This is a genomic window from Streptomyces sp. HSW2009, assembly GCF_040240285.1.
In the GTDB taxonomy this organism is placed as follows: Bacteria; Actinomycetota; Actinomycetes; order Streptomycetales; family Streptomycetaceae; genus Streptomyces.
Genome location: NZ_JBEHZD010000007.1, coordinates 1 through 47,417 on the forward strand (window position 1 = coordinate 1; position 47,417 = coordinate 47,417).

The following is a 47,417-nucleotide window of genomic DNA, read 5'->3' on the forward strand; positions in this document are numbered from 1 at the left end:
ATCAGGCCACCGCGGAAGGCGCCAGTAGACTTCGGCGCGATGCCTCGTACGGTTGACCCGTACGGTTTCCGGGCGCGGCCCGCCCGGGGGGGGGGCCGGGGGGCCGCCCCCCGGGCCCCCGCCGGGGGCGCGCCGCCCTCCGTGCGGCGCGGCTGCACCACCGGCAGCGTGGCGCCCGCCGAACCCGCCCGCTCCGCTCCCGGCGCGCCGGAAGGGTTCGGACGGGGGGCCGAGGCATCCGGCGCCAGCGGAACCGCAGTGGGCGGCAGCCCGGCCAGCGGCGCGCCGAGCGGCGCCCGCGCGGCCGACAGCGGCACCTCCCTGACCGGCGCCCCGGACCCGGCGGCAGCACCCGGGGCGTGCCTGGGCCCGCCGTGCGGATCGGATGCGGTGGTCGACGGTGTGGCAGGTCCTGGCGCGGCGGCCGGTGGCGCGGTCGGACCGGACGCGGTGGCGGATGGCGTCGCCGGGGCTGGCCGGGCGGGGACGGGGCGTACGGGATACACCCGCCGGGTCGTCCGCAGCGGCACCCGTGCCACGATGAGCGGACGGCCCAACGGGCGGGTTCGTACGGCGAGTTGTCTGCCGGAACCCGGTTGCCGTGCCGGTTGCTGTGCCGGTTGCTGTGCCCTCGAATCCGCGGCGCTGCGCGGCGCGTCGCCCGGGCCCGTACGGTCGGCGCCCCGGTCCGCAGCCGCGCCGCGGCGCCCGGCGGTGGCCGATGCCGCGGGACCGCGCTGCGCGGCCCCGGGGCTACTGGCTCCGCCAGCCTGCCGTCCGGCGCCAGCGGCGGGCGCGGAAGGTGGCCCGGAACCGGCGGAACCGGCGGAACCGCCGAGCCCGGCGGCGGACGTGGCTGACATGGCGGAAGTGGTGTCGGAGGCGGCGGCAGGGGCGGCGCCGATCCGTGGCGATGCGGCACCCGGCACCACGGCGATGCGGCGTACCAGGGGGAGGGGCGGAGGCGCGGGAGAGGTGACACCCCCGGCGAGTGGGGACGCCGCGCCACCGTCCGACGCTCGCTGGACGACACCCGGCCCCGACCGGTCGGGCGTGGCCCGGGCAGGCCCGGACCGGACGTGCGCGGCCTGGTCGAGCCCGGGCCGAGGTGCGGTCGGCAGGGGGCGCTCGGAGACGAGGCCGCGTTCCGCGGGCCCCGTAGTCGATTGCTGCGAACTCCCTTTTAGATCAAGTGAGTTCGACTCGGTGGAGTCGGTGGAGTCGGTGGAGCCGGTGGTGCCCGTCGGTGTGGCTCGGGCCGTCGATCCCCGAGGAGTGCCCGGCGGCGTGACGGGGGATGCTCCGGCCGACCCGTCGCCCGACAGCGGCTGCGCCGCGGCAGCACCGGTGCCGCTCGCCGCGCGCGCCACGAGGGGGCCGACCGGACGCGAACCAGCCTCACGCGGGCCGGTCACCTGTGAACCAGCCTCCTGCGAACCAACCTGCCCCGGCCTGACACCCCGCGCACCGGTGGGCCAGGCCGCCCGCGCTCCGCCAGGGCCGCCCACCGCCCCGGAGCTAGATCCCGCCCCCGTGCCGGCCGCCGCCCCGGAACCAGGGACCGCGCCCGCCGAAGCTGCTCCCGGCACCCCGGCGCCCGACACACCCGACTGCTCCACCCCGCCGGCAGGCTCCGTACGACGCTGCACTGCCTTGCTCGTGCCGGGTGTTCCGGCGCCGGCGGGATGTGCGCGGCGCGGTACGGCACCACCGGCGGTTGCCCCGGCCCCGGACCCGGCACCAACCCTCGCCGAACCCGAACCCGAACCCGAACCCGAACCCGAACCCGAACCCGAACCCGTACCTGCACCCGCCGAGCCTCGCCCGCGTCCAGCGTCCCGCCCGCGGCCCCGCCCAGCCCCGGTGCCAGAACCGAGGCCGGCGGAACCGGTGCCACCAGCGCCAGCGCGACCAGCCCCGAGGCCAGCAGGCCCGGAATCCTCGGCCGCCCCGCCGGGCGGCAGCACCGCACGCAGCAGCAAGGGCCCACCCGCACCGTGCGTGGGTGGCGCCGCGGCCGGGCGGGCGATGCCGCGCGCCACACCCGCCGGTGCCAGCGGCGTCACCGTGTGTGCGAGGCCCGTGTCGAAGAGCGGGTTGCGCCACGCCGCCAGCCGGCCGCGGAAGGCCAGCCCGTCACTGACGGCCAGCGGGGCGCGGGCCAGGGTGAGGCGCGGGGGTGCGGTGTGCCGCCAGCCGCCGTCCCAGTCGCCCGGCACGGTCGCCGCGGCCACCGGCGGCGTCCCACCCACCGCCGACGCCGCCCGCTCCGCAGCGGTCGCCTCGGCTGGCTGCGCCGCCGGACCCTGCGGCCCGGCAGCCGTCCGCCCGCGCCACCTGTCCCACCAAGCCATCCGCTCAACCACCTTCGTTCGCACGCGTGTTGATGTGGGCGATCTCGGCCACCCACTGCTGGCGTTCGCCGTGGGGCAGGTCGAGGATCTCCTCGCGCGGCCAGTGGAAGTGGTAGGCGATGTACGCGATCTCCTCCCGCAGCCGGGGGAGGGCGTACGTCACGATTCCCCCAGGCGCCCACCCGAGAGGTCGACCTCGAAGCCACCCTCGCAGTGCGGGCAGGTGACCGCGGCCCGGGTGTGCCCCTCACTGTTGACGCGCCGGTAGAAGTCCTGGAGGAAGGCGATGTCGGTGGCGTACATGCGCTCCACGACACCGGCGTGCACATCGGTGATCGCACCGATCCGGGTGATCACCTGGCTGAGCAGCACCACGCTCAGGTACGCCGGGTTCTCCTTGACCCGCAGGTCGATCTGGGGGCGCAGTTCGTCGCGGGCGGTGGCCAGCCGCATCGACCCGTGCCGGTGTAGCGTCCCCGCCTCGTCCAGATAGCCGCGCGGCAACTCGAACTCGAACTCGGTGCGCAACCCGGAGCCTTGGCCCGCCGCCGCGGCCGGCGCGGCCTGGGGCTGCGGGGCTGCCTCACCCGTCTGCGTCGCGGGCGCCGTGGCCTGGAGGATCTCCTCCAGGTTGCCCGCCGTGACCGTACGGCGCCTCATTCGACGACGATCTCCTCGAACACGATGGTCACGGTCTCCGTGGCGGCCGATGACTCGCCCGCCTTCAGCGACGGGCCCTCCCACTTGGACGCCCAACCCTGCATGAGCTGGATGCGCCGCACGGTCTCACCCGTGGAGTCCTTGATCTCGATGGTCAGGTTCTGCCGCGCGGTGTCGACGGCGCCGTTGTTGAGCGTCTCCTTGATCCAGGTGGTGAACTCGCTGCTCTTGTCGAGCCCCCGGGTGATGGTGATCTCGCCGGCCTGTCGGGCGCCGGGCTGTTTACGGATGATCTGCTTGCCGTCGGCGCTGACCTGCCGGACCTCCACCACTTCCTCCTCGACGGACAGCCCGCTGATCTCCTGGATCGACTCCACCAGGTACCCGCCGAGCTGCACGCCGAAGATATGGGTGGAAAGCGCATCGCCCTCTGCCATGACCGTGTGTCACCCTTCCTGATTCACTCGTCGACGAGGCTGGTGCTGTCGGAGAACTGGGCCAGCCGGAACACCACGAACTCCGCCGGCTTGACCGGGGAGACACCGATCTCGCAGACCACCCGCCCCTGGTCGATGGCCTCCTGCGGGTTGTTGTCGCGGTCGCACTTGACGTAGAAGGCCTCCGTGGCGGTGCGCCCGAACAGCGCGCCCCGGCGCCACTCCTCGGTGAGAAACGCGGTGATGTTACGGCGGATGCTCGACCACAACCGGTCGTCGTTCGGCTCGAAGACGACCCACTGGGTTCCCAACAGGATGGATTCTTCAAGGTAGTTGAAGAGTCGGCGCACGTTCAGATAGCGCCAGGCCGGGTCGGAGGAGAGGGTGCGGGCGCCCCACACCCGGATGCCCCGCCCGGGGAAGGCACGCACACAGTTCACGCCGATCGGGTTGAGCAGGTCCTGCTCGCCCTTGCTGAGCCGCAACTCAAGGTCCACCGCCCCGCGCAACACCTCGTTGGCCGGGGCCTTGTGCACCCCGCGCTCCACGTCGCTGCGCGCCCACAGGCCGGCGACGTGGCCGCTGGGCGGGATGGTCGCGTTGTGCCCGGCCGCCGGGTCGAAGACCCGCACCCACGGGTAGTAGAGGGTCGCGTAACGGGAGTCGTAACCCGCCTCGTCGTTGCGCCAGGCACGCACCTGCTGCGCGGAGAGGCCGGGCGGCGCGTCCAGGATCGCCACCCGGTCGCCCATCTGCTCACAGTGCGAGATGACGGCGAGCTGCACCGTGCGCACGCCCTCCGCGTCGATGTCGCCCCGCTGGAAGGCGCTCATCAGGTCCGGCACGGCGACCATGGTGATCTCGTCGATGGACTCCAACCCGGCGAACCCGGTACGGGCCTCGGCGTCCCCCACGTACTCGGCCGCGTCAAGGCGCGCCACCCCGCCCCCGGTCCCCGGCGCCGCGGTCGGAGCCGGCGCGTCCGGGACCGCAACCCGCTGCGCCACCGGTCGCCCCTGGGCCGCCCCGCGCGCCTCGGTGACCTCGATCAGCTTCGAGGCACGGGCCTGGCTCACCAGATAGCCCTTCACACTCTTGCGAGTGGACGCCTCGTATGTCTCGACCACCTGGTCGCCCTGGCGGACCAGCACCTTGAACCGGTCTTCGGGCGGGTTGTCCCCCTCCGGCGCGGCGATCTCGACGGACACCCCGCTCACCCCGGGCCTGGCCGCCACCAGGAAGCCGCCGACCTCCACCGCGGTGGGCGCCGACACCTGCCCGGCCTCGGACCCGGCCCCGTCCGGCGCTGGCGTCGACGCGCCCGCCGCCGCCCCGCCGATGCGCACGACGTACGCCGCGCCGCCGCCGTTGGCGAAGTAGCCGTACGCGGCGTGCGGCAGATAGGCGCCGCGGGTGAAGCCACCGAACTGTTGGGTGTACTGCTCCCAACTGGTGACCAGGGTCGGCGCGTGGAAGGGGCCCTTCTCGGCGAAGCCGACGAACGCGGCGACGGCCGTGCCGACCCCCTCGATCGGGCGGGCGCCGGACTGCACCTCCTCCACGTACACGCCTGGGGTGAGGTACGTCGGCATGCTCGCTCCTCCGTGCTCGGCGGTCTTCGGTCGCGGACCCAGCCTTGACGCCGACGCCCCCGGTGCCTAGGAGACTGAGGGCCTGCCCGGGGGCAGAGCCCCTGCCCCGCCAGGTCGCCGACCGCCGTGCGCCACGTGCAACGGTGGGGGCGCACGGGGCGTCAGATGCCGGCCGTGTGGGGTCAGCCGGCGTGCCTGACCTGGGCCAGGTACGGGCCGAACTCGCCCTCCAGGACCAGCCGCCCCAGCTTGCGGTACTCCCGGGCAACGGCCGTCACCACCTGGTACATGGACAGCTCGGTGCCGGACTCGGCCGCCAGATAGGCGGCGGTCACCGCACAGGCCCGGATGGAACCGCCGGACAACTCGAAGCGGTCCGCACAGAATCCCAGGTCAAGATCCGTACCGCGCGGCAACCGACCCCCAAGACACCGCTCCCACAGGGCAAGGCGCTGGGCCGTGGTGGGCACCGGGAACTCCGCCACCACGTCCAGCCGCCGGGTGAACGCCTCGTCCACATTGGCGCGCAGATTGGTCGTCAGCACCGCGATGCCGTCGAAGGACTCCATGCGCTGGAGCAGATATGCCGACTCGATGTTCGCGTGCCGGTCGTTGGCGCCCCGTACCTCAGAACGCTTGCCGAAGATCGCGTCGGCCTCGTCGAAGAGCAACACCGCATTGACCGCCGACGCCTCGGTGAAGATCCGCTCCAGGTTCTTCTCGGTCTCCCCGATGTACTTGTCGACCACCGTGGACAGGTCCACCACGTACAGGTCCATGCCCAGATCGGCGGCCACCACCTCGGCCGACATCGTCTTGCCGGTGCCCGAAGGGCCGGCGAACAGCGCGATCACCCCGTGCCCCCGGCCGCCCCCGGGCCGCATGCCCCACTGCCCCAGCACCTGATCGCGGTGGCGGGCGCGCACCGCGAGTTCGCGCAACGCCTGATGGGTCCGGTCGGGCAGGACCAGATCGGCCCAGCCCACCGCGGGCACCACCCGGCGCGCGAGCCGGGCCAGCCCCACCCCGTTCTGGGCGCGCACGGCGCCCCGCAGATCATCGGCGGCCACCGGACGCCCGGCGAGCGCCGCCGTGCGCACCGCCGCGCCCGCGGCCCGCCGCAACTGCCCCGAGTCCAGCCGGTGCGCGGCCACCGAACGGGCCAACGCGCCCGCCTCGTCCCCCGGCGTGCCACCGGCCCGCTCCAACGCCCGCCGCCAGCGCGCCGCCTGCTGCGCGGGCGAGGCGGCCGGCACGGTCACCGTCACCGGGGTGTCCGCCGCCCACACCGGGTCCCAGTCGTGCACGCCATAGGTGAACAGGGGAAGGCCGCGGGCCGCCGTACACAGCGCACGCAGCAACTCGGCCCGCTCAGCCGGCCGGTCCGGCAGCGCCTCCAGCGGCCCGATGACGATCCCGGACCCGGTCAGCCGCGCCTCACGGGCCGCGACCGCGGCCACCGCGGGCCACTCGCCGGGCCGCTGCACCAGCGCCGCCGCATCCAGCACCAGAACGCCGCGCCCCATCTCCCGCAGCGCCGCGCCCGCCAGGCCCTCGGGGGCACCACCACGGGCCCGTACGTGCACGTGACCGGACCCGGTGCCGGCCGCCGAGGCCGCCTCGCGCACCCGCACGCCGTCCACCGCGGGGTCGGGAACGTCATCGCCGAGCACCGGCAGCAGATCGCCGGCCGGCGCGTCATGGCCGAGCAGGTGCGCCGTCACCCGGTCGGGCACGCTCACCACCCGCGAGCGCGGCGGCCGTTCCGGCTCCCCGACCTCCACCACCCCGCCGGCGAGCAGCGGCGCGCCCGCGGCGAGCCGGAAGCGCACGGCGGACGCACCGCCGTGCCCGCACAGTTCGAGCGCGAGCCCGACGGTGGGCCGACGGCGCGTCAGATCGTCGTTGAGATAGCCGTAGAGCCGCTCGAACCTGGCGTCCAGATCCGGTGCCACGGCGATCAGCAGCAGGTCCACGTCGATCGGTGCCAGGCCGAACGCCCCGGCCAGCCGCTCGATGACCGAACCGGGCGGAGGTTGCGCAGCGGGCGGCGCCGACAGGCCGAACCGGTCGGCGGGCTCCGCCAGAACACGGGCCGCCGCCTCCGGAGAGAGGTACTGGCCCAGGTAGGGATCGTCCGGGTACGGGTCGCCGGCGCGCCGGGCGGCCACCGCGACGCGTACCCGCTCCTCCACCAGCCGCAGCCGCCGCCACAGATACGGCACGGCCTCCTCGTCGGTGCTGGCCACGGGCTGCACGGTGTCCGTCACGGCTGGCGGCCCCCGTGGCGTCGGCGTCGGCGCGCGGGCGCGGGCCGCCGCTCCCGCGGCGCGCCGAACCCCTCAGCGCCCGGGTCGTCGAGCCCCGTGTAGCGCAGCCGGCGATCACCCTCCAGAGCCTCCACACCCTCATCGGACTCCGTCTCCCGCGCCGGCCGCACCACGAGCCCCTCGGTGACCGGCGGGGCCGCCGCCCGGCTGGCACCGGCCAGCGGCGCCCGCACCTGAACCTCAAGCGAGGGCCGGAACTCCCCGCCCAGCGCGGACCACACGTCGGCGGCGGCGGGCGTGTCGGGGCCGGTGCCGACCAGACCGAGGTCCACGGGGCGGCCCAGCGCGGCCAGCGAACCGGTCAACAGGCGCTGCGGCAGCGCCTCCGCAGCCGTCAACGTGGTCAACACCTGTGCCAGCAAACGGTGTTCGTCCTGTGAACGACTCGCCCAAGCCGTGACCAGATACGTCAGCAGGAACCAGCGGGCGGGCGCGCGCCGCGCGACGACCAGCCCGTCCGCGTCATACTCCTCGCCGCCGCTGCCGCCGCCCCGCCGCGTGGCGTCCTCGCGGATGTCGTACAGGAACACGCACACGGGCGGCGCGCTGCGGCGCGCGGCCCAGTCGCGGGTCGGGGCGTCGAAGACCACCTCGACGCCGGAATCCGCGAGCCCGGACTCGTCGAGCAACCGCTGGAGCGCGTCGTCGACCTCGTGGATCATCGGCGGATCACCTCGTCGGGGGGCTGGATGCTGCCGCTGACCACGAGGAAGTCGGTCGTCACCGGGGAGAACCCGGGGCCGCTCGCGGTGATCGTCCGCGGCCCCGTCTGGTCCTTGTGCAGGATGAGGAGTTGACCGATGAAGGTGCCGTCCGCCTTGGGGACGGTGGGCGCCGCTGCCGCCGTGATGCCGGGACGCCACCGGAAGCGCACCGGGACGCCGGGCGGGAAGTCCTTGCCGCGTACGGAGGTGACGAAGCCGGGCTCGCCGATGGGCGGCACGGCGACGATCCGCGGTTGCAGGACGCGCAGCGGACGGCGGGCGCGGTTGTCGCCGAGGTCGGCGTCCGTACCGGTGGTCGTCAGCGCGGCGGTCACCTCGGTGGTGAGCGCCTTCTTGGGGCTCAGCACGACGTGCAGCACGGTGCGCGCACCGGGCGTCAGATCCGGAAGGGCGCAGTCGAAGTCCCGGTCACAGCCGGCGGGCGGCCCGTTGTTCGGCACCCCCGCGGGCAGTCCGAGGCGCAGCCGCAGCCCGGTGGCGAGCGCCTGACGACCGTTGCGGACGGTGTACGTGACCACGACGCGCCCGCCGACGTAACCCGGGTTCGGCGCGACCGCGATGCTCACGCCGGGCCCGGCCACGGGCGCCGGTGGCGGCGCCGGCACGGGGGGCGGCGCGGGCAGCGGCGGCGGTGGCGGCGCCGGCCTGGGCGGTGGCGGCGTACTGGGTGGCGGAGTGCTCGGCGGCGTTGTGCTGGGTGGGGTCTGGGTGGGTGGCGCCGTCGTCGGGACGGGTGGCGTGGGCGTCGGGGGTGTGGGCGGGGTGGGACTGGGTGGGACGGGTACCTCACGGACCGGTACGACGGTCCGGTCGGCGTTGTCGCTCGGCCGCGGGTCGAGCACGGCGCCCGTCACCGACCACTCGATCAGGTGCCGGCCGGGCGTGACCCCGGTCAAGGTGACGGTCACCGGCACCGTGCCACCCGCCGGCACCACACCCACCTCGCAGGTCAGGGCCGCTGCCTGACAGGTGCGGCCCGGCGCGGACAGGCCCGTGACGCGCACCCCGGCGGGCGGTGCGAGCGTCAACCGGGTGCCGGGCGAAGCGGCGGGCCCGTGGTTGACCACCTCCACCCCGACCGTGCCCGTACGGCCGACGGTGATCTCGTCGGCGGTGTCGGGCGCCCGCACCGCGAGGTCCACCGACTGCTGCACGCTCGGCTCCTTCTGCCGCCCCGGCAGATCGTCGGTGAGCGAGGTCACCGCACCCGTGGCCACGTTCAGCACGCGCAGCTTCTCCGGGCTGGTGCGGGGCAGCGCGGCGCGCGAGGTGAACACCAGGTTCCCGCCGTCGGCCGTCCACGCCGCGTCCCGGGGCTGGAAGGGGCCGGTGGCGTCCGTGTCGGGCAGCTCCCGGCCACAGGCACCGGGCACGTCGCGCGCGGCCGTGGGCAACAGCACCCGGCAGCCGTCACCCGCCACGGAGGTGAGCAGCAGGCCGCCCCGTTCCTTCGTGTCGTTGCTCTTCCGGTTGAAGACCACCGTCCGCCCGTCGGGCGAGAACGCCGGGCTGTCGTCGATCACCCGGCAACCCTCGGGACAGCCGGTCGCGCTGAGGTCGCGCTGCTCACCCGGGCGGTCGCGGGGTACCGTCCACACGTGCTTGACGCCCCTGTACCCGGCCTGGTTGCGGGTGAAGGCCAGCACGGTGCCATCCGGCGACCAGGTGGGCTGCGCGTCGCCGAGGCCCTGCCCGGCCGGCGGGGTGATCCGGTTGACGATCGCGCCGGTCGCCGCGTCCGCGATCAGGACCCGCCCGGGGGTCATGCCGCCCGCCCCGTCCGGCGAGGTACGGGTGAAGGCCAGGTACTTCCCGTCGGGCGAGAACGTCGGATCGGTGTCCCGGTCGAGCGGCCCGCGTTCGGCCAGCGGCAGCACGGCGGCCCCGGTGCCGTCGGCCTCGGCGGTCCAGATCTGCTGCAACCGCTGCCCGTACGCGCCCTCGAACGCGGTGAAGGCGATCCGGCGGCCGTCGGGCGCATAGGTCTGCCGCTCGGTCCACGGGTCGTACGCCGCGTCGGGTTCAAACAGCCGGTCCCGTTTGGTGTCGGTGTCCGCCGCCGGGTCCTCTTCGAGGAGCAATCGGCCCAGGTCGCGCGGGTCGGAGCCGTCAAGGCGGACGTCCTGGAGCGTGACCTGATGCGGCCCGCCCCTGCCGTCCGGCTCCTCCTTCGCCGCCGGCTCGTCGGGCGTGGTGCGGTCCACCACCGTGCTCCCGCCCGCCACCGGCCCGAGCCAGGTCGCCGACCCCACCTCACGGTCCTCGCTGAGCACCAGCGTCGGGTCCTCCTCGGCGTGCACCTTCACCAGGTACACGTGGTCCCAGTCGCCCTTGCAGTCGCAGGTGCGCTCCGGACTGAGGAACAACAGCCCGTCCCCGTCGGGCAACCACGCTGCCCGATGCGCACGCCACTTCTCCCGCCCGCCCCCCAACAGCGGCCCGCCCCCGCCGCCGTCCCCGTTGGTCCAGTGCAGCTGCGGGCCGTCAGGACCGGTGGCCGTGTACGCGATGACGTTCCGCTTCTGGGCGGTGTCCAGCGGGTTCCAGACGGGCTCGCCGGCCGTGCTGCCGCCCGCCGGGTCCGTGACGCGCCGCGCCTGGCCGCCGGCCAGCGGCCGTACGTAGATCTGCCGCCCCGCCGCCCGGTCGACGTCGCTCGCGTACGCCAGCCGCTGCCCGTCGGGCGAGAGCGTCGGCCACTCCTCGTTGGCCGGCGTGTCGGTCAGCCGCGTCAGACCGGTGCCGTCCACCCCCACCCGCCACAGGTCACGTTGGGTGGCACCGCCGGGCCCGCCGGGCTCGGCCGAGTCGAAGACGACGGCCTGCCCGTCCGGCGTCAGCCGCGGGTGCGCGGCGTCCCGGCCGCTGGTCAGCCGGCGCACCGATCCGTCAGCGGCGCGCAGATAGACCTGGGGCCGCCGCTCGTCCCGCCGGCTGGCGAAGACCAACTGGTCGCCCAGGGCCGCCGGGTCCACGTCGTAGTGGGTGGGGCCGGCGCCGAACAGCGGCGGGCTCGACGTGCCGTTCTCCACCCGGCCCAGACTGCGGTGCCGGGTCCCGGCGTACACGATGCGGGTCTCGGCCGCCGCGACCTGCGCCGCCTCGTCATCGGCAGCCGGCCGGGCCACCGGACCCACCCCGAGCAGCGGGGCCAGCAGCAACAACGTCAGGACGACCCGCCCCCCGCGCCGCCGCCGACCTTCCGTGCCCCCGCTGCCCCTCACGACCCACCTCACCCTTCCCCTGCCGATGCCACACGTAGGGCCACCAGCCTGCGGCCCGCCACACCCACCGGGGCAGGGCGATGGGGACGAAGTCGGGGGAAGACGCCGGGGTGTTCCAGGGCAGCGGGCGGGGCGCCGCCGCCACTGACGGCCTGCCGGTGGCCGTCAGCCGGACGCGCTCAGATCAGGCCCCGACGGAGCGCGTAGCCGACCGCATGCGCCCGATTGCGCAGTTGCAGACGCGTGATGACCTCGTGCAGCACGTTCTTGACGGTCCGTTCGGAGTACGCGGTCTTGCGGGCGATCTCCGTGGTGTCCAGCCCCTCGGAGACCAGGCGCAACATCTCCGCCTCGCGGGCGGTCAGCGTCGACAGGGACACGGCCTGCGGGTCGAGCGAGGAGCGCTGGAGGTGGCCCACGTGGGTGAGGAGCTTGGCCAACAGATCACCGGGGAGCACACCCTCACCCCTGGCGATCGCCAGCACCAGGCGCAACAGCTTGTCCTGGTCGGCCTCGGCCCGCCGCAGCACCGCGGCGACCCCGGAGTCCAGCGTGCGCTGGAGCGCGTCCCCCGACTCGAAGGTGCCCACCACGATCCCGGTACGGGTGGCCGGGTTGTGCCGCAATCTGTTGAGCAGCGCTGACGTTTCGTCGTTGACCGTGTCCACCACCACCAAGGACACCCGGGCGCCGTCCAGGTCGGCGTCGGCGACCAGGTCGATCTCGGGCCGCTGCTTCAACTGCTGGACCGTGCCCACGTAAAGGATCGGGTCGGGCGCGTAGACGGCCACGCTGACGCGCTCGGCGCTGACCGCGCGGGCGGGCCAGTGCGCCGATCTGTCGGCGGCGCGGCCGACCTCGGGCTGCGCGGCGGCCGGCGTACTGGCAGAGCTGATCATCCGGGTCGAGGACATGGCGGCAGCACCTCTTCCATGATGCGTACGGTACGGGTGACAAAGCGGGGTCAGGAGGTACGGCGGCGCCCGGCGGGCCTTCGGCGGGGCGGCGGCCGGGCGAACGCCCCCGGGGCGCGCGGGGGAGCCGCCGGTGGTTCGGAGAGGCACGAGCACTGTCCGGGGCCTTGCCCCTCGGCCTCTCGAAGCCACCCCGGCACCGGCATAGCGTCCTCGTGTGACGTCTCCCACTGCCTCCCCCAGCCCAGGTGCACCGGGTCTCGACATCCCCGAGGTGTCGGTGACGCCGGGCGACACCGCCTCCACCACACTGACCGTCCGCAACGACAGCGACATCGTCGAGGCGTACTCCCTGGAGGTGGTGGGGGACTGCGCCGCGTGGGCCGTCGTGGAGCCGGCGCGCGTCTCGCTCTACCCGGGCACCTCAGCATCGGTGACGATCCGGCTGAGCCCGCCGCGCTCCTTCGAGGTACGGGCCGGCGCGTACCCGCTGGCCGTACGGGTGTTGCCGGCCGAACACCCGGAGGCGGTACGGGTCCCCGAGACCACCGTGCGCGTCGGGACGTTCCGCCAACTGCGCACCGAGATGGTGCCGCGCCGCCGCCGCGGCTGGCTGCGCGGACGCTACCAACTGGCCCTGCGCAACGAGGGAAACGCCCCCGTACGGCTGGGCTTCACCCCCGGACAGCCGGGCGAGGAACTGGGCTTCAGCTTCCGTCCGAGCACACAGTCCCTGGACCCCGGCGAATCCGCACAGGTGGGCCTGCTGGTGCGCACGGGGCAGCCGATCTGGTTCGGCAGCCCCACGGTCTGGCCGTTCACGGTGGACGTCGCCGAGACGGCCGACACGACAGGGACCGCCGAAGCGGCCGGCACCGCGGGCACACCCGGGGCCGCGGCGGGCGCCGGCCGGCCGGAACGGGCAGACCCGCCGCCCCTGCCGGACCTCCTGGACCTGGCGGTCCCACGGCCGGTCCTGGAAGTGGAGTTCGTCCAGATCCCGATCTTCCCGAAGTGGCTGCTCGTCGTGCTGGCCGCGCTGCTCGCCCTGATCCTGGCCTGGTTCACCCTGGTACGACCCACGGTGCGCAGCGCGGCGAAGGACGCGGCCGACGAGGCGGTGCGCCCGCGCCCCACTCCCGGCAGCAGCGTGCCGGGCCAGGAGCAGCCGGGCGCCGGCGGCGGCACCGACCAGCGCCCCGGCGGCGGTGGTGCGGGGGCCCAGCCCGGCGGCGGTGGCGACGGCACGGGCACCCAACCGGGGGCCGGCGGTACGGACACCCAACCGGGCCGCGGAGGCGGCTCCGGAACCGGCGGGGGCACCGGGGGCGGGAGCGGCGGCGCCGGTGGCGAACAGCAGCATTCGGTCACGCTCGAAGTGCAAACGCCGGCGGGCACGGGGGAGGCCAGCACGCCCAAGCTGAAGAAGGGCGAGGTCTTCGAGATCACCGATCTGGTCCTCGCCAACTACCAGGGTGACGAAGGCGTGTTGACCATCAAATTCGGAGACCGCAAGATCACGACGATCGCTCTGGAGACCTTCCGCAATCACGACCTGCACTGGGTCACTCCCCTCAGGATCACCGAGAACGCCACCGTGACGGCCCAGGTGACCTGCGAAAAGCCGGGCACTCCGGCGACGGGCAGGCGCGCTCAGGAGTGCCACGAGGTCCTGAACGTCAGCGGTACTCTCAGCCGTACCAGGTGAGTTGGGCTCCCCGCCCATGTTCGGGGAGCGGGCCCGGCTTGCAAAGATGCTGGCGCCACACCGCGACCGGAAGTGGCTGTCCGCGCCGCCGGCGCCAATGTCCTCTCCAGAAGCAAATGTTCCGGTACCGAAGTGCGCCTTCCCCGTATCTTCCCCGGTCAGAGGGTGCGTCCTGGCGTGTGGCAGCGCAGGCGAATTGGCTGGATCTCCCTTGTGACCGCTCGCGGTGAGGGGGGTCGGCGCGCAGGGGACGGCGAAGGAACGGCAGGGAAGACGGGGTGGCGCGGACCGTCGTGCCGCCCCGTCCTGCTGCCTCCTCAGTGCACCCGACTGCCCTTTCCGATCGGCCTGCTGGGCCGATGGGCGGGTGGGTCCACCCGCCCAGGGCGTGGGCGGGGTAGCTCCGGCTCGCGAGCGCGTCCTCGATGCGCGGCGCACGGTCTGGGTGCGTGCCCCGGCTTCGGACGCTTGCCGCGCGGTCCGGGGGCTCAGCCCAGGGGCGCGGCGGACGCAGGCGGGTGGCCCGGTGCCACGGGGTCCGCGTCGGTCGTCGCCGAGGGCGGTCGGTGCCGGTGGCGACGCACGGCATCCCGCGCCGCTGCTACCGAGTCCTGTCGAGCGAACGGGAGCTAGGTATAAGGGAGTTGGGGCCCTACTGGCGTCTTGTGCTCCGGCCCCAGTCTTCCGAGACCCTGGGCTTGCAGCGCACGGTGCCGGGTCGCCGCAGATCGCCCCGGGCCCTCGGGCACTCGGGCCCGCTCGGGCACGTTCCGCCTCGACTCAGACGCGGAGTCACCCGGTCCACGCCCTGGCGCTCTTCCCACCTGCACACGGGAAGTGCGAAAGCCGCATGGGGCGGGCCCCCAGAACGCGGTAACGGGCGTGAAGCAAATCGATTTGCCGGGTAAGTCGGAGTTGGTGTCTCGGGTGGATGGGCCGGTGTGCCAGGCTTGTGCCGTACCTCAGCGAGGAATCCTGAAGACAATTCCGAAACGTACGGCCAGCCACAGCGCACGGGCTTTCGCGGGCCATCGGCGGGCACTCGAAGCGGTCATGGTGCAGCCATGGCGCGGTCACGTCCGTCCGGCATCGGTACGACGGCCGCGGCAGCCCACCGCCTGGCCGGTCATCGCCGCAGTACTCGTTCCTCGCTCGACAACCACGCCGCCAGGCGCGACGGATTGCCCCTATCGCGTGCCCGAATGACGGGGCCCCTCGTCGCCCACGGCAGGGAATTCGACGAAAAATCTGGGGGAGAGAAATGAAGAGAACTCTGGTCGCCGGCCTCGCCGCAGTCGCGTGCATGACGGCGACCACCGTCATCGGTAGCGCGACGTCGGCGAGCGCCAACCCGAATGACTGCCCCGACGGCTACGTGTGCGTATGGGGGGACATCAACTACGAGGGCCGGTTCCTCTTCGCCCCCGGTCCCGAACGTGCCAACGTGGGCAGTCACATGAACGACCTGACCAGCTCCATCTGGAACCGGACCGGCTCCCAGGTGTGCTTCTACAACCATGCGGACTGGCGCGGTGGCGTCATGCGGATCGTCCCCGCCGGCGGCTACTTGGCCAACGTGGGCCCGGACGCCAACGACACCATCTCCTCCTGGCGCGCCTGCTAGCGAGGCCCCGCGGCCCGACAGGAACACCGAGGCGCCCCGCGGCACCGCGCATTTCCGCAGCTCCGTGCGCGGGCTGGCTGCATGCACGCGGCGCACGTCATCAACGCGCCTGCTCAGTACATGAATTCAGCGTGCGGGTTCGACATGCGGAGAGCGGCCCGCGAAATGTGGCGCGCAACACCCGGCCCACAACATCCCGTGATGTGTGACGTTCGACGAGAGAAAGGCATGTCCCATGAAGAAGTCTCTTATCGCTGGCGTCGTAGCGGCGACCTGCATGGCCGCCACCACCGTCCTTGCAGGCGCCACGCAGGCCAACGCCAACCCGAATGACTGCCCCGACGGCTACGTGTGCGTATGGGGCGACAGCAACTATGAAGGGCGCTTCCTGTTCGTACCTGGCACCACCCGGGAGAACGTAGGCAGCCACATGAACGACCTGACCACCGCCCTGTGGAACCGCACGGGTTCGCGCGTGTGTTTCTACGACCACTCCAACTACGGCGGTTCCGTGTTGGCCATCGTGAGCGCCGGGGAGTCCCGCCCCAACATCGGCTCCACGGCCAACGACAGGATCTCCTCGTGGCGGGCCTGTTAGCGATCTCGCCCCCGGGGCGTCGCGCCGATGTTGGTGCCGACGTGCAGACACACCCTTCGCGGGTGTGTCTCCCGTGAGGCGCGTGGGCGACGTGCGTGGCGCGTGCGTCGCGGGCACGCGCCACGCGCAGTGAAGGGTGTGACGGTCGGGGCGTGGCTGGGCGGCCCCGATGGCTGATCGGCGGGGTCTCGGTCGCACGTCCTGGGCCGGGGCCCCGCTCCGCGTACGGCAGAGCCTCGGGGCGCGCCTTCATCGCGGATCGGGTGCCTCGGTCCCGCTCCCCTCGCCCCTCCCCTTGCCAAATGGATAGTTGGCCCGCACGATGGGGTCTTCGTTTGACCTCAAATGAACTTCTCGCCGTCTGGGAGGTGATCGTGTGGACAGTCAGAAGGTCTCCGCCGAGCGGGCCGCGCGGAGGGAACCCCACGCCGCGACCACGCTCAAACCGGGCGCCCTGGGCGTCCTCAGCATCCTGTTCTTCGTCCTGTCCGCCCAGGCGCCCCTGACGGGCATCGCGGGCGCGGCCCCGATCTCGGTTGCCATCGGCAACGGTCCCGGCACCCCGGCCGCCTATGTGCTGGCCGGCGGCGTGATCCTGCTCTTCTCCGTCGGGTTCGTCGCCATGGGGCGGCACGTCGTGGACGCCGGGGCCTTCGCCGTCTACATCGGCAAGGGGCTCGGCCGCACCACCGCGGGGGGCAGCGCCGGCGTCGCCCTGTTCGCCTACTGCGTGCTCCAGGCCGCCATGTACGGGCTCTACGGCTCCATCGTCAGCGCGTTCGTCGCCGACCACACCGCACTCGACCTGCCGTGGTGGACGTACACGCTGGCCACCATGGTGGTGGTGCAGGCGCTGGGAGTCGCAGGCATCGAGACCGGGGCCCGCATCCTGGCGGTGCTGGTCCTGGCCGAGTTCAGCGTCCTGCTGGTGTTCGGCCTGGTCACCCTGGTCAAGGGCGGCGGCCCCGAAGGGCTCGGCCTGACCGACAGCTTCTCCCCGTCGGCCGCACTCCACGGCGCACCCGGTGTCTCCATCATGTTCGCCATGGCGTCCATGCTGGGCTTCGAAGCCACCGCGATCTACGGCGAGGAAGCCAAGGACCCCACCAGGACGGTGCCGCGAGCCACCTTTCTGTCGGTCGTCACCGTCACCGTCTTCTTCGCCGTGGTCTCCTGGATGCTCATCTCCGCCTACGGCGCGTCGCAGGCGGAGCGAGCGGCAGGTGAGGCGCTGGCCGCCGGGGAGTCGGACGGGTTCGTCTTCGCGCCCATCACCGCCCAACTCGGCGACTGGATCGGCGACGTACTGCCCATCCTGCTGGCCACCTCACTGTTCGCCGGCATCCTCACCTTCCACAACTCGGCCAACCGCTATCTGTTCTCCCTCGGCCGGGACGGCCAGCTCCCGGGCGCGCTGGCCCGCCTCAACGCCCGGCGCGCACCGGCGACCGCGGGGTGCGTGCAGACGGGCCTGGCCCTCGCCCTGATCGTGCCGTTCGCGGTGGCGGGCGCAGATCCGGTGCGTACCCTCTTCTCCTGGTTCAGCGGGCTGGCCGTGCTGGCGATGATGCTGCTCTACCTGCTGACCTCCGTGTCCGTCGTGGTCTTCTTCCGCCGCAGCCGGGTGGACGACCGCCGCTGGCACACCCTGATCGCCCCCGTACTGGGCGCGCTCGGCATCGCGGGCGCCGTCTGGCTCATCCTCGCCAACTTCACCACCCTCATCGGCGGGGGCATCGGCACGGCTCTCTGGCTCGGCCTCACGGTGCCCGTGGTCATGGCGCTCGGAGCGGCCAACGCCCACCTCAGACACCGCCGCGCCGGGCCCCGCGACGGCTGAGTCGGCATCCGGTCGAGCGGTGAAAAAGCCGTCTTCGTAAGGGAGTTGACTGCATGGGCGGTCGCCAGGGAAGTCGCTCCGGCAGGCTCGGCCGCGAGGTGAGGTCCGGCCCCGCGGCCGGGTGCGGAACCCGAGCGGGAGAGGCCCGAGCCCCGCGGCCGAGCGTGAATCGCCGAGCATGAAGCGTTCGCGTACGAGGCACCCTGCGCGAAACACCACGTACGAATTGGCGCGTACGAATCACCACGTACGAATCACCAAGCCGCGAAGCGGGCCGCACGCTGGCCGCCGAGTCAGGACCAGGCGACCAACTCGCCCGTCGCGGTGACCCCGAGGAAGAACGTCACGGCGACCCGGCGGGCACCGTCCCCGCCGGTCCCGTTGGGCAGCACCCGGTGGTAGTGGTTCGGGTTGAACAGCAGGGCGTCGCCCCGACCGGGGGCGATGGTGAGAGTCCGACAGCCTTCCACCACTCGCGGGTCGTACCCGTACCGCAGCCGATGGACGTCGTCGGCGGCCTCCCAACGGTGCTGCCACAGACTCGTCCCACCCCCCTCGTCCGGCACCAACAGATAGACGTTGTACGTGAGTTGCTGGACGATCTCCTGATCGAAGAGGCCGCCCGGGTATTCGAGGTGGATGTCGTCGTAGTGCAGCAGCGTGCCCGCGTTGATCTCGCGCATCATGCCGACGAAGGCCGGGCGCCCGCCGATGGTGGCCGTCGTGACCGCCGAGCCCCACGCCTTGCCGAGCACCTCCAGCGAGATCAGGGTCGGATCGGGTTGCATGTCGGCCTCCCGCCACTTGTGCTCGGCGGCCTCGGCGTCCGCCCAGTACGGCTCGGCCCGCAGGACCCCGTCGGACGTGCGGAAGTCGTTGAGGGCCGGGCCGAACCTCGTCATGGCCACCCGGACCGGGTGGTAGTCGACCGAGGGCAGCCGGGGGAGGGCGGCCGTCATGCGGTCGAGCGTGGGCCGGTCGAAGAATCCGGGAACGCAGACCGCCGCGAGATCGCCCGCCGCGACATCGGCGATGTGTTGCCGAGAGAAGGCGGGAACGTTCACGGCGGAGAAACTCGGGTTGAGCGCGCTGGGCATGGTGCCTCCATATCCGATGGCGAAATGAGGGAGTCGGGGAGCAGGAGGAGGACGAGCGGAACAGTTTCTCCGCGCGCACCGGAGCACGGCAGTCCGCGACGTCGAAGGACGGATGACATCTGTGGCCAGAAAGATCCGAGCGGATTCCAGCCCCACGCTCTGGCTGATTCATTACGAGTGCGGGGATGAGAACGGGCGAGCGCGATCCAAGGTGCCTAGCTGGGAGCGATCCCAGGAGCCTAATAGAGGGTTTTCGGTGAACCGTCGAGAGGTCGGATCGGCCGGCGCGCGATTCACGCCACGTTGCTGGGAAGATCCCGTTCCTGACGCCCGGAAGATCCAATGAGGCCCACAGCAGACGCCGGCCTGCCCGTACTCCGGCGGCCGATCACCAAGGCCACTACGACCTCATTGCCCCCGCGCCCGCCGACCAGTCATGACGTACGCCGAGCCGATCATCAGGGTTGACCGGAATGAACGGGTCCCGACGATCGCCCGGGTGGCCAAAGCCTGGGGACGCATCTACGGTTCCACTGCTCCTTCCAACACACATCGCTTCTGATCACTGCGACCGATCCTGCATTCACCAGTCGAACATCGGAGAGCCTTCGTGAGTGGTAACGGATTTGGGCCCGAGAGTATCTGCTCCTCGCTGGAAGCCGACGAAATCCGTCGGATGTCGCACCATTACCACCGCTACGGCATCGTAACTGTGACTAATCTGATCGAAGCGCAGACGCGTCAGGTGGTACGTGCCGAAGCGGAACGCCTTCTCGGGGAGCACTCCGAGCGCCGCGACCTCCGCCTGGAGACCACCGGATTCACCCGCCGCTCCATGTCCGTGGTGCCCAGCGAGAAGATCGCGAACAACAGCGAACTGGTGACCTCGACCTACGCGAACCCCGACCTCCTCGGCGCCCTCCAGACCATCGCGGGGGAGAAGCTGCACCCCTGCCCCAAGGCCGACGAGGAGTTCCTGATCACGCGGCAGGAACAGCGCGGCGACACGCACGGATGGCACTGGGGCGACTTCAGCTTCGCCCTCATCTGGGTGCTCGTGGCACCCCCGATCGACGTCGGCGGCCTGCTCCAGTGCGTTCCCCACACATCGTGGGACAAGACGACACCACGAATAAACAACTACCTCGCCGAAAACCCCATCAACACCTATTACTTCGGCTCCGGGGACGTGTACTTCCTGCGCACCGACACGACGCTGCACCGCACGATTCCCCTGCGCGAGGATGCCACCCGGATCATCCTGAACATGACGTGGGCGGGAGACCGTGATCTGACGCGCAACTTCGACGCTGACGACCGGTGGTGGGACAACGCGGACGTCTCGGCAGCTTCCGCCATCAAGGAATGAAGGCGCACCGCGCCGCTTTCTGTTCTCGAAGGAGACGACCGTGACAGACCTGGACAGCGGCTCCGCCACCGCAGCCGTTTGGGACCACTTCGACAACGTCGAGCCGGGAATCCGCCGCCGCATCGCCCTGGAAGACCCGGCGATCAAGGAATACCTGGACGGCACGCTCGCCCGCATCGCCAGCCACCGCGGCGTGGAGCACCCGTACCTCAACGCCTACCGCACCACCCGGCTCACCCCCGAGCAAGAACGCCTCATGTACAGCGAGACCCACTTCTTCTTCCGCCACCTCCCCTTCTACATCACCGGAATGGCGGTCAAGACCCGGGACGAGATGATCCTTCGGGAGATCGTCCTGAACGTGTACGACGAAGTGGGCGGCGACGTCACGCACTCCACCCTCTTCGCCAATTTCCTCGCCGGCATCGGCATCGAGAAGGAACACCTCGACGGTTATGAGCCGCTGGAGGTCACCAAGCGGCTCAACGACGGAATTCGGGTCCTCTACACCGAATCCCCGATCCACAAGTCGCTCGGCGCCCTCTACGCCGACGAGACCATGTCGTCCATCATGGTCTCCAAGATCAACGACGGTCTCGCCAACCACGGCTACAGCAAGGAACTGCGCCACTTCTGGCAACTGCACATCGACGTCGAGGTGGGGCACAGCAACTCCGTCTTCAACGCCATCGCCCCCTATGTGGGATCGGCGGAGACCCGGGCGGAGTTCGAAGAAGGCGCCTTCGAATTCCTCGAACTCGTGGAGAACTACTGGGACGGGGTCCAGCAACTCGTGGGCCTTGAGGCATGACGCTCGAAACACCCGAGGACATGCGGTCGACCTGCGGCCTGCGGCACATCGCCGCAGGTCGGCCCGTGCCCGGCTCCCTCCACTCGGTGTCCGTCTCGATCCCCGACGTGGCCTCCGTCATCGGCTTCGAGTCGGGTGACCCGGCCACCTTGAGCCGCATCTCGTGGGGCTACCCGCGCTTCCGTACCCACCCGTACGTGACCCGGGTGGCCGAACTGCTCGCCCGGGACGACAGCCTCAGACTGGGTGGGGGCCTCGTCCTGACCCGTACCGAACGCGCCGCGCGGGCAGCCGCCGCGTACGCCGGTCTCACCCCCGACGCCGTGTTCACGGGCCACGGCGTGCGCGGAGTACGGCTCCCGGCCGAGGAACCCGCGCGCGCCCGGGTCCGTACCTACATCCAGCACACCGGCGGCCACCTGTCCTCGCGCGAGGCCGAGGACGTGCTGCTGAACGCCGGTCTCATCGCGGACCGGCAGCCCGAGGCCAGCGCGGACGACGCCCCAGCCGACGCCATCAGGGCCCACCTCGCCGACGCGTACGGCGCACCCGACGCCGCGGACGTCTCGCTGCACAACAGCGGCATGAACGCCGTGGCGGCGGCCATCTCCGCGGTCTCCGAAATCCAGCGGGAGAACGGCCGGCGCCGCTGGCTCCAACTCGGCTGGATCTTCTTCGACACCATGAGCCTGCTGGAGAAGCGCGTCATCGACGTCGAACACACCACGGTCCCTGACCCGTTCGACCTCGCCGAGATCGCCCGCATCGCCGACGCGCACGCTGGTGAACTCGCCGGCATCATCGCCGAAGTGCCCACCAACCCCAGCCTGCGCACCCCGGACGTCCCGGCCCTGCGCGAGATCGCCGCCCGGGCCGGCTGCCCGCTGGTGATCGACGCGACCATCGCCACCCCCTACAACGTCGACGTGCTCCCGTACGCCGACGTCGTCTGCGAGAGCCTCACCAAGTACGCCACCGGATCAGCCGACGTCCTCATGGGCGCGGCCGTAGTGAACGGCAGTTCACCCCACGCACAGGACCTACGCAGCGCACTGCGCCACCACGGTGACGAGCCCTACCGCCGCGACCTGGCACGCGTGGCCGCCCGGATTCGTGGCTACGCGGAACGCATCGACCGGGTGAACGCCAACACCCTGGTCCTCGCCGACCACCTCGAACGGGCCACCGGCGTCGTCCGAAGCATCGACTGGGCGTACGACTCCCGCTCCGTCGCCAACTACCGCAAGGTCGAACGCCGCCCCGACGCACCGGGCGGCGTGCTCATGGTGGACCTCAAGGTTCCGCTGGAGCGGGTCTACGACCGCCTCGCGGTCGCCAAGGGCCCCAGCTTCGGCGCCGAGTTCACCATGGCCTCACCGCAGATCTTCATCGCCCACTACGACCTGCTCGCCACCCCGGAGGGGCGTGCCACCCTGCGCGGCAGGGGGCTGCACCGGGACATGCTGCGGATCTCCGTCGGCACCGAGGAGCCGGAGCGCATCGTGGAGACCTTCGAACGGGCCCTGCGCCCCGAATGAGCCGGCCGGACCGCCCCGCTCACCCGGGGCGGTCCCACCGTGTGCCCCGCCGTGTTGCACCCGCGGGCTGTCTCGCCGTCAGGCGTCCAACAAGGACGCCTCCGCCGCCGTCAGATACGCGTCGGCGGCGTCGAAGGTGGGTGCCAGGGCGGTGAGCTCCACGAAACCGCAGGCCCGCAGGGCGCCCAGCACGTGCAGGGCCACACCCTCGCCCTTGTCGTGCGTGTACAGCAACTCGTGCGCGCGCAGCCGCTCGATGGCGACCCCCGGGTCGAGACTGCTGAGCTCTTCAGGTTTGTGTAGCCGTCCGTGTACGTAGCACATCGGCCGTCCGTCGCTGCGCCGCAGCAGCCCGTCGGCATCGACCTCCCTCCCCACCAGCGCCTCTGCGTACCGCAGGACGTGGCTGGGACCGACCTTGCGGAGATTGACCTCCACCCCGATGGGGCCGCGTTCCCCCGCGGTCACGAAGTCGATGCCGAAGGTGCCCCGGTGGCCGAGTTCGGCCAGTACCGCACCCGTGCTGAGCACCGCGTCGGCAATGCCGGGCCGCCACCGTTCCTCCGCCGGAAACCGACAGCCCCAGTATTGGCCACCCGACAACACCTGGTCATGTGTTGCGGCGACCTTGACCGTGCCGTCCGCGCCGATGTGTCCGAGACCGCTGGGGGAGGAGTCGATTCCCTCCAGGAACTCCTCCACGATCGCCCCGCCCGTGGCGAGTTCCCGGTGGAAATCCTCGGCGGGCATCCGAATCACTTCGGCTGCCGCGATGAGGTCTCCCGTACGGCGGAGTTCATCGCAGTCGACCAGTACGTTGCCGATCGAGGCGGTGTACGTGCTCGCGCTCAGTTTCACCATGACGCGCGGCACCCGGCGCGGTCCTGCGGTGAGCCGCTCGATCGCCCGCACCACGTCCCGCTCGCTGTGCAGCGTCTCCGTAGGCCCTTCGGGCACCGCGACGCCGGCGCGCGCGAGGATCTGCTTCCCACCGGCCTTGCTGCCCCAGCGGGCGACGAAGGACTGGGGCCCCTCTTCGAGGTCGGCGCCGACCCGCTGGGCCAGTTGCCCCAGTGCGTCGGAGGCCATGAAGTGGACGACGGTGGCACGCGAGCTCTGCTCGGTGGCCTTCTGGAGCACGTCCATGATGCGTTCGTCGCCGAGGCACAGTTCATCGAGCGGGCGCTTCCGACCGGATGACGGCGTCAACAGGGTCAGCCGTTCGCGAGCGCTGTGCATCATCCGGTCGTCGAACCGAAACACGTCTCGGAAGTGGTATTCCAGGGTGACGGGGTCCACGGGTTCCGAGGTGATGACCACGGCCCGTACCGCGGGGTCGCGGAGATCCCAGAGAAAACAAAGGCTCCGTTCTGCGGAGTATCGGAGGTACGGTACCTCCTCCAGAATTCGTTCGGCGTAGCTGAACGCGTAGATCAGAATTCGAGTGGAATCGAAATCGGCCATAAGAAAGCGCGCTGCCTCACTTGTCGTCGTTACGGCTCGGGGCCCGCGTGAGTCTATGCGGACTGAGTGCTTCAGGTGAGGCTAACGAACTCACCGGAGAAAGTGGTGCCCAAAATACTTTTCCGGTGATTGTTCGCAAAAAGGTGCGAGTGGTCGGCTTGATGTGCGTGGCCAGAAATGGTCCGACACTCCCCGGGGTCGTTTGATCCACCTGCGGGTCGATGACACGATCGAGCGCGTGAAGATCCCGAAAGCCTTCTGGGCGCTGGCCCTTACCGTCATTACGTGGGCGTCCGCGTTCCCTGCCATCCGCGTGGGCCTGGACGGCTTCGGTGTCGCTGGTCTCTCCCTCGGGCGGCTTATGGTCGCCTCGGTCGCGCTGGCGGTCGCGGCGCCGTTCCTCGGCGTCCGGATGCCCAAGCGGCGCGACCTCCCCATGATCGTGCTCTGCGGTGTGACCGGTATGTCGGCCTATCAAATCCTGCTCAACTGGGGTGAGGTGCATGTCTCGGCCGGCACCGCGAGCCTCCTCATCGCGGTCGCGCCCGTGTTCAGCGTGCTGCTCGCGGCTGCCTTCCTCGGGGAGCGGATCACCTGGCTGAAGAGCGCCGGAAGCCTGGTGGCGATCGCCGGCGTCGCGGTCATCGTGTTGGCCGGCGGCCATGCGGAATACACCGCATCCGCCTGGGTCGTGCTCGCCGCGGCGGCCGTTCAGGGCACGTACCACTTCGCCACCAAGCCGCTCCTCGCCCGCTATACCGGACTTGAGGTCGCCTGTTACGCGATGTGGGCGGGAACGCTCTTCCTGCTCCCGGTTTTGCCGCGAATGGTGCACGGTTTCGCCACCGCGCCGGCGGACGCCGTGGCGTCCACCATCTTTCTCGGAATTTTCCCCTCCGCCATTGGATTTGTGGCCTGGGGATACGCGGTGGCCCGGCTTTCCCTGGCTTCTTCCACGGCGGCCTTGTATCTCGTGCCGCCGGTCGCGCTCATCGTCGCGTACGTATGGCTGGGGGAGGTGCCGCCTCCGCTTTCGCTGGTGGGTGGCGTGCTCGGAATCGCGGGCGTCGCCCTCATCAATCACCGTCCGCGCCGCGCGGCGAGCACGGCGCCGACCGAGGATGGCGAAGTGGCCTGTTCGGACGGCCGGGATGGAAAAGAGAAACTGTCTGACCGCCGGCCGGTCTGACCGCCTGAAAGCCCCCTCCCGGGGTTAACCCTCCGAAAAGCTTCTGCGAGGGCCTTCGGTTGGCGCCTTGGGCCGGTGGCTGCGGTTGGTGTCCGGCGCCGATGCCTTCTGGCTCGCCCGGCCCGTGCCTGCCCCGGCATCTTCGCCCGCCAGCGCGCGCAGTCCGGCCCCGCGTCCGACCCGGCACCTGTGCGTCAGGGCCTCCGCCCGGAAGTACGCGGCCCGGGACCCGTACGGCGGCGCGCGGCGGGGCGGTGCGCGGCCAGTCAGTTGGTTAGTCCGTGTCGAGGCCGTCCACCAGCCGGTTGAGGAACCGGGTGAAGGTGGCCTCGGGCGTGAGGGGGCGGCCGGGGGCGGCGAGTACTTCGGCGAGTTCCGGGTGGCGGCCGTCCGCGGCGACCGCGGTGAGGTAGCGGGCTTCGGCCGCGGCCCGCTCCGGGGACTGCGAGGCGGTGGCCCGCGCGGTCTCGTACGCCACGTGCCCGGCCACGAACGCGGTGATCTGGGCGAAGACCTCCAGCTTCGCCGCACCGTCGAGCCCGGTCGGCCGCAGCGCGGCCAGCGCGCGCTCCAGGAAGGCCAGGGCGTTGGGGCCGGGCGAGCGGCGGGCGGTCAGCGCGGCCGGCAGCCAGGGATGCCGCAGCATGTGGGCGCGCTGGAGGTGGGCGATGGCCTTCACCTCGGCACGCCAGTCGCCGGTGGGCGTGTGCGTGGCCGGCAACTCCGCGCTGACGTGGTCGACCATCAGCTCCACCAGCGTCTCCTTGTCGGGGGCGTAGCTGTAGAGCGACATGGCGCCGGCCCCGACCTGCGCGGCAACCTTCCGCATGGTGACCGCTTCGAGCCCGTCCGCGTCGGCCAGCGCGACGGCCGCGGCCGTGATCGCCTCCCGGCTGTGGCTGGGCCTACGACCCCGCCGGGGCCGGCCGGAGCCCAACCAGAGTTGCTCGGGATCGACACCCGGGGTGCCGGCCCCTCCTTCGCGGGTCACGGTCTGCGCTCCTCCCTTGATCGAGGCGGCCCTTGCAGGACTCATCCAAGCATCCTCCAGGCATCCTCTATTCTCGTACACCGTACGGATAAAGAGGAGGGGCACGATGACATCACGTACGCACGGATTTGGCGCGCGGTCGACCTGGGCGCCGCCCACCGGCAGGCCGCCACTGGCCGCCCGCATCATGCGCGCGACCTGGCGCGGCCTCCCGGCCAGGCGGCACGACATCGGGTGGGAGCCCGGGCTGTCGGTGCCGGCCGCCGACGGCAGCATGTTGATCACCGACCACTACTTCCCGCGCGCCGAAGGCGACTTTCCCACCCTCGTGGTGCGCTCGCCGTACGGCCGCGGCCTGCCGTGGTCGGCGATGTACGGCGTGCTCTTCGCCGAACAGGGCTTCCACGTCGTGCTCCAGAGCTGCCGCGGCACCGGCGGCTCTGGCGGGCAGTTCGACCTGTGGCGCAACGAGGTCGCAGACGGCCGGACCACGGTGTCCTGGCTACGCGAACAGGCTTGGTTCAACGGGGCGTTGGGGACCATCGGCCCCAGCTACCTCGGCTACGTGCAGTGGGCCCTGGCCGCGGACCCGCCACCTGAGCTCAAGGCGATGGTGGTGCAGATGGGGCTGCACGACCCGTACGCCCTGTTCTACGCGGACGGCGCGCTCCGGCTGGAGAACGCGCTGGCCGTCGGCGTCGGCATGACGTACCAGCACCGGGGGGTGGCGCCGTTCCTGAAGGCGACCCTGCGGTTGCAGCGACGCCTGCGCGACGTCATCACCGCACGACCGTTGCGCGGTGCGCACACACCCGCACTCGGGGGTGAGGTGCCCTGGCTCGACGACGTCATGACCCACCCGGACGCCGCGGACCCGTACTGGCACGGCGCGTCGCTCGCGGCCGTGGCGGACCGCCTTGACGTGCCGACCAGCCTGATCACCGGATGGCACGACGTACTCGGCGACCAGACCTTCGAGCAGTACCGACGCCTCCGCGCGGCAGGATGCCCCACCACCCTGCTCGTCGGCCCCTGGACCCACACCTCCGCGCTCCAGCAGGGTTGGTCCGAGGTGTTCACCGAAAGCCTCGGCTGGCTGCGCGCGCACCTGTGCACCGACCCCTCCGGCCTGCGGCCCACGCGGGTACGGGTGCACGTCAGTGGCGAAGACGCCTGGCGGGACCTGCCCGACTGGCCACCGGCCACGGCCGCCGCCCCGAACGCGGCTCCGTGGTACCCGACCGCACAAGGTGACCTCACCCAGCAGGCACCCACCGGACCCCCCCCCCTGACGTCGTTCCGCTACGACCCGGACGACCCGACCCCCTCGATCGGCGGCCCGCTGCTCTCCCGTACGGCAGGCCCCCGCAACAACGACGCGCTGGAGAGCCGGGACGACGTCCTCACCTTCACCAGCCCCCCACTGACCGAACCCGTGGACGTCCTCGGCCCGGTCGCCGCACGCCTGCGCATCGCCACGGACACCGGCCACGCCGACGTCTTCACCCGCCTATGCGACGTCGACGCGCAAGGCCGCTCGGTCAACGTCTGCGACGGCCTGGGCCACCTGCGAACGACCGACGAGACACCCTCGTACGTCACCGTCCCGATGAGCTCCACCGCCCACCGCTTCGCCACCGGCCACCGCATACGCTGGCAACTCAGCGCCGCCGCCCACCCGCGCTACGCCCGCAACCCAGGCACCGGCCAGCCACGCCTGGACGCCACCGCCTTCACACCGGTGCACATCACGCTCCATGCGGACTCCGCGTTGCTGCTTCCGCATGGTGCCGAGGGCTCCGGCCAGGGCCTGCACGGTCCGGCTGCCGACTCCCGGCGCGAGGGGCCCACGACTGTGCAGTGAGCCGTCCCCCTCACCGACTCCACACCCGCTGGAACTCCTCGGCCGAGATCGCCTCGACCGGGTCCCCTTCGAGGTCGATCGGCTGGTCGGTGAGGAAGCCGTGAGCGTCCTCCAGGTGGGCCCAGTCGTAGCGGTGGAGGTGGCCGGCCGGCGTCAGCTCGGCTTGTTTGACGACGACCAGTTCGCCGCGGTCGGGGACCGCCTGGAAGTACCACAGGCCACCGTCCTCATCGGCGTGGTGGAAGTGGTGCCGGATGGCGGCCCCCTCGTCGAGTGCTCGGTAGTAGGCCGTGCGCTCTGCTCTGATGCGTTGCAGGTCATCCATGGGGTGATCGTGCCAGCGAGCCACCCTCGCTCGCACGTTCCGGCCGGCGTGCGCAGTTCGGCCGGGGCGTGCGCAGGCGTGCTCCGGCCCGCACGGGCCCGGCCCCTCGCCTTCGGGTGGGGAAGGGGACGGGCGCGTGTCGCGCGGCTGAATCCGGGGTGGGCGGCCGGCGGCTGTCGGCCTGGCGGGGCACGCCGGTGGCCGGTGGGGGAGCTGGAGTTGGCCCAGCGGCCCGTACGGGAATCTGCGCCGACTCTGACGTCGACACCCAACAGTTCGCCAGGCGGGGACGGGCGGGCCGGCGGGCGGGGACGGGCGGGCCGCCAGGCGGGGACGGGCGGGCCGGCGGCTTTCGGATTGACCGCCGACTACGCCCCGACCCCACCCGGCTCATCGCGCCGCAGTGTCCTCGCGCTACTTGAGCATGCGGGCCGCGCCCACCCGATGCAGATGGACCACGATGTCGTGTGACTCCGCCAGCCTGATCTGCGGGGTGTCCATGTTGCCGGGGTAGTTGGTGCCGATGTTCTTGACGGTACGCGGCGTCGCGAGCCAGGCACGGGCCGCCGGCGGGGCCTTGCGCAGGTCCACCACGAAGTCGCGGTACCGCACTCGGTCGAGGGTGTGCTCGACGGTGCCGGGTGCGGCCGGGCCGAGGGTGAAGCGGCGGACGTCGCCACCCTGGCCGAAGGCGTTGAACGAACCCCCGTCGAAGGTGAGTCCGACGCTCAGGTAGCCGCCGCCCAACCGCTCCCGGAGGAAGTCACCCTGGGCCTTCGGAAGGCTGGCGGGGTCGTAGGTGGTGAGTGCGACATGGCTGTTGTGGGCGGCGAGTGCGATCTTGTCGCCGGTCTGCTGCTGCCACCAGGCGACGTTCTCCGCCATGATCCGATCGCGGTAGAACATGGCGTCGCTGGTGCCCCGTGGGTCGTCCAGGTCGAAGGCGAACAGCGTGGCCATCTGGTGGATCGCGGTCGCGTGCTGGACGGCCCAGGCGCGCGCATCGGCGTCGGCACCTCTGCCGGGCCGCTGCTTGAGCAGGTCCACCGCCCGCCCGGTCCGCTCGGCGAGCGTCTTCCGCTCGGCCAGCGGCTTCGACAGATAGTCGTTGACGTACGCCTCGGCGCTGGTGGTGGGGCGCATGCCCCGGTACAACTTGGCTAGCTGCGGGGCGAGTTCGGGCCGAGCTGCGGATGCGTAGGCGTTCACCTTGTCGTACAGCTCGGAGCCGGCGAACGCGCCGTCGTCGCCGACGAAGCGAACCGGGTCCTTCGGGTGCTTGATGTTGTACGCGCGCATCCACTGGAACAGCTCGCGGTACTCGGCGTTGTTCCACCACCGGTAGGTGCCCTGGAACTCCTCGTCCATGATCTGCTTCAAGTCACCCTCACCACGCAGGAGATACGCGTCGAGCCGCAGCCCGGAACTCCACGGTGCTTCGAGGGCGAAGGCCCGGAACCCCTTCTCCTGGACCAGGTACCGGAAGACCCGGTGCTTGACGGTGAAGAACTCGTGGGAGCTGTGCGTGGCCTCGCCCAGACCCACCACCCGGGCGTCCCCGACCATCCGCCCGAACGGACGAAGATCAGCCAGCCCACCGTGGGCCCCACTGCTACGCAATGGGTGAGCCACCCGCCCGAGCGCGGCCTCGGGGGAGCGGAACGTTGCGGTGGTGGTCTCCTCCGGGCCGGTGGGTGTGGCGGCGTGGGTGGTGGCCGATGCGGCGGCGGGTGCGGCGGCCGGGGCGCTGTCCGGGGTGGCGGCAGAGACGGCCGGAGCGACGGCCAGGGTGACACCGAGCGGGACGAGAAGGGCGCTGAGCAGGACTTTGTGCGTTTTCATGCCCCTCACTCTCGCTGCGGGGGTGTGCCCTGGGCCATCCACTGCGCCCCCCGATTCGCCCGGGGGCAAACCTCCCCGCCGATCGATGGGGGACTGGGACTCTGGTCCCGGTCGTGACCGGTGGGGGGTAGGTTGTGGTGCCTTGTTTCGTGGGGTATGGCGGTTGGTGATTCGGCTCTTTGGGGCTGAAGGGTGGGTGTGGGTGGGTCCCCTCACAGGGGGAGGGTTGGTCCTGTCCGTGTCGTGTCGCTGGACGTGCGGCGGTCGAGGGATCTCGTGAGGTAGCCGTCAGCCGTCATGTCCCAACTGCCCGTGCGGCGGAGCGTTCAATGCTGTCCGGTTGTCGGCGACCTCGGGCTTCGGTCAGCCCGGCCGTGGTGGTGGCGCGTGGTGCGGCGACGGCAGGTGGACCGCCGCATAGCTCACGTACTCGTAGGGAAGGGGATGAACGCGGCCTCGGCCACGGGCGCGCGGCGACCTGCCCCAGACCTGCCACCACCACGTCAGCGGTGAGTGCACTCGCACGCAGGGGTCAACAGTTCCCCCCTTTTATCTAAGGGATTTCACAGAACGCGCCCGCAGGGTCCTTCAGGCGAGTAACCGGGTCGACGGCGAAGCTAACATCGAGATCGAGCCAGCCGGTGTAGCCGCCGACGACCTCGATGCATGGACTGTGAATCGATGGAGGAGTCTTGGTCGACACCCTGCACCCCCCTGTGCCGCTGCCTACCAAGCGGAGCTGCCCCTTCGATCCGCCGGACGGCTACGCCCCGCTGCGCGAGCAGGAGCGGATAACGCGCATGAGTTATCCGGACGGCACGCCCGGGTGGCTCATCACCCGCTATGCCGAAGCAAAGGAACTTTTCACCCACAAGAGCTTCAGTGCGCGCCAGGAAGGGCTGCTTTCCCCCGTCCCCACGGAGCTGGCGTACGAAGGTCCGGCCGATCCGGGCGCTTTTGCGAAGACGGACGACCCGGTCCACAGCAAGTATCGCAAGCTGGTCACCGGCTTTTTCACGGTCCGGCGCACGCGTCAGATCACCCCCATGATCGAGCGAATCGTGCACGAGCAGCTCGACGATCTGGAAGAGGCCGGGCCGGGCGCCGACCTGGTGGAGGTCTTCACCGAATCCGTTCCCTCCCGGGTCATGTGCGAAATGATCGGCGTCCCCGAATCGGAGCGGAAGAGCCTCCAGCGTCATGTGGAGACGCTCGGTCGGCTCTCCTCCACCGTTCCCGAGGCGCTCGCCGCCGTGTCCGGGATGAGCGGGTTCCTGGCCCGCTTCGTCCCCAGCCGCATCAACGATCCTCGGGACGACATCCTCGGGGACCTCATCCGCGGCGGGCAGCTCACCGAGCAAGAACTCATGGGCATGACCGCCACGTTGATCAGCGGGGCCTTCGACACCACGGGCAACATGCTCGCCATGGGCATCTACACCCTGCTTGAGCACCCCGATCAACTGGCCAAGCTCCAGGAGGACCCGGAGCTCATGGGGGCCGCCGTCGAAGAGCTCCTCCGCTTCCTCACCATCTCCCACCTCGGGGCCAGCCGGTGGGCGCTCGAAGATGTCGAGTTCGCCGGTCAGGCCATCAAGAAGGGCGAGGTGGTCACGGTCGCCCTGCCCGCCGTCAACCGCGACCCCGAGCGCTACGAGAACCCCGATCAGCTAGACATCGGTCGTACGGATCACGGGCACCTGGGGCTCGGCCACGGCGTCCACCAGTGTCTCGGCCAGCACCTCGCCCGCACGATCCTGCGCGTCGGCTACGAGGCCCTGTTCGACAGGTTCCCCACGCTGCGACTGGCCGTACCGGCTGATGAGGTCCCGATGCGGGACGACTGCGTGCACTACGGCCCCAGGTCGCTTCACGTCACCTGGGACGACTGATCGAGACGTACAAGCGGTGAATGCGACGGACGGTGGGGCGTTCTCCCGCCGTCCGTCACCGTCATGCAAGAGGGCCCACAGGACATGGACATGTCGGCCCACCTCGAACAACAAGGTAGGACTGAGACCGATGAGGATCACCGCCGACCGTGAGGTGTGCTGTTCGGCGGGCCAGTGCGCGTTGATCGCGCCTGACCTGTTCGACCAGAGCGACGAGGACGGCTCCGTCGTTGTGCTCGACGCACAGCCCGACAGCGGACAGCTCGGCGTTCTGCGTGAGGTCATATCCCGTTGCCCGACCGGTGCGATCCGCCTCGAAGAAGACCCGGGCGCGTAAAAACAGGGCCTGAGATTTCGGGGGCACGAATGCCGCCGGAGAACGTGGTCGTGGCAAGGATCACATGGTTGGTGAAGCGCCACTGAAACCGAACCCCCGGAAAGCACGTCCGAGGGGTCAACCATGCCTGAGTGGGTTTCTAGGGTTTCCCTTACGGAACCAGGGCTAATGTGGCCGGTGTCCGTCTGGCAATGCGTGTTTTCGTAACTTTCAGATCCGTTGCGCTCTTCCAGTGAACGACGCGTCAAGTGTGGAGTTTCTGATGCCTGCTGCATCCAACCAGAACAAAGCCGTTGAAGCGCTGCGCAAGTCGTTCAAGGAAATCGAGCGGCTCCGGCGTCAGAACCGCCAGCTCATCAGTTCGGCCACCGAGCCCATTGCCATCATCGGTATGGCCTGCCGATTTCCGGGTGGAGTGAATTCCCCCGAGGCGCTGTGGCGCCTGGTCGCCGATGGAGCGGACGCCATCTCGCCCTTCCCGACGAACCGCGGCTGGGACGTCGAGGGGATCTACAACCCGGACCCGGACCACCCGGGGACCAGTTACGTTCGCGAAGGCGGCTTCCTCCACGACGCGGATCAATTCGACTCCGCGTTCTTCGGCATCCCGCCCCGCGAGGCCCTGGCCATGGACCCGCAGCAGCGGCTGCTCCTTGAGACGTCGTGGGAGGTCATGGAGCGGGCGGGCATCGACCCAGCGTCGTTGCGCGGCAGCCAGACAGGCGTCTTCACCGGCGCCATGCACACCACTTACGCCTCCGAGGCCGCGCAGATTCCGGACGAGATCGAGCCGTACCTCCACAACGGCGCGACCACCAGCATCGCCTCGGGCCGTGTCTCCTACACCTTCGGCTTCGAAGGCCCCGCGCTGACGGTGGACACCGCCTGCTCGTCGGCGCTGGTCGCGCTGCACCTGGCCGCGCAGGCGCTGCGTCAGGGCGAGTGCTCCATGGCGCTGGTCGGCGGTGCGACGGTCATGGTGAGCCCCAAGGGCTTCGCCACCTTCAGCCGCCAGCGCGGCCTTGCCGCCGACGGCCGGTGCAAGGCGTTCGCCGACGCTGCCGACGGCACCGCATGGTCCGAGGGCATCGGTGTGCTGCTGGTGGAACGGCTGTCCGACGCGCGGCGCAACGGGCACCAGATCCTGGCGGTGGTGCGCGGCTCCGCCGTGAACCAGGACGGCGCGAGCAACGGCCTGACGGCCCCCAACGGCCCCTCTCAGCGCCGCGTGATCCGGCAGGCCCTGGAGAACTGCGAGCTGACCACCAGCCAGATTGACGCGGTGGAGGCGCACGGTACGGGTACGACGCTGGGTGACCCGATCGAGGCGCAGGCGCTGCTGGCCACGTACGGCCAGGACCGGCCGGAGGGACGGCCGCTGTGGTTGGGCTCGCTGAAGTCGAACCTCGGCCACGCACAGGCCGCTGCCGGTGTGGCCGGCGTCATCAAGATGGTGATGGCGATGCGGCACGGCGTGCTGCCGAAGACGCTGCACGTGGATGAGCCGTCGAGCCACGTGGACTGGTCCGAGGGCGAGGTCGAGCTGCTGACCGAGTCCAGGCCGTGGCCGGAGACGGGCGAGCCGCGCAGGAGCGGTGTGTCCTCGTTCGGTGTGAGCGGGACGAACGCGCATGTGATCCTGGAGCAGGCGCCGGAGGTTGAGGCGGCCGAGGAGCCTGCCGACGACGGCGACGGCATCACGGGGCCGGTGGCCTGGGTGGTGTCGGGCAAGAGCGACACCGCGTTGCGGGCGCAGGCGGGGCGGTTGCGGGAGTTCGTGGCGGAGCGTCCGGAGCTGGGCGCCGCCGATGTGGCGCTCTCCCTGGCGACGACCAGGTTCGCGTTCGAGCAGCGCGCCGTGGTGACCGGAACCAGCCGTGAGGAACTCCTCGAACGCCTGGAGGCGGTGGCCGAGGGCGCGAAGCTCCCCGGTGTGGTCTGGGGAAAGGACGCCGAAACACCGGGTCGTTCGGTGTTTGTGTTCCCGGGTCAGGGTGCGCAGTGGGTGGGTATGGCGGTGGGGTTGTTGGACTCCTCGCCGGTGTTTGCTGAGGCGGTGGGTGAGTGTGAGTCGGCTCTGTCGGTCCATGTGGACTGGTCGTTGACGGATGTGTTGCGTGGTGCTGAGGGTGCGCCTGGTTTTGACCGGGTGGATGTGGTGCAGCCGGTGTTGTTTGCGGTGATGGTGTCGTTGGCGAAGTTGTGGCGTTCGGTGGGTGTGGAGCCGGATGCGGTGATGGGTCACAGTCAGGGTGAGATCGCCGCTGCTTGTGTGGCGGGTGCGTTGTCGTTGGAGGATGCCGCGAAGGTGGTGGCGTTGCGGTCGCAGGCGATTGCTGTTGGGCTTGCTGGCCGGGGTGGGATGGTGTCGGTGGGTCTTGGGGTTGACCAGGCGCGGGAGCGTATCGCTGCTTGGGGCGGTGCGATTTCGGTTGCTGCGGTTAATGGTCCGGGTTCGGTTGTGGTGGCTGGTGATCCGGGTGCGTTGGATGAGATGGTCGCGGAGCTTGAGGGTGAGGAGGTGCGGGTTCGTCGGGTTCCGGTGGACTACGCCTCGCATTCGGCGCATGTGGAGTCGATCCGTGAGGAGTTGCTGAAGGTTCTGGCGGACCTGGAGCCGCGTACCGCTGAAGTGCCGTTCTACTCAACGGTTTCCGGTGAGCTGGTGGACACGGCTGGCCTGGACGCGGAGTACTGGTACCGGAACCTGCGCCAGACGGTGGAGTTGGAGTCCACGACTCGCCTTCTGCTCGATGAGGGCCACACCGTGTTCATCGAGGTGAGCCCGCATCCCGTACTCACCCTGCCCGTGCAGCAGACCGTCGAGGATGCTGAGACGCAGGCCGTGGTCGTGGGCACGCTGCGGCGGGACGAGGGCGGGACCGAGCGGTTCCTGACCTCCGCAGCCGAGCTTCACGTCAGCGGAGCAAGCATTGACTGGCGGAAGGTGTTCGCCGGACACGGTGGTCGGCAGGTTGAGTTGCCGACGTATGCCTTCCAGCGGGAGCGGTTTTGGCTTGATGTTCCTGCGGGTGTGGGTGATGTGGGTTCGGTGGGGTTGGGTTCGTTGGGGCATCCGTTGTTGGGTGCGGTGGTGTCGTTGGCGAGTGGTGGTGGGGTGTTGCTGAATGGGCGGTTGTCGTTGGCTACGCATGAGTGGTTGGCGGATCATGCGGTGCATGGGGTTGTGTTGTTGCCGGGGACGGCGTTTGTTGAGTTGGCGGTGTTGGCTGGGGATCAGGTGGGTTGCGGTCGGGTTGAGGAACTGATCCTGGAGGCGCCGTTGATCATGCCTGAGGTGGGTGGGGTGCAGCTTCAGGTTGAGGTGGGGGAGGTGGATGCTTCTGGCTTCCGTGAGGTGAGTGTGTTCTCGCGGGAGGAAGCGGAGGGTGAGGGTGGTGCTTGGACGCGGCATGCTCATGGTCTGTTGGGTTCGGCTGTGTCTGGCCCCGAGGCCCAGTTTGACTTTGGTGTGTGGCCGCCGGTGGGGGCTGAGTTGGTTGATGTGTCGGGTGAGTATGTGCGGGCGGCGGAGAATGGGTTGGAGTATGGGCCGGTTTTCCAGGGGTTGAGGCGTGCGTGGCGGCGTGGTGGTGAGGTGTTTGCGGAGGTTGGGCTTGTGGAGGGTGAGCGGGAGCGGGCGGGTCGGTTTGGTTTGCATCCGGCGTTGTTTGATGCGGCGTTGCATGCGTTGGGTGTGAGTGGGGGTTTGGTGGGTGGTTCGGGGAGTTTGTTGCCGTTTTCTTGGCGTGGGTTTGTTTTGGAGGCGGTGGGTGCGACGTCGTTGCGGGTGCGGTTGGCGTTGGTGGGTGAGGGTTCGGATGCGGTGTCGGTGTGGGTGGGGGATGAGTCGGGGCGTGGGGTGGCGTCGGTTGAGTCGTTGGTGTTGCGGCCGGTGGATGCGGGTCAGTTGAGTGGTGTGGGTGGGGTGGTGCGGGATGGGTTGTTCCGGGTGGAGTGGGTGGATGCGCCCGGGCCTGTGGTGGCAGGTGAAGTGGCGTCGGGGACTGAGGTGGTGCGGGTTGTCTCTGGTGGTTCGGATGTGGTGGGTGAGGTGTATGGGCAGGTCCTTGAGGTGTTGGGGCGGGTGCAGGCGTGGGTGGGGGATGAGGGTGTTGTGGGTGAGCGGTTGGTGGTGGTGACCCAGAGGGCTGTGGATGCGGGCGATGGCGATGGTGTGGTGGATTTGGGTGGGGCTGCGGTGTGGGGTTTGGTGCGGTCGGCGCAGTCGGAGAATCCCGGGCGCCTGTTGCTGGTGGACACCGATGATTTGGAGGGTGTCGACGCTCTGCTTCCTGGGGTGTTGGGTTTGGGTGAGGAGCAGGTGGTGGTGCGGTCGGGTGTGGTGCGGGTGCCGCGTTTGGGTCGGGTGGTGTCTTTGGGTGAGGTTCCGGAGTCGGGGGTGTTTGGTTCTGGTGCGGTGTTGGTGACGGGTGGTACGGGTGTGTTGGGTGGTGTGGTGGCTCGGCATCTGGTGGCCCGGCATGGGGTGCGGAAGTTGGTGTTGCTTTCTCGTCGTGGTGCGGGGGCCGAGGGTGCGGAGGGGTTGCGGGCGGAGTTGGAGGCCGCGGGTGCTGAGGTGGTGATCGCGGCGTGTGATGCCGCGGATCGGCGGGCCCTGGCTGAGACGTTGTCGGGGTTGCCTGAGGGTTTTGGGCTCAGTGGTGTGGTGCATGCGGCGGGTGTGTTGGATGACGGGTTGTTGACGTCGTTGACGCGTGAGCGGGTTGAACCAGTGTTGCGGGCGAAGGTGGACGCGGCGTGGAACCTGCATGAGTTGACCGAGGGGTTGGACCTGTCGGCCTTCGTGTTGTTCTCTTCGGCTGCTGGTGTGTTGGGTGGCGCGGGGCAGAGCAATTACGCGGCGGCGAATGTGTTCCTGGATGGTCTGGCGTCGTGGCGGCGGGCTCGGGGGTTGCCGGGTGTGTCGATGGCGTGGGGCCTGTGGGCCGAGGCCAGCGGCATGACCGGACACCTCGGCGAGGACGACGTCCAGCGGATATCCCGCTCGGGCCTGGTGCCATTGGCCACGGATGAGGGGCTTGAGCTGTTCGACGCGGCCCTGGTCTCGGATGCGGTTGTTCCGGCTCTCTTCCGGCTGGACATCCCGGCGCTGCGTGCGCAGGGCGCCGAACTCCCCGTCCTCTTCCGCAACGTCGTGCCCGGGATGACGGTCCGGCGCGTCGTGGGTGCCGGAGCCGTGGACGACATCGCCGCCCGTCTGTGGCGGCGACTGACCGGCATGCCCGAGGCCGATCAGGAGCAGTTCCTGCTTGAGGAGCTGATCCGCGTCCAGGCGGCTGCCGCCTTGGGACACGCGAAGTCGGACACGGTCGAGGTGGGACGGCCCTTCAAGGAACTGGGCTTCGACTCGCTCACGGCCGTGGAACTGCGGAACCGACTGAGTGCGGAAACGGGTCTGCGCCTCCCGGCCACGCTTGTCTTCGACTACCCGAACCCGACCGTACTGGCGGGCTATCTGCGCTCGGAGATCCTGGGGGAGCAGAACGCCGCCGTCGCGGCGCCGGCGGCGGGCACGTCCGCCAACACCTCGGCGGACACGGACGACGACCCGATCGCGATCGTCGCCATGAGCTGCCGCTTCCCCGGTGGGGTGCAGACGCCCGAGGAATTCTGGCACCTGGTGATGGGGGGTACCGACGCCACCGCCTCGCTCCCGTCCAACCGCGGCTGGGACCTTGAGACGACGTACGACCCGGACCCCGCGCGCGAGGGCACGTACTACGCCCGCAACGGTGGCTTCCTCTACGACGCGGACCAGTTCGACCCGACGTTCTTCGGGATCTCGCCGCGCGAGGCGCTGTCGATGGACCCCCAGCAGCGGCTCCTGCTGGAAACCTCGTGGGAGGCGTTCGAGCGGGCCGGCATCGACCCCGAGTCGGCGAAGGGAAGCCGGACCGGAGTCTTCGTCGGCGTTGTGTACAACGACTACGGCACCCGGCTACAAGGGAACGCCCCCGAAGGCTTTGAGGGCTATCTCGGCACCGGCAGCGCGGGCAGCGTGGCATCAGGTCGTATCTCGTACACCTTGGGCCTGGAAGGGCCCGCGGTGACGGTGGACACGGCGTGCTCGTCGTCGCTGGTCGCGCTGCACCTCGCGGTCCAGGCGCTGCGTCAGGGCGAATGCGACTTGGCGCTCGCCGGTGGCGCGACGGTGATGTCCACCCAGGCCGGGCTGGTGGACTTCAGCCGTCAGCGCGCGCTGTCCGCCGACGGCAAGTGCAAGGCGTTCAGTAATGACGCAGACGGATTCGGATTCGCCGAAGGCGTCGGGCTGCTGCTCGTCGAGCGGCTGTCGGACGCCCGCCGCAACGGCCATGAGGTGCTGGCCCTGGTCCGGGGCTCGGCGGTCAACCAGGACGGTGCGTCGAACGGCCTGACCGCCCCGAACGGACCGTCGCAGCAGCGGGTGATCCGCGCGGCGCTCAAGACCGCCCGTCTGTCGGGCGCCGACGTGGACGCGGTGGAGGCGCACGGTACGGGTACGTCGTTGGGTGACCCGATCGAGGCGCAGGCGCTGCTGGCCACGTACGGCCAGGACCGCCCCGAGGGCCAGCCGTTGTGGCTGGGATCGGTGAAGTCGAACATCGGCCATTCGCAAGCGGCGGCCGGTGTGGCTGGTGTCATCAAGATGGTGATGGCGATGCGGCACGGTGTGTTGCCCAAGACCTTGCATGCGGGGGAGCCGTCGGAGCATGTGGATTGGTCGGCGGGCGCGGTATCGCTCCTGACTGAGCCGACCCCGTGGCCGGAGACGGCTGGGCGGCGCCGTGCTGGTGTGTCGTCCTTCGGCGTGAGCGGGACGAATGCGCACGCGATTCTGGAGGAGGCGCCGGAGGCCGAGGTGGTCGAGGACGCCGAGCCCGAGGCCGTCGACGGTCCGGTGGCTTGGGTGGTGTCGGGTCGTAGTGCGGCTGGGTTGCGGGCGCAGGCTGGGCGGTTGCGGGAGTTCGTGGCGGGGCGTCCGGAGCTGGGTGTTGCTGATGTGGCGCGGTCGTTGGTGTCGTCGCGTTCGGTGTTTGAGCACCGTGGTGTGGTGACGGGTGCTGGTCGTGCGGAGCTTTTGGCGCGGTTGGGTGCGTTGGCCGGGGACGAGGTGGTCTCGGGTGTGGCGCGTGGTGTGGCGGATGTGCGTGGGCGTTCGGTGTTTGTGTTCCCGGGTCAGGGTGCGCAGTGGGTGGGTATGGCGGTGGGGTTGTTGGACTCCTCGCCGGTGTTCGCGGAGGCGATCGGTGAGTGTGAGTCGGCGCTGTCGGTCCATGTGGACTGGTCGTTGACGGATGTGCTGCGTGGTGCCCCGGGTGCGCCTGGTTTTGACCGGGTGGATGTGGTGCAGCCGGTGTTGTTCGCGGTGATGGTGTCGTTGGCGAAGTTGTGGCGTTCGGTGGGTGTGGAGCCGGATGCGGTCATGGGTCACAGCCAAGGCGAGATCGCCGCTGCTTGTGTGGCGGGTGCGTTGTCGCTGGAGGACGCCGCGAAGGTGGTGGCGCTGCGGTCGCAGGCCATCGCTGCTGGGCTTGCTGGGCGTGGCGGGATGGTCTCGGTCGGGCTTTCGGTCGACCAGGTCAGGGAGCGCATCGCGGCCTGGGACGGCGCGATTTCGGTCGCCGCGGTCAATGGTCCGGGCTCGGTTGTCGTCTCCGGTGATCCCGTTGCGCTGGACGAGATGGTCGCGGAGCTTGAGGGTGAGGAGGTGCGGGTTCGTCGGGTTCCGGTGGACTACGCCTCGCACTCGGCGCATGTGGAGTCGATCCGTGAGGAGTTGCTGAAGGTCCTGGCGGACCTGAAGCCGCGTACCGCTGAAGTGCCGTTCTACTCAACGGTCTCTGGTGAGTTGGTGGACACGGCCGGACTGGATGCCGAGTACTGGTACCGGAACCTGCGCCAGACCGTGGAGCTTGAGGCCACCACCCGCACCCTGCTTGGCAGTGGCCACACCGTGTTCATCGAGGTGAGCCCGCATCCCGTACTCACCCTGCCGGTGCAGCAGACGGTGGAGGCCGCCGAGGCGCAGGCCGTGGTCACCGGCACGCTGCGGCGCGATGAGGGCGGGACCGAGCGGTTCCTGACCTCCGCCGCCGAGGTGTTTGTGCGGGGTGTCACGGTCGACTGGACCGCTCTGATCGGGGGCCGGGGCGCCCGCCGGGTGGACCTGCCGACGTACGCCTTCCAGCGGCAGCGGTACTGGCTGGACGCCATCTCGGCTGCCGGGGTGGCGACCGGCGGTGACGGCTTGAGCGCCGATGCGGTGGACGCCCGGTTCTGGGAAGCGGTGGAGCGCGAGGACCTGGAGTCGCTGGTCCGTACGTTGGAGGTGGAGGGTGCGGAGGCGCAGTCGTCGTTGACGGCGCTGCTTCCCGCGCTGTCGTCCTGGCGTCGTCAGCGGCGTGAGCAGAACACGGTCGAGAGCTGGCGTTACAAGGCGGTCTGGAAGCCCCTGGCATCCGCGTCCGAGTCGACGCTCTCGGGCACCTGGCTCGTGGCCGTCTCGGAAGCCTGTGGTGACGAGACTCTGACTGCCGCCGCGCTGGATGGCTTGGCCGGCCGTGGTGCGCGTGTCGTCTCCGTGGTCGTCGGGGCGACGGATGACCGCGAGGTGGTCACGGAGCGGCTGCGTGCGGCGCTTGACGGGGCTGGGGTGGAGCCGTCGGGTGTGGCGGGTGTGTTCTCGCTGCTGGCGTTGGACGAGTCGGGGCACGAGTTCTTCGAGGGTGTGCCTGCTGGGTTTGCCGCGACGGCGGGGCTGGTCCAGGGACTGGGTGATGCGGGTGTGGTTGCTCCGCTGTGGTGTGCCTCGCGGGGTGCGGTGTCGGTGGGTCGTTCCGACCGGCTGGTGAGCCCGGTGCAGTCGCTGGTGTGGGGCCTGGGCCGGATTGTGGGGGCGGAGTACCCCCAGCGCTGGGGTGGGCTCGTCGATCTGCCTGAGGCGTTGGATGAGCGTGCCGTGTCGCGGCTGGTCGGGGTGCTGTCCGCGGAGGGCGGCGAGGACCAGGTTGCGGTGCGCGGTTCAGGTGTGTTCGTCAAGCGGTTGGTGCGGGCTTCCGTGCCTGAGGCCACTGGTGTCGATGGGTGGCGTTCCAGCGGTTCGGTGTTGGTGACCGGTGGTACGGGTGCGTTGGGCGGCCATGTGGCGCGTTGGTTGGCGCGTACGGGTGCTGAGCATCTGGTGTTGACCAGCCGCCGTGGCTTGGAGGCCGAGGGCGCCGTCGAGTTGAAGGCGGAGCTTGAGGGGCTGGGTGCGCGGGTGACGGTGGCGGCGTGTGATGCGGCGGACCGTGTGGCGTTGGCGGCGGTGCTGGAAGCGATTCCGAGTGAGTTGCCGCTGACTGCCGTGGTGCATACGGCGGGTGTGTTGGACGACGGTGTGGTGGATGCCCTGACGGTGGAGCGGGCGGCCGGCGTGTTGCGTCCGAAGGTGGACGCGACGCGGAACCTGCACGAACTGACCGCCGGAATGGACCTGTCAGCCTTCGTGCTCTTCTCCTCCGGCGCCGCCACCCTGGGCGGCCCGGGGCAGGGGAGTTACGCGGCGGGTAACGCGTATTTGGACGCGTTGGCGTTGCAGCGGCGTGCGGATGGTCTTCCCGCGACTTCCATTGCCTGGGGCGCCTGGGCCGGCAGCGGTTTGGCGGTCACCGGGGGGCACGAAGAGCAGATGAGCCGCTCGGGGATGCTGGCCATGCCCCCCGAGCTGGCGATTGCGGCGCTGCACCAGGCGTTGGACCACGATGAGACGTTCCTCGCCGTCGCGGACATCGACTGGACACGTTTCGAAGCGGACTCTTTCGACACCCCCCTCTTCCGCGAGTTGCGCAGCGCGCCGACCACGGCCACGGGGAAGCAGCCCACGCCGGGCAGTGCCGACCGCGGGCGGGCGGAACTCCACGACCGGCTGGAACCCCTGCCCCGGGAGAAGCGCGAAGCCGCGCTGCGCGACCTGGTGCGTGCCCAGGCCGCCGATGTCCTCGCTCACGACAGCGCGGACGCGGTCGCCTCGGACCGTGCCTTCCGCGACCTCGGCTTCGACTCGCTGACCGCCGTTGAGCTGCGCAATCGGATCGGCGCGGCCACCGGGCTCCGGCTGCCGGTCAGCTTGGTCTTCGACTACCCCACGCCCACGGTGCTGGCGCGGTTCCTGAACGGCGAGATGTTCGGTACCGAGGAAGGCGGCGCCGCCGAGATCACGCCGACCCGGTCGGACTCGTTCGACGAGCCCATTGCGATCGTGGCGATGAGCTGCCGCTTCCCGGGCGGCGTGCGGACCCCCGAGCAACTGTGGGACGTGGTGAACGCCGGAGTCGACACGATCTCCGGATTCCCCGACGACCGTGGCTGGGATCTCGACGGGCTCTACGACCCCGACCCGGACAAGCCGGGCAAGACCTATGCGATCACCGGCGGGTTCCTGGACAACATCACCGACTTCGATCCGGACTTCTTCGGCATCTCACCGCGTGAGGCGCTGGCCATGGACCCGCAGCAGCGGCTGCTCCTTGAGACGTCCTGGGAGGCGTTCGAGCGGGCCGGCATCGACCCGGCGGCGTTGCGCGGCAGCCAGGCCGGTGTCTTCATCGGCTCGAACTACCAGGACTACAGCGGCCGGGCGGTCAGCGCGCCGGACGGTGTGCAGGGCTACCTCGGACTCGGCAGCGCGTCCAGCGTCGCCTCCGGCCGCCTCTCCTACACCTTCGGCTTTGAGGGCCCGGCCGTCACGGTGGACACCGCGTGTTCGTCGTCGCTGGTCGCCCTGCACCTGGCCTGCCAGTCGCTGCGCCAGGGCGAGTGCGACATGGCGCTGGCCGGTGGCGTGACGATCATGGCCACGCCGGGCACCTTCGTAGAGTTCAGCGCCCAGCGCGTGCTGTCGCCGGACGGACGGTGCAAGGCGTTCTCCGCCGAGGCCGATGGCACCGGCTGGTCCGAGGGGGTGGGCCTGCTCCTTGTGGAACGGCTGTCGGACGCCCGGCGCCGCGGCCACAAGGTGCTCGCCGTCGTCCGGGGCTCGGCGATCAACCAGGACGGCGCCTCCAACGGTCTTACGGCGCCCAACGGCCCCTCCCAGCAGCGTGTGATCGGCAAGGCTCTGGAGAACGCGGGTCTGTCGGCCGCCGACGTGGACGCGGTCGAGGCCCATGGCACGGGCACCTCGCTGGGTGACCCGATCGAGGCGCAGGCACTGCTGGCCACCTACGGCAAGGAGAGGTCCGAGGACCAGCCGCTGTGGCTGGGTTCCATCAAGTCGAACATCGGGCACACACAGGCCGCCGCCGGTGTCGCGGGAATCATCAAGATGGTGATGGCCATGCGCGAGGGCGTCCTTCCCAAGACCCTCCACGCGGACGAGCCCTCCCCGCACATCGACTGGACCAGCGGCACCGTGTCGCTGCTGAACGAGGCGACCGCGTGGCCGGAGACGGACCGTCCGCGCCGGGCGGCCGTGTCGTCCTTCGGGATCAGCGGCACCAACGCGCACACGATCATCGAGGCGGCCGACCCCGTTGAGTCGTCGTCGCCGGAGACGGTTGGCGATGCCACCGGTTCGCCGACCGGCATTACGGTGGTTCCGTGGCTGCTCTCCGGCACTAACGCCGATGCGCTGAGCGCTCAGGCCGGGCGGCTGCGCGAGTTCGACGGTGTGCGCACCGCGGACGCCGGTGACGTCGCCGACATCGGCTATTCGCTGGCGACCACCCGCTCCGCCCTGCCCTACCGCGCTGCTGTGGTCGCGGAGGACCCGGCGCAGTTCCGTACCGGGCTCGAAGCGCTGGCGGAGAGCAGGAACGCGGCCACGCTGATCCAGGGTGTGGCACGGGCCGAGCACAAGACGGCGTTCCTCTTCTCGGGCCAGGGTGCGCAACGGCTCGGCATGGGACGGGAGTTGTACGACGCCTTCCCGGTGTTCGCCCAGGCGTTGGACGAGGTGTGTGCGCATCTCGACGTGCTGCTCGACCGTCCGCTGAAGGACGTGATGTTCGCGGCCGAGGACGGCGCGGACGCCGAACTGCTGAACCAGACGGCGTTCACCCAGCCCGCGCTCTTCGCCATCGAAGTGGCGCTCTACCGGCTGCTGGAGCACTGGGGCATCACCCCGGACGTGCTGATCGGCCACTCCATCGGCGAGGTCGCCGCCGCCCACGTGGCCGGGGTGTTTTCCCTGGAGGACGCGTGCGCCCTGGTGGCGGCCCGCGGCCGGCTGATGCAGGCGCTGCCCGAAGGCGGCGCGATGGTGGCCGTCCAGGCACCTGAGGAGGAGGTCGCCGCGGCGCTGGCCGGCCGTGAGGCCGAGGTGAGCATCGCGGCCATCAACGGCCCCACGGCCGTGGTCATCGCGGGCGACGAGCCGGCCGTCCTTGAGATCGCCGGACAGTGGGAGCGAGAGGGCCGCAAGACACGCCGCCTGCGCGTCAGCCACGCCTTCCACTCCCCGCGCATGGACGGTGTGCTCGGTGACTTCCGGAAGGTCGTCGAGGGGCTGTTGTTCGCCCCGCCGACCATCTCCCTGGTCTCCAATGTCACCGGTGCCCCGGCCGACGCTGACGAGGTGTGCTCGCCGGAGTACTGGGTCCGGCACGTGCGCGAGGCCGTGCGGTTCGCGGACGGGGTACGGACCCTGGAGAACCTGGGCGTGACCTCGTTCGTCGAGGTGGGCCCGAACGGTGTGCTCACCGCGATGGCGCAGGACTGCCTGACCGCCGCAGAATCCGCTGGTGCGGTCGCTCCCGCCCTCGTAGCCGTGCTGCGCAAGGATCGGCCCGAGCTTCAGTCGCTGACCATGGCGCTGGCCGAACTCCACGTCCACGGCGCCACGGTGAAGTGGGACGCGGTGTTCGCCGGGCACGGTGCCCAGCGGGTGGAGCTGCCCACCTACGCGTTCCAGCGGCAGCGCTACTGGCTCGAAGCCGCGCCGACCACCAGTGAAGATGTGACATCGGCCGGCCTGGACTCGCCCGACCATCCGCTCCTCGGCGCCGCCGTCGCCCTGGCCGAGACCGACACCTATCTGTTCACCGGGCGCCTGTCGGTCGCCACCCAGCCGTGGCTGGCCGACCACGCCTTCGCGGACACCGTCCTCTTCCCCGGCACGGCCTTTGTGGAACTGGCCCTGCGCGCGGCCGAGCAGGTGGGCTACGAGCGGGTGGAGGAACTGACCATCGAAATGCCGTTGGTCCTGCCCGTGCGCGGCGCGGTCCAGATCCAGCTCGCCGTGGGCGACCCCGACGAGTCCGGAGCCCGCTCGCTCAACCTGCACTCCAGGTCCGAAGACGCCCAGCCGGACGACCCGTGGACACGTCACACGACCGGCCTGCTCAGCAGGGACCCGTCCACCACGGCACCGGAGTCCGTGGCCGCCGACTTCGCCGTGTGGCCGCCCGTGGGGGCGAAGGCCATCGACGTGGCGGACCTCTACGACCGGTTCATCGACGTCGGCTTCGCCTACGGCCCGGCCTTCCAGGGACTGCGCGCCGCCTGGCGCCGTGGCGACGAAATCTTCGCCGAGGTCGACCTGCCCGAGACGCAGAAGGACGAGGCCGCGCGCTACGGTCTCCACCCGGCGCTGCTCGACGCGTCGTTGCACACCGTGGCGTTCAAGCCGTCCGGCAGCGACGGCAGCACCCTCCCGTTCTCATGGAACGGCGTGACCCTCCACGCGAGCGGCGCCTCCACGCTGCGCGTACGGCTGACGAGCGTCGGCGAGGACATGATCTCCCTGCACGTCACCGACACCTCCGGCGCGCTCGTCGCCTCGGTCGACTCCCTCGTACTGCGACCCGTGGCCCCGGAGCAGGTCACCTCGGCCCAGCCGTACGAGTCGCTGTACCAGGTCGAATGGGTACCGACCGCCCCGAACATGAGCGGCGCGGCCACCGGACGCTGGGCGCTCGTCGGACCCGACCGGGCCGAGCTGACCGGCGTCCTCGGGTCGGCCGGTGTCACCCTGGACACCTACCCGGACCTCGCGGCCCTGGCCGAGGCCCTCGACGCGGGTGCGACCGCACCCGACGTCGTACTCGCTGCCCACGTGTCCCGCACCGGCCGCACACAGGAGTTGGCACCGGCGGTACGGGAAGCCGGCCACCACGCCCTCGACCTGCTCAAGAACTGGCTGGCCGACGACCGTCTCGGCGCATCCCGGCTGGTGTTCCTCACCCAGGGGGCCATCGCCGCGGGCGACGACACCGATGTGGCCGACCCCGCCAGCGCGGCCGTCTGGGGCCTGGTGCGCTCGGCCCAGTCCGAGAATCCCGGCCGGTTCGTCCTGGCCGACCTGGACGACCAGGACGGCTCGCGCCGGATTCTCCCCGCGGTGCTCACCACCGACGAACCACAGCTCGTGGTACGGAACGGCACGGCCCTGGCCGGCAGGCTGGCCCGGGTAGCGGCACGCGGCAACGCGTCCGAGCAGGGCGACGCGCAGGCGGCCACGACCGGCGTCACCTGGGACCCGCAGGGCACCGTCCTGGTCACCGGGGCGGCAACCGGCCTCGGCGGCCTGGTCGCCAAGCACCTTGTCGGCGCGCACGGCGTACGCCACCTCGTGCTGGTCAGCCGCCGCGGGCGCCCCCCCGCCCGCCCCCGGCCCCGCCCGGCGCGGCCGCCCGCCCCCCCCCGCCCCCCCGGGGGGGGCCCCCGGGGGCCCCCCCCCCCCCCCCCCCCCCCCCCCCCCCCCCCC

Annotated in this window: 25 protein-coding genes; 12 read left to right on the top strand and 13 right to left on the bottom strand. The window is 70.7% G+C overall.

Annotated features, from left to right (window positions below; all coding sequences use genetic code 11):
- Window positions 1-2,358: 2,358 nt before the first annotated feature.
- The 8 genes from AAHZ94_RS01040 to AAHZ94_RS01075 all read right to left on the bottom strand — a co-directional run bounded on the left by AAHZ94_RS01040 (window position 2,359) and on the right by AAHZ94_RS01075 (window position 12,236).
- Window positions 2,359-2,517 carry a DUF6760 family protein gene (locus AAHZ94_RS01040; RefSeq protein ID WP_349989895.1) on the bottom strand — a complete coding sequence of 53 codons (159 nt, stop codon included), beginning with the start codon at window positions 2,515-2,517 and terminating at the stop codon, window positions 2,359-2,361.
- Window positions 2,514-3,014, bottom strand: coding sequence for a hypothetical protein (locus AAHZ94_RS01045; protein ID WP_349989896.1), 501 nt, complete (start codon window positions 3,012-3,014; stop codon window positions 2,514-2,516). The genes AAHZ94_RS01040 and AAHZ94_RS01045 overlap by 4 nt, the downstream gene beginning before the upstream one ends.
- The gene (locus AAHZ94_RS01050) at window positions 3,011-3,451 is read right to left on the bottom strand and encodes a phage tail protein (RefSeq protein ID WP_349989897.1); all 441 of its coding nucleotides are present in this window, start codon (window positions 3,449-3,451) and stop codon (window positions 3,011-3,013) included. The genes AAHZ94_RS01045 and AAHZ94_RS01050 overlap by 4 nt, the downstream gene beginning before the upstream one ends.
- Before the next feature lie 23 nt (window positions 3,452-3,474).
- The gene (locus tag AAHZ94_RS01055; RefSeq protein ID WP_349989898.1) at window positions 3,475-5,043 is read right to left on the bottom strand and encodes a phage tail sheath family protein; all 1,569 of its coding nucleotides are present in this window, start codon (window positions 5,041-5,043) and stop codon (window positions 3,475-3,477) included.
- A 182-nt stretch (window positions 5,044-5,225) separates the two neighbouring features.
- Window positions 5,226-7,292, bottom strand: a complete 2,067-nt coding sequence (locus AAHZ94_RS01060) for an ATP-binding protein (protein WP_349989899.1) — start codon at window positions 7,290-7,292, stop codon at window positions 5,226-5,228.
- Window positions 7,293-7,309: 17 nt separating this feature from the next.
- Window positions 7,310-8,035 carry a Pvc16 family protein gene (locus AAHZ94_RS01065; RefSeq protein ID WP_349989900.1) on the bottom strand — a complete coding sequence of 242 codons (726 nt, stop codon included), beginning with the start codon at window positions 8,033-8,035 and terminating at the stop codon, window positions 7,310-7,312.
- Window positions 8,032-11,322: a hypothetical protein gene (locus tag AAHZ94_RS01070; protein WP_349989901.1), complete on the bottom strand. Its 3,291-nt coding sequence runs from the start codon at window positions 11,320-11,322 to the stop codon at window positions 8,032-8,034. The genes AAHZ94_RS01065 and AAHZ94_RS01070 overlap by 4 nt, the downstream gene beginning before the upstream one ends.
- A 179-nt stretch (window positions 11,323-11,501) precedes the next feature.
- Window positions 11,502-12,236, bottom strand: a complete 735-nt coding sequence (locus AAHZ94_RS01075) for a helix-turn-helix transcriptional regulator (protein WP_349989902.1) — start codon at window positions 12,234-12,236, stop codon at window positions 11,502-11,504.
- Window positions 12,237-12,453: 217 nt separating this feature from the next.
- Here AAHZ94_RS01075 and AAHZ94_RS01080 point away from each other — a divergent pair, with 217 nt between their 5' ends.
- From AAHZ94_RS01080 to AAHZ94_RS01095, 4 genes are all read left to right on the top strand, one after another.
- Window positions 12,454-13,944: a COG1470 family protein gene (locus AAHZ94_RS01080; protein ID WP_349989903.1), complete on the top strand. Its 1,491-nt coding sequence runs from the start codon at window positions 12,454-12,456 to the stop codon at window positions 13,942-13,944.
- A gap of 1,261 nt (window positions 13,945-15,205) precedes the next feature.
- Entirely contained in the window at window positions 15,206-15,568 is a 363-nt protein-coding gene (locus AAHZ94_RS01085; protein ID WP_349989904.1) for a peptidase inhibitor family I36 protein, read from the top strand.
- Window positions 15,569-15,803: 235 nt separating this feature from the next.
- Window positions 15,804-16,166: a peptidase inhibitor family I36 protein gene (locus AAHZ94_RS01090; RefSeq protein WP_349989905.1), complete on the top strand. Its 363-nt coding sequence runs from the start codon at window positions 15,804-15,806 to the stop codon at window positions 16,164-16,166.
- 376 nt (window positions 16,167-16,542) lie between these two features.
- Window positions 16,543-18,006, top strand: coding sequence for an APC family permease (locus AAHZ94_RS01095; RefSeq protein WP_349989906.1), 1,464 nt, complete (start codon window positions 16,543-16,545; stop codon window positions 18,004-18,006).
- Window positions 18,007-18,299: 293 nt separating this feature from the next.
- On the opposite strand, the gene AAHZ94_RS01100 is transcribed toward AAHZ94_RS01095, so the two are convergent.
- Window positions 18,300-19,103 carry a 2OG-Fe(II) oxygenase family protein gene (locus tag AAHZ94_RS01100; RefSeq protein ID WP_349989907.1) on the bottom strand — a complete coding sequence of 268 codons (804 nt, stop codon included), beginning with the start codon at window positions 19,101-19,103 and terminating at the stop codon, window positions 18,300-18,302.
- Window positions 19,104-19,713: 610 nt separating this feature from the next.
- Between AAHZ94_RS01100 and besD the strand changes: the two genes are divergently transcribed.
- Genes besD through besB form a run of 3 tightly spaced genes read left to right on the top strand, consistent with a single transcriptional unit; the run spans window position 19,714 to window position 22,821 of the window.
- On the top strand, window positions 19,714-20,472 hold the full coding sequence (besD, locus tag AAHZ94_RS01105; RefSeq protein WP_502964555.1) for an L-lysine 4-chlorinase BesD: 759 nt from the start codon (window positions 19,714-19,716) through the stop codon (window positions 20,470-20,472).
- Window positions 20,473-20,512: 40 nt separating this feature from the next.
- Entirely contained in the window at window positions 20,513-21,283 is a 771-nt protein-coding gene (gene besC, locus AAHZ94_RS01110; RefSeq protein ID WP_349989909.1) for a 4-chloro-allylglycine synthase BesC, read from the top strand.
- A complete protein-coding gene (gene besB, locus AAHZ94_RS01115) occupies window positions 21,280-22,821 on the top strand; it encodes an L-2-amino-4-chloropent-4-enoate dechlorinase/desaturase BesB (protein ID WP_349989910.1) in 1,542 nt (513 codons plus the stop codon). Before besC ends, besB begins: the two co-directional genes overlap by 4 nt.
- 78 nt (window positions 22,822-22,899) lie before the next feature.
- Here besB and besA read toward each other — a convergent pair whose 3' ends face one another.
- Window positions 22,900-24,285, bottom strand: a complete 1,386-nt coding sequence (gene besA / locus AAHZ94_RS01120) for an L-propargylglycine--L-glutamate ligase BesA (protein ID WP_349989911.1) — start codon at window positions 24,283-24,285, stop codon at window positions 22,900-22,902.
- A gap of 238 nt (window positions 24,286-24,523) precedes the next feature.
- Here besA and AAHZ94_RS01125 point away from each other — a divergent pair, with 238 nt between their 5' ends.
- Window positions 24,524-25,474 carry a DMT family transporter gene (locus AAHZ94_RS01125; RefSeq protein WP_349989912.1) on the top strand — a complete coding sequence of 317 codons (951 nt, stop codon included), beginning with the start codon at window positions 24,524-24,526 and terminating at the stop codon, window positions 25,472-25,474.
- A 274-nt stretch (window positions 25,475-25,748) separates the two neighbouring features.
- Here the strand turns inward: AAHZ94_RS01125 and AAHZ94_RS01130 are convergent, their stop codons facing one another.
- Window positions 25,749-26,510 carry a TetR/AcrR family transcriptional regulator C-terminal domain-containing protein gene (locus AAHZ94_RS01130; RefSeq protein ID WP_502964556.1) on the bottom strand — a complete coding sequence of 254 codons (762 nt, stop codon included), beginning with the start codon at window positions 26,508-26,510 and terminating at the stop codon, window positions 25,749-25,751.
- Between the two features lie 61 nt (window positions 26,511-26,571).
- Between AAHZ94_RS01130 and AAHZ94_RS01135 the strand changes: the two genes are divergently transcribed.
- Window positions 26,572-28,329: a CocE/NonD family hydrolase gene (locus AAHZ94_RS01135; RefSeq protein WP_349989913.1), complete on the top strand. Its 1,758-nt coding sequence runs from the start codon at window positions 26,572-26,574 to the stop codon at window positions 28,327-28,329.
- Between the two features lie 10 nt (window positions 28,330-28,339).
- Here the strand turns inward: AAHZ94_RS01135 and AAHZ94_RS01140 are convergent, their stop codons facing one another.
- Together AAHZ94_RS01140 and AAHZ94_RS01145 are read right to left on the bottom strand one after the other, a co-directional pair.
- Window positions 28,340-28,654 carry a hypothetical protein gene (locus AAHZ94_RS01140; RefSeq protein ID WP_349989914.1) on the bottom strand — a complete coding sequence of 105 codons (315 nt, stop codon included), beginning with the start codon at window positions 28,652-28,654 and terminating at the stop codon, window positions 28,340-28,342.
- Window positions 28,655-29,068: 414 nt separating this feature from the next.
- Window positions 29,069-30,496 carry an erythromycin esterase family protein gene (locus AAHZ94_RS01145; protein ID WP_349989915.1) on the bottom strand — a complete coding sequence of 476 codons (1,428 nt, stop codon included), beginning with the start codon at window positions 30,494-30,496 and terminating at the stop codon, window positions 29,069-29,071.
- A gap of 692 nt (window positions 30,497-31,188) precedes the next feature.
- Between AAHZ94_RS01145 and AAHZ94_RS01150 the strand changes: the two genes are divergently transcribed.
- The 3 genes from AAHZ94_RS01150 to AAHZ94_RS01160 all read left to right on the top strand — a co-directional run.
- Window positions 31,189-32,388, top strand: a complete 1,200-nt coding sequence (locus AAHZ94_RS01150; RefSeq protein WP_349989916.1) for a cytochrome P450 — start codon at window positions 31,189-31,191, stop codon at window positions 32,386-32,388.
- A gap of 130 nt (window positions 32,389-32,518) precedes the next feature.
- Complete coding sequence (locus AAHZ94_RS01155) at window positions 32,519-32,725, top strand: ferredoxin (RefSeq protein WP_349989917.1); 207 nt, start codon at window positions 32,519-32,521, stop codon at window positions 32,723-32,725.
- Between the two features lie 262 nt (window positions 32,726-32,987).
- The coding region (locus tag AAHZ94_RS01160; RefSeq protein ID WP_349989918.1) for a type I polyketide synthase at window positions 32,988-47,417 on the top strand (14,430 nt) is incomplete at its 3' end.

Bases quoted from the DNA above. Each gene is read 5' to 3' on its own strand.
- AAHZ94_RS01045 (WP_349989896.1), bottom strand. From the start codon at position 3,014: ATGAGGCGCCGTACGGTCACGGCGGGCAACCTGGAGGAGATCCTCCAG.
- AAHZ94_RS01050 (WP_349989897.1), bottom strand. From the start codon at position 3,451: ATGGCAGAGGGCGATGCGCTTTCCACCCATATCTTCGGCGTGCAGCTC.
- AAHZ94_RS01055 (WP_349989898.1), bottom strand. From the start codon at position 5,043: ATGCCGACGTACCTCACCCCAGGCGTGTACGTGGAGGAGGTGCAGTCC.
- AAHZ94_RS01065 (WP_349989900.1), bottom strand. From the start codon at position 8,035: ATGATCCACGAGGTCGACGACGCGCTCCAGCGGTTGCTCGACGAGTCC.
- AAHZ94_RS01075 (WP_349989902.1), bottom strand. From the start codon at position 12,236: ATGTCCTCGACCCGGATGATCAGCTCTGCCAGTACGCCGGCCGCCGCG.
- AAHZ94_RS01085 (WP_349989904.1), top strand. From the start codon at position 15,206: ATGAAGAGAACTCTGGTCGCCGGCCTCGCCGCAGTCGCGTGCATGACG.
- AAHZ94_RS01090 (WP_349989905.1), top strand. From the start codon at position 15,804: ATGAAGAAGTCTCTTATCGCTGGCGTCGTAGCGGCGACCTGCATGGCC.
- AAHZ94_RS01100 (WP_349989907.1), bottom strand. From the start codon at position 19,103: ATGCCCAGCGCGCTCAACCCGAGTTTCTCCGCCGTGAACGTTCCCGCC.
- besB (WP_349989910.1), top strand. From the start codon at position 21,280: ATGACGCTCGAAACACCCGAGGACATGCGGTCGACCTGCGGCCTGCGG.
- besA (WP_349989911.1), bottom strand. From the start codon at position 24,285: ATGGCCGATTTCGATTCCACTCGAATTCTGATCTACGCGTTCAGCTAC.
- AAHZ94_RS01130 (WP_502964556.1), bottom strand. From the start codon at position 26,510: ATGAGTCCTGCAAGGGCCGCCTCGATCAAGGGAGGAGCGCAGACCGTG.
- AAHZ94_RS01135 (WP_349989913.1), top strand. From the start codon at position 26,572: ATGACATCACGTACGCACGGATTTGGCGCGCGGTCGACCTGGGCGCCG.
- AAHZ94_RS01140 (WP_349989914.1), bottom strand. From the start codon at position 28,654: ATGGATGACCTGCAACGCATCAGAGCAGAGCGCACGGCCTACTACCGA.
- AAHZ94_RS01145 (WP_349989915.1), bottom strand. From the start codon at position 30,496: ATGAAAACGCACAAAGTCCTGCTCAGCGCCCTTCTCGTCCCGCTCGGT.
- AAHZ94_RS01155 (WP_349989917.1), top strand. From the start codon at position 32,519: ATGAGGATCACCGCCGACCGTGAGGTGTGCTGTTCGGCGGGCCAGTGC.